The sequence below is a fragment of the Aeromonas sp. s13 genome, from assembly GCF_040907905.1.
In the GTDB taxonomy this organism is placed as follows: Bacteria; Pseudomonadota; Gammaproteobacteria; order Enterobacterales; family Aeromonadaceae; genus Aeromonas; species Aeromonas veronii.
The window spans coordinates 1-57,421 of record NZ_JBFOCS010000068.1 but is presented as its reverse complement, the minus strand read 5'-3'; the positions used below and the strand labels follow the sequence as shown (position 1 = coordinate 57,421).

Annotated in this window: 50 protein-coding genes, 3 tRNA genes and 1 pseudogene (1 of these 54 cut by a window edge); 30 read left to right on the top strand and 24 right to left on the bottom strand. The window is 58.8% G+C overall.

The features are described from left to right. From AB5Y82_RS13685 to AB5Y82_RS13660, 6 genes are all read left to right on the top strand, one after another. Positions 1-13: the final stretch of an STAS domain-containing protein gene (locus AB5Y82_RS13685; RefSeq protein WP_368174107.1), read on the top strand. 434 nt of this gene lie to the left of the window's left edge; 13 of the gene's 447 nt are visible here — the last part of the coding sequence; the start codon falls outside the window, past its left edge; the stop codon is at positions 11-13. Then, positions 10-426, top strand: a complete 417-nt coding sequence (locus AB5Y82_RS13680; RefSeq protein WP_005351415.1) for a hypothetical protein — start codon at positions 10-12, stop codon at positions 424-426. Before AB5Y82_RS13685 ends, AB5Y82_RS13680 begins: the two co-directional genes overlap by 4 nt. Positions 427-444: 18 nt before the next feature. Next, positions 445-2,550: an SLBB domain-containing protein gene (locus AB5Y82_RS13675; protein ID WP_005360128.1), complete on the top strand. Its 2,106-nt coding sequence runs from the start codon at positions 445-447 to the stop codon at positions 2,548-2,550. A 1-nt stretch (position 2,551) separates the two neighbouring features. After that, a complete protein-coding gene (locus tag AB5Y82_RS13670) occupies positions 2,552-3,220 on the top strand; it encodes a tyrosine-protein kinase family protein (protein WP_076493047.1) in 669 nt (222 codons plus the stop codon). Between the two features lie 23 nt (positions 3,221-3,243). After that, positions 3,244-4,734, top strand: coding sequence for a SpoIIE family protein phosphatase (locus AB5Y82_RS13665; protein WP_368174106.1), 1,491 nt, complete (start codon positions 3,244-3,246; stop codon positions 4,732-4,734). Between the two features lie 80 nt (positions 4,735-4,814). Continuing rightward, positions 4,815-5,816, top strand: a complete 1,002-nt coding sequence (locus AB5Y82_RS13660) for a glycosyltransferase family 4 protein (protein WP_368174105.1) — start codon at positions 4,815-4,817, stop codon at positions 5,814-5,816. A gap of 297 nt (positions 5,817-6,113) precedes the next feature. Here AB5Y82_RS13660 and AB5Y82_RS13655 read toward each other — a convergent pair whose 3' ends face one another. The 3 genes from AB5Y82_RS13655 to AB5Y82_RS13645 are packed head-to-tail and all read right to left on the bottom strand — an operon-like array spanning position 6,114 to position 9,122. Next, a complete protein-coding gene (locus tag AB5Y82_RS13655; protein WP_005333398.1) occupies positions 6,114-6,749 on the bottom strand; it encodes a sugar transferase in 636 nt (211 codons plus the stop codon). Beyond that, positions 6,746-7,939, bottom strand: coding sequence for a glycosyltransferase family 2 protein (locus AB5Y82_RS13650; protein ID WP_368174104.1), 1,194 nt, complete (start codon positions 7,937-7,939; stop codon positions 6,746-6,748). The genes AB5Y82_RS13655 and AB5Y82_RS13650 overlap by 4 nt, the downstream gene beginning before the upstream one ends. Positions 7,940-7,970: 31 nt before the next feature. Further along, positions 7,971-9,122 (bottom strand): glycosyltransferase, encoded by a 1,152-nt coding sequence (locus AB5Y82_RS13645; RefSeq protein ID WP_368174103.1) that lies wholly within the window; start codon positions 9,120-9,122, stop codon positions 7,971-7,973. Between the two features lie 157 nt (positions 9,123-9,279). Here AB5Y82_RS13645 and AB5Y82_RS13640 point away from each other — a divergent pair, with 157 nt between their 5' ends. Then, a complete protein-coding gene (locus tag AB5Y82_RS13640; RefSeq protein WP_368174102.1) occupies positions 9,280-10,695 on the top strand; it encodes a GumC family protein in 1,416 nt (471 codons plus the stop codon). A gap of 353 nt (positions 10,696-11,048) precedes the next feature. Further along, entirely contained in the window at positions 11,049-12,314 is a 1,266-nt protein-coding gene (locus AB5Y82_RS13635) for a hypothetical protein (RefSeq protein WP_368174101.1), read from the top strand. A gap of 1,224 nt (positions 12,315-13,538) precedes the next feature. Here AB5Y82_RS13635 and AB5Y82_RS13630 read toward each other — a convergent pair. Then, positions 13,539-14,384, bottom strand: coding sequence for a DUF1194 domain-containing protein (locus tag AB5Y82_RS13630; protein WP_368174100.1), 846 nt, complete (start codon positions 14,382-14,384; stop codon positions 13,539-13,541). Between the two features lie 158 nt (positions 14,385-14,542). On the opposite strand from AB5Y82_RS13630, the gene AB5Y82_RS13625 reads away from it, so the two are divergent. Together AB5Y82_RS13625 and AB5Y82_RS13620 are read left to right on the top strand one after the other, a co-directional pair. Next, positions 14,543-15,310, top strand: coding sequence for a hypothetical protein (locus tag AB5Y82_RS13625; protein ID WP_368174099.1), 768 nt, complete (start codon positions 14,543-14,545; stop codon positions 15,308-15,310). A 90-nt stretch (positions 15,311-15,400) separates the two neighbouring features. After that, entirely contained in the window at positions 15,401-15,847 is a 447-nt protein-coding gene (locus AB5Y82_RS13620; protein ID WP_335843851.1) for a hypothetical protein, read from the top strand. On the opposite strand, the gene AB5Y82_RS13615 is transcribed toward AB5Y82_RS13620, so the two are convergent. Genes AB5Y82_RS13615 through AB5Y82_RS13600 form a run of 4 tightly spaced genes read right to left on the bottom strand, consistent with a single transcriptional unit; the run spans position 15,825 to position 20,795 of the window. Further along, a complete protein-coding gene (locus AB5Y82_RS13615) occupies positions 15,825-16,301 on the bottom strand; it encodes a hypothetical protein (RefSeq protein ID WP_368174098.1) in 477 nt (158 codons plus the stop codon). The genes AB5Y82_RS13620 and AB5Y82_RS13615 overlap by 23 nt on opposite strands. An 11-nt stretch (positions 16,302-16,312) precedes the next feature. Then, positions 16,313-18,847, bottom strand: coding sequence for a hypothetical protein (locus AB5Y82_RS13610; RefSeq protein ID WP_368174097.1), 2,535 nt, complete (start codon positions 18,845-18,847; stop codon positions 16,313-16,315). After that, positions 18,844-20,043, bottom strand: coding sequence for a glycosyltransferase (locus AB5Y82_RS13605; RefSeq protein WP_144712893.1), 1,200 nt, complete (start codon positions 20,041-20,043; stop codon positions 18,844-18,846). Before AB5Y82_RS13605 ends, AB5Y82_RS13610 begins: the two co-directional genes overlap by 4 nt. Beyond that, complete coding sequence (locus AB5Y82_RS13600; protein ID WP_368174096.1) at positions 20,040-20,795, bottom strand: acyltransferase; 756 nt, start codon at positions 20,793-20,795, stop codon at positions 20,040-20,042. The genes AB5Y82_RS13605 and AB5Y82_RS13600 overlap by 4 nt, the downstream gene beginning before the upstream one ends. Before the next feature lie 299 nt (positions 20,796-21,094). On the opposite strand from AB5Y82_RS13600, the gene AB5Y82_RS13595 reads away from it, so the two are divergent. The 5 genes and pseudogenes from AB5Y82_RS13595 to AB5Y82_RS13575 all read left to right on the top strand — a co-directional run bounded on the left by AB5Y82_RS13595 (position 21,095) and on the right by AB5Y82_RS13575 (position 27,552). Further along, a complete protein-coding gene (locus AB5Y82_RS13595; RefSeq protein ID WP_368174095.1) occupies positions 21,095-22,414 on the top strand; it encodes a lipopolysaccharide biosynthesis protein in 1,320 nt (439 codons plus the stop codon). Then, complete coding sequence (locus AB5Y82_RS13590) at positions 22,402-23,808, top strand: O-antigen ligase family protein (protein ID WP_368174094.1); 1,407 nt, start codon at positions 22,402-22,404, stop codon at positions 23,806-23,808. The genes AB5Y82_RS13595 and AB5Y82_RS13590 overlap by 13 nt, the downstream gene beginning before the upstream one ends. Beyond that, positions 23,805-25,076: a glycosyltransferase family 4 protein gene (locus AB5Y82_RS13585; RefSeq protein WP_368174093.1), complete on the top strand. Its 1,272-nt coding sequence runs from the start codon at positions 23,805-23,807 to the stop codon at positions 25,074-25,076. Before AB5Y82_RS13590 ends, AB5Y82_RS13585 begins: the two co-directional genes overlap by 4 nt. Before the next feature lie 12 nt (positions 25,077-25,088). After that, positions 25,089-26,225 carry a glycosyltransferase family 4 protein gene (locus tag AB5Y82_RS13580; RefSeq protein WP_368174092.1) on the top strand — a complete coding sequence of 379 codons (1,137 nt, stop codon included), beginning with the start codon at positions 25,089-25,091 and terminating at the stop codon, positions 26,223-26,225. A 169-nt stretch (positions 26,226-26,394) separates the two neighbouring features. Further along, a pseudogene (locus AB5Y82_RS13575) lies at positions 26,395-27,552 on the top strand (IS3 family transposase). A gap of 588 nt (positions 27,553-28,140) precedes the next feature. Here AB5Y82_RS13575 and AB5Y82_RS13570 read toward each other — a convergent pair. The 8 genes from AB5Y82_RS13570 to AB5Y82_RS13535 all read right to left on the bottom strand — a co-directional run bounded on the left by AB5Y82_RS13570 (position 28,141) and on the right by AB5Y82_RS13535 (position 34,491). Further along, positions 28,141-28,833: an AcvB/VirJ family lysyl-phosphatidylglycerol hydrolase gene (locus tag AB5Y82_RS13570; RefSeq protein ID WP_111900057.1), complete on the bottom strand. Its 693-nt coding sequence runs from the start codon at positions 28,831-28,833 to the stop codon at positions 28,141-28,143. A gap of 26 nt (positions 28,834-28,859) precedes the next feature. Then, a complete protein-coding gene (gene mprF / locus AB5Y82_RS13565) occupies positions 28,860-31,409 on the bottom strand; it encodes a bifunctional lysylphosphatidylglycerol flippase/synthetase MprF (protein ID WP_111900033.1) in 2,550 nt (849 codons plus the stop codon). A gap of 153 nt (positions 31,410-31,562) precedes the next feature. After that, on the bottom strand, positions 31,563-31,745 hold the full coding sequence (locus AB5Y82_RS13560) for a hypothetical protein (protein ID WP_042055686.1): 183 nt from the start codon (positions 31,743-31,745) through the stop codon (positions 31,563-31,565). 54 nt (positions 31,746-31,799) lie between these two features. Next, the gene (gene rstB, locus AB5Y82_RS13555) at positions 31,800-33,125 is read right to left on the bottom strand and encodes a two-component system sensor histidine kinase RstB (protein WP_111900031.1); all 1,326 of its coding nucleotides are present in this window, start codon (positions 33,123-33,125) and stop codon (positions 31,800-31,802) included. 21 nt (positions 33,126-33,146) lie between these two features. After that, on the bottom strand, positions 33,147-33,857 hold the full coding sequence (gene rstA, locus AB5Y82_RS13550; RefSeq protein WP_108542678.1) for a two-component system response regulator RstA: 711 nt from the start codon (positions 33,855-33,857) through the stop codon (positions 33,147-33,149). 315 nt (positions 33,858-34,172) lie between these two features. Beyond that, positions 34,173-34,248 (bottom strand) — tRNA-His (locus AB5Y82_RS13545). A gap of 52 nt (positions 34,249-34,300) precedes the next feature. Continuing rightward, positions 34,301-34,377 (bottom strand) — tRNA-Arg (locus AB5Y82_RS13540). A gap of 37 nt (positions 34,378-34,414) precedes the next feature. Continuing rightward, positions 34,415-34,491: transfer RNA gene (locus tag AB5Y82_RS13535), tRNA-Pro, on the bottom strand. Between the two features lie 213 nt (positions 34,492-34,704). On the opposite strand from AB5Y82_RS13535, the gene folD reads away from it, so the two are divergent. Then, positions 34,705-35,559, top strand: coding sequence for a bifunctional methylenetetrahydrofolate dehydrogenase/methenyltetrahydrofolate cyclohydrolase FolD (folD, locus tag AB5Y82_RS13530; protein ID WP_368174091.1), 855 nt, complete (start codon positions 34,705-34,707; stop codon positions 35,557-35,559). Positions 35,560-35,676: 117 nt separating this feature from the next. Here folD and cspD read toward each other — a convergent pair whose 3' ends face one another. Then, positions 35,677-35,895, bottom strand: a complete 219-nt coding sequence (gene cspD / locus AB5Y82_RS13525; RefSeq protein WP_005300025.1) for a cold shock-like protein CspD — start codon at positions 35,893-35,895, stop codon at positions 35,677-35,679. A gap of 229 nt (positions 35,896-36,124) precedes the next feature. On the opposite strand from cspD, the gene clpS reads away from it, so the two are divergent. Together clpS and clpA are read left to right on the top strand one after the other, a co-directional pair. Beyond that, positions 36,125-36,442: an ATP-dependent Clp protease adapter ClpS gene (clpS, locus tag AB5Y82_RS13520; protein WP_005337111.1), complete on the top strand. Its 318-nt coding sequence runs from the start codon at positions 36,125-36,127 to the stop codon at positions 36,440-36,442. Positions 36,443-36,501: 59 nt separating this feature from the next. Beyond that, positions 36,502-38,757 (top strand): ATP-dependent Clp protease ATP-binding subunit ClpA, encoded by a 2,256-nt coding sequence (gene clpA / locus AB5Y82_RS13515; RefSeq protein WP_005337110.1) that lies wholly within the window; start codon positions 36,502-36,504, stop codon positions 38,755-38,757. Between the two features lie 68 nt (positions 38,758-38,825). Here the strand turns inward: clpA and infA are convergent, their stop codons facing one another. The 3 genes from infA to aat all read right to left on the bottom strand — a co-directional run bounded on the left by infA (position 38,826) and on the right by aat (position 40,533). Next, positions 38,826-39,044, bottom strand: coding sequence for a translation initiation factor IF-1 (infA, locus tag AB5Y82_RS13510; RefSeq protein WP_005300033.1), 219 nt, complete (start codon positions 39,042-39,044; stop codon positions 38,826-38,828). Positions 39,045-39,112: 68 nt separating this feature from the next. Further along, entirely contained in the window at positions 39,113-39,829 is a 717-nt protein-coding gene (locus AB5Y82_RS13505; protein ID WP_005351203.1) for an arginyltransferase, read from the bottom strand. Then, positions 39,826-40,533 (bottom strand): leucyl/phenylalanyl-tRNA--protein transferase, encoded by a 708-nt coding sequence (gene aat / locus AB5Y82_RS13500; RefSeq protein ID WP_368174090.1) that lies wholly within the window; start codon positions 40,531-40,533, stop codon positions 39,826-39,828. The genes AB5Y82_RS13505 and aat overlap by 4 nt, the downstream gene beginning before the upstream one ends. Before the next feature lie 19 nt (positions 40,534-40,552). On the opposite strand from aat, the gene AB5Y82_RS13495 reads away from it, so the two are divergent. Next, a complete protein-coding gene (locus AB5Y82_RS13495; RefSeq protein ID WP_005337104.1) occupies positions 40,553-41,023 on the top strand; it encodes a glycine zipper 2TM domain-containing protein in 471 nt (156 codons plus the stop codon). Positions 41,024-41,131: 108 nt separating this feature from the next. Here the strand turns inward: AB5Y82_RS13495 and AB5Y82_RS13490 are convergent, their stop codons facing one another. The 3 genes from AB5Y82_RS13490 to ald form a co-directional block, all read right to left on the bottom strand. Beyond that, the gene (locus AB5Y82_RS13490) at positions 41,132-42,379 is read right to left on the bottom strand and encodes a diguanylate cyclase (RefSeq protein WP_005351207.1); all 1,248 of its coding nucleotides are present in this window, start codon (positions 42,377-42,379) and stop codon (positions 41,132-41,134) included. Positions 42,380-42,441: 62 nt separating this feature from the next. Next, positions 42,442-43,392, bottom strand: coding sequence for a thioredoxin-disulfide reductase (gene trxB, locus AB5Y82_RS13485; protein WP_005359984.1), 951 nt, complete (start codon positions 43,390-43,392; stop codon positions 42,442-42,444). Between the two features lie 185 nt (positions 43,393-43,577). Then, entirely contained in the window at positions 43,578-44,693 is a 1,116-nt protein-coding gene (ald, locus tag AB5Y82_RS13480; RefSeq protein WP_005337098.1) for an alanine dehydrogenase, read from the bottom strand. A gap of 150 nt (positions 44,694-44,843) precedes the next feature. On the opposite strand from ald, the gene lrp reads away from it, so the two are divergent. From lrp to serS, 5 genes are all read left to right on the top strand, one after another. Then, positions 44,844-45,335, top strand: coding sequence for a leucine-responsive transcriptional regulator Lrp (gene lrp, locus AB5Y82_RS13475; protein WP_005300047.1), 492 nt, complete (start codon positions 44,844-44,846; stop codon positions 45,333-45,335). A 202-nt stretch (positions 45,336-45,537) separates the two neighbouring features. Beyond that, positions 45,538-48,054 (top strand): DNA translocase FtsK 4TM domain-containing protein, encoded by a 2,517-nt coding sequence (locus AB5Y82_RS13470; RefSeq protein WP_368174089.1) that lies wholly within the window; start codon positions 45,538-45,540, stop codon positions 48,052-48,054. 80 nt (positions 48,055-48,134) lie between these two features. Next, the gene (lolA, locus tag AB5Y82_RS13465; RefSeq protein ID WP_041202312.1) at positions 48,135-48,743 is read left to right on the top strand and encodes an outer membrane lipoprotein chaperone LolA; all 609 of its coding nucleotides are present in this window, start codon (positions 48,135-48,137) and stop codon (positions 48,741-48,743) included. Between the two features lie 76 nt (positions 48,744-48,819). Then, the gene (locus tag AB5Y82_RS13460) at positions 48,820-50,157 is read left to right on the top strand and encodes a replication-associated recombination protein A (protein WP_139411993.1); all 1,338 of its coding nucleotides are present in this window, start codon (positions 48,820-48,822) and stop codon (positions 50,155-50,157) included. 306 nt (positions 50,158-50,463) lie between these two features. Beyond that, entirely contained in the window at positions 50,464-51,759 is a 1,296-nt protein-coding gene (gene serS / locus AB5Y82_RS13455) for a serine--tRNA ligase (RefSeq protein ID WP_005337087.1), read from the top strand. A gap of 2 nt (positions 51,760-51,761) precedes the next feature. On the opposite strand, the gene AB5Y82_RS13450 is transcribed toward serS, so the two are convergent. After that, a complete protein-coding gene (locus tag AB5Y82_RS13450) occupies positions 51,762-51,938 on the bottom strand; it encodes a hypothetical protein (RefSeq protein ID WP_155396129.1) in 177 nt (58 codons plus the stop codon). A gap of 8 nt (positions 51,939-51,946) precedes the next feature. Here AB5Y82_RS13450 and AB5Y82_RS13445 point away from each other — a divergent pair, with 8 nt between their 5' ends. From AB5Y82_RS13445 to AB5Y82_RS13420, 6 genes are all read left to right on the top strand, one after another. Beyond that, the gene (locus tag AB5Y82_RS13445) at positions 51,947-52,435 is read left to right on the top strand and encodes a CvpA family protein (protein ID WP_005337086.1); all 489 of its coding nucleotides are present in this window, start codon (positions 51,947-51,949) and stop codon (positions 52,433-52,435) included. 21 nt (positions 52,436-52,456) lie between these two features. Then, positions 52,457-53,977: an amidophosphoribosyltransferase gene (purF, locus tag AB5Y82_RS13440; protein WP_005351229.1), complete on the top strand. Its 1,521-nt coding sequence runs from the start codon at positions 52,457-52,459 to the stop codon at positions 53,975-53,977. Between the two features lie 218 nt (positions 53,978-54,195). Continuing rightward, entirely contained in the window at positions 54,196-54,954 is a 759-nt protein-coding gene (miaE, locus tag AB5Y82_RS13435) for a tRNA-(ms[2]io[6]A)-hydroxylase (protein ID WP_139440998.1), read from the top strand. Between the two features lie 303 nt (positions 54,955-55,257). Next, positions 55,258-55,902, top strand: coding sequence for an adenylate kinase (gene adk, locus AB5Y82_RS13430; protein ID WP_005337083.1), 645 nt, complete (start codon positions 55,258-55,260; stop codon positions 55,900-55,902). Between the two features lie 98 nt (positions 55,903-56,000). Further along, positions 56,001-56,975 (top strand): ferrochelatase, encoded by a 975-nt coding sequence (hemH, locus tag AB5Y82_RS13425; protein WP_368174088.1) that lies wholly within the window; start codon positions 56,001-56,003, stop codon positions 56,973-56,975. 34 nt (positions 56,976-57,009) lie between these two features. Next, complete coding sequence (locus tag AB5Y82_RS13420) at positions 57,010-57,402, top strand: MAPEG family protein (protein WP_368174087.1); 393 nt, start codon at positions 57,010-57,012, stop codon at positions 57,400-57,402. The last annotated feature ends 19 nt before the right edge of the window (positions 57,403-57,421 follow it).

Sequence of the window (57,421 nt, the reverse complement as noted above, 5' to 3'; positions counted from 1 at the left end):
CGCTGCATCATGAAACGCTTTGGTATCCTGCTATCGTCCATTCTGCTGTCGGGTTGCGCGCAGTGGCCGCCGGAGGGATATGGCGGCATGGCCGAGGCAAGACCCACCCGTATTCCGGTCAATGAGGATGAACGGCGGGTCTGGTCTCGTTATGATGAGCGTCAGAAGGAACTCGACTTGCAGCTGACGGAATTAAAGCAAGCGAGTCTGCAGGGGTGTATGCCTGCCGAGTTGAAACGACTACAATCTCAACGTATTGATATCGAACGGGATATGCACGGACGGCTCTGGTCGGATGTAGCCTGGCGTCAGACCGTGCTGGCACAATCACTACAACAAGTACGTTTGCGGCTGCAACAGACAACAGCGGATGGCTGTCGTGCTGATTGGTCAGGGCTCCCCTTACGCCAATGGGGGCAGACGTAACAGACGAAAAGGATGTCTATGAAACGGGGCGCTCTCGAAGGATTGATCTGTGTTCTCTTGCTGTTGTTCACCTGCCCGTTACTGGCCTCCACCTTGTTGGCTCCCGGTGATCGGTTGGCCATAGTGCAACCCGGTGAGCCTGCTTTTGATCAGCCTTTCCAGATCAACAAGCAGGGGGAGATTGCACTGCCTGAGGTCGGCAACGTCGTGGTGGGGGGAAAGACCCTGCAACAGGCGGATGAGCTGATCCGCACCGCCCTCAAACCTGTTTACAACAACCTCTCTCAATTGACCGTCACCTTGCTGGAAAAGCGGCTGCTGATCAGCGTGATGGGCTATGTCAAAAAACCCGGCAGTTATGATCTGGCGCCCGATGGCAACGTGCAGATGGCCCTCGATGCCGCTGGCGGTCTGGTGCCTGGTGCCCAGCTCAACAACATGCAGGTGCGGCGCGGCAGCACGGTCTCTAGCTTCGACTACAAACGTTATCTCGATACCGGCGATGCCAGCGTGTTGCCGCCATTGCAATCCCTTGATGTGGTGTTCGTGCCAGCATCCCCTTTGATTGGCAACGTGCAGATTGATTTTGATGCGGCAACCCTGGCGGCAGGCGGGGATGGCGATACCGGCAAGGCGATCAAGGTGTTTGGCGAGGTCAACAGCCCCGGCGCCTTCAGTTTCAAGAGTGGCAACTCCATCGTGGATTTGCTGATGCGAGCCGGTGGGGTGACCCGTTTTGCCGGGGTGGAGCGGATCCGGGTGATCAATGGTGATGCCCCCGAGCTGTTCGATCTCAAAGCCTATCTCGACTCCGGCAACAACAAGTTGCTGCCCAATCTGGCGCCGGGCGCCACCATCTTCGTGCCCAAGGATGAAGAGCAGATAAAACGGGGGGCACGCACCATCTACATCATGGGCGAGGTGTTCAAACCCGGCGCCTATGAGGGGCGGGAAGGGGACTCCTTCCTCGATATTCTGGCCAATGCCGGCGGCCCGACCCGCTATGCCGAGAGTCGCCAGATCCGTTTGCTGCGCACCGATGGCACGATCGAACCCATCGACTTGCAGGCCTATACCGAAGGGATGCAAAAGGCGCTACCCCAAGTCAAACCTGGTGATGCCATTTTTGTGCCGGAAAAGACCGATATCAACGAGAAGTCCTGGTTGAAGGTGGCACCCGGGCGGGCGGTGATGGTGATGGGGGCGGTGCGGATCCCGGGGCGTTATGAATGGTCTGACGAAATGTCGTTGCTGGATCTGATCGCCCACGCCGGTGGCCCCAACGAGCGGGCCGATATCGCCAAGGTGCAGATCCTGACCGCCGAAGGGGGGCAGGCCACGCCGACCCTGTTTGATCTCGACAAGTTTCTCCATCAGGGGGGGGCGCTGGCCAGCCTGCCAAAGATCCGGGCCGGATTCACCATCATGATCCCCGAGCTGCCCACCGATCCCAGTGATAACAAGTCCCAGTGGGTGCGCCAGTCGCCGGACAGTTCCATCTATATCTTCGGTCAGGTCGGGGCCCCCGGTCGCTATGCCTTCAATGAGCAGATGGGCTTTATCGACATCCTGTCGGCCGCCGATGGCCCGACTGCGGCGGCGGATCTGCGCAATGTGCGCATCGCCCATCGTAGTGGCAGCACTGCGCGGGTCAGCAAGCTCGACCTTGCTCTCTACTTTGAAACTGGCGATGAAACCTTGCTGCCCAAGGTGCTGCCCGGCGACTCCATCTACCTGCCGGAGAAGAATCGCCCCTGGCTCGATGAACCGAAGGAGAACACCATTCGAGTGCTGGGGGCGATCGCCCGTCCCGGTCGCTACCGTTTTGACTCCTCCATGACCCTGCTGGATCTGCTGGCCGAGGCAGGGGGCCCGACCAGCAGCGCCTATATCAAGAAGATTGTGGTGATCAACATGGCCACCAGTGGTCAGGGGGATCAGGCCCGCAGCTTCGATCTCGACGGCTTTGCCAAAGAGCCCGACTTTAGCCAGTTACCGGTGCTGCGCGCAGGGGACACCGTTTTTATCCCTGACAGCAAAAGCAGCAACTGGGCCATCTTTATGGATGGCATGCGCGACATTCTGACCACGATCTCTGTGGTGGCCCTGGTCGGGACGCTTTGATATGAGCATCCCCATTCAATATCTGGAGCTCGAATCCCTCTATGCGGCGACGGTCGCCCGGGGGATCCGCTCGCTGGCGGTCACCTCGTCAGAAGGGGGAGAGGGGGTGAGCTCCATCTGCGATGCGCTGGCAAGGCGCTCGGAGGCGGATGGGCTGCGCACCCTGCTGGTGGATCTCAATCTCTATCACCCCGGCCGCGCCACGGCGGTTGCCTGGGGGCCCAATGATGTGCCCGAGCCGGTGGCCACTGGCCGCTCCTTGTCCTTGCTCCCGGCGCCGGGCAAGGATCTGATGGCTTTTCGCAACAAGGATACCTTGCGTCAGCTGCTGGTTCGCTGGCTGGAACATTACGATGTGGTGATCTTCGATACCTCCCCGCTCACCGCCCTCAATCGTGGTAATATTCCGGCCGATCAGGTGTGTGGGGCCTGTGAAGGGGCACTGCTGGTGGTGCTGGCGGGGGTGACCCCGACGACCGTGGTACAAAGTGCGGTGGATAAACTGACCCGTGCCGAGGCCAATCTGGTTGGCGCTGTCTATAACGACAAGCTCAACCCGGGGCTGGCCAGCGAGATCCTGCGCGAACTCAACCGGCTGCCCAGTAACCGGGTGACCGAATGGCTCAAGCGCTGGTGTCGGCGCAGTGCCTTGCTCAATTTCCGGATCTGATCGCCCGCTGATGGAGGCCCGATATGGATGACTGGTTGCGATCTGCTCCGGCAACCCTGCAGGCGGTGCGCGAACTGCGCAACCGGCTGGCACAGGGGCTCTCCCTGTTTCAGGTCTCCCCAAAGGATCAAGCCAACTGGCTGCTCTGTTTCAGTGAGCTGGCCACCAATAGTGTCAAACACACCGTCCCTCCCGCGACCCGGCTCTGGCTCACGCTGAAAGAGGATGAAACGGGTTTGAGTCTGATACTGGAGGATGATGGCGGCCCGCAACCCGGTCTTGCCAGTGCGCCGTTACCCGATGAGCTGCAGGAGGGGGGATACGGGCTGGCGCTGGTGCACCAACTGTTTGCCGAGGTGCACTTCTCTCGCGACGGTGATCGCAATCGCGTGACCCTTCGCCAGCAGGGCCCGGTCAACCAACTGCCGGTGATCGCGGTGATCGATGATGACAAGGTGATGCGTGCCCTGCTCACCGCCTATCTCCATGAGCACTATCGGGTTGAAAGTTATGCCGACTCCCATGCCGCCCTGCTGGCGCTTGGAAAGCAGCCCCCCGCGCTGGTGCTCTCCGATATCGAGATGGAGGGGATCGATGGCTTTGGGCTGCGCCAGCAGTTGATGAAGGATCCCAAGATGAAGGGGGTGCCCTTTATCTTCCTGACCGGTCATCAGGATCAGTGGACCCAGAGTCGGGCGGGGGCGCTGGGGATCGATGACTTTCTGGTCAAGCCCATCACCAAGCAGGACCTGTTGCTGGCGGTTTCGCGGGTGCTGCAACGATCGCAGCAGCTCAAGTCGCAATGGGGCGAGCAGCTGGATCAGCGCATGACCTCGGCGCTGCGCCCGTTATTGCCCGCCACCTCGATAGGGGGATACCAGCTGGCGCTGCAAACCCGTGCGGCCACCGTGGGGGGCGGGGACTTTCTGCTGGTCAAGGATCGGGTGCTGTGGCTCGGAGATGTGATGGGCCACGATGCGGAAGCCAAGTTCTTCGCCCATGCCTATGCCGGTTATCTGCGTGGCTTGCTGACGGCGCACGATCTGGAGCGCGCCCCCGCCCGCTTGCTGACCATCTTGTCCAATGCGGTTCACAGTGATCCGCTCCTCGGGGCAACCCTGCTCACCACCCTCTGTATTGAGCTCGGCAACGAGGGGCGGGTGCAGTGGGCCAGCGCGGGCCACCCTGCGCCCTGGCTGGTCGGGCCCGGTACCATCCGTCAGGTCGGCGTGACCGGCCCCTTGCCCGGTTTGCGCCCGGATCCCCACTTCGTGACCAATGAGCGTCAGCTCAAGCCCGGCGAGATCCTGCTGTTCTGGACCGACGGCCTGCTCGATAGCCGTGATGCCGCAGAGCGCCAGCGCTGGGAGTCGCAGCTAAAAGAGATCTGCCTGACTTCGAGGCCCGGTCTTGAGCAACTGGCTCATCGCATTGCCCGCTGGTTTGATGAGCGCATCAATGATGCCGCCCTCGATGACATGACCCTCTTGCTGGTCGCCTGTCCCGGCGCCTGATCCTGCCCCTCTTTGCCTGACTGGCCCGCTCTATGCAGCGCCTCATTTCAGGTGGCATGGAGCCACGGGAGGAGGGCCTTATGTTACCCATGCAACAGATCTGGCTGGCCATCGATGCGCGTCAGGTCGGTGGAATTGAAGTTCACATTATCCACTTGGCCAACGATCTGCTGGCCAGAGGATTTCGCCCCACCATAGTGCTGGTGAGCAACCACGGCATGACCCCCTTTACGACCCTGCTCAAACAACAGGGCTTGCCCTACGAGGTGTGCCACAACAGCCGCGATTTTATGCGCCGTCTGGCTCGCCAGCCTGCCTCTGTGCTGATCCATACCCACGGCTACAAGGCCGGGGTGCTGGGGCGGCTGACAGCCTGGTTCACCGGTAAATCGGTGGTCTCGACTTTTCACAGTGGAGATGATGGGGAGGGTTTGCTGAAGTTTTACAGCTGGCTGGATCGCACTACAGCGCGTTTTGCGAAGTGTATTGCAGTAAGCGAGCCCATCGCTCGCAAATTGCCTGTGCCGAGCACGGTGATCAGCAACTTTGTCCCCATGCCTGCGACGCCGGCTGCGGTAACTGGCAACCGGATTGCCTTTGTCGGCCGCCTCTCGCCGGAAAAGGGGCCGGAGGCGTTCTGCCAGCTGGCTGCCTTCTGCCCGGAGGGGGCGTTTCATCTCTACGGGGATGGCCCCATGAAAAGCGGCTTGTTGCAGCAGTATGGTGATCGCGTCCAGCTTCATGGTTTCCAGAACATGGCCAATGAGTGGCACAACATCGACCTGCTCTGCATCACCTCCCGCTTTGAAGGGTTGCCGCTGGTGGCCCTGGAGGCGATGGCTCACGGCATACCGGTCTGTACCTTTGCGGTGGGGGGCCTGGTCAATCTGATCGACCATAAATCCAATGGCTGGCTGGTGGAGCCCGGCCATGTGCGGGATATGGCGGAGCTGGTCAACTACTGGCTGCGCAGCGATGGGGTGGTGCGCAGCAAAATGAGTCAGGCGGCCCGCAACACCATAGCCCGCGGGTACAGCGTCAACAACAGAGTGACCGATATTCTGGCTGTCTACGGCGCCTGAATCCCCAAGGGGAAACCCGCCAAAAACGAGTGGCCGCTGGCTACTCGTTTTTTTATGTGCCGGTGTTAGGGGTTGCAGGGGGCGGATTGCTTCTGTGATCACGCAACACTTGGGTTTCTGCGGGGGGGGCAAGCGGACATCAGGCCTGCGGATGGATGGGGCCAGATGATGGCGATCAGGTCGCTGACTTCTTTGTGATCACCATTGATGTGCCACAAGGATGCGCCATAAAAAAGGCCATTGCAGTGACAATGGCCTGATGGGCGTTGAGAAGTGGTTGAGGTTGGTGCGGCGGGATTAGCGCCCCTTCTTGCCGACCATGATGGCGATCGTCTTGCCAATGATATGTACATCCTGCACCAGCCAGCGCCAGGGGTGGAGCAGGGCGACCGAGTAGGCCAGATCGAACGCCAGCTTGCTGCGCACATCATCGAGCGACTCGTCGTAACCCTGATTGACCTGTGCCAGACCGGTAATGCCGGGGGCCACTTCATAGGTGCGTTCGATAAAGTACGGCACCGCATCTTCCAGCCGGTTGGCGATCCCGGGTCGCTCCGGACGGGGGCCGATCAGCGACATCTCCCCCTTGAGCACATTGATAAACTGCGGCAGCTCATCGAGCCGGGTTTTGCGCAGAAAGTCGCCGCTGCGGGTGATCCGGCTGTCCCCCTTGCCACACCAGACCGGCCCGGTGGCCGCCTCGGCGTCGGCGCGCATGGTGCGAAACTTGATCATGAAAAAGAGCTCGGTATGGGTGGCGTGGCTGCGCCCGATCCGCAGCTGACGAAAGAACACCGGCCCCGGGCTATCGAGCCGGATGGCCAGCATGATCAGCGGCCACAGTGGCAGCGTCAGCAGCAGGCCAAGAGTGGCACCGAGCAGATCCATGCTGCGTTTGACCACCAGGGTCAATCTTGGAATGGGGTGTGTCATACGGCTTTCTCCTGTGACATGAAACGTATGGGGGCGCGCAGGCAGTAGCGCAGGGTGCCCATGCCGTTGTACCAGTGTCCGAGTACCAGATAGTGGATCTTGCGAAACAGATTGGGCCAGGGGTGCACAGGGGTCAGCTGGATCAGGATGACCAGTAGATACCCCAGCAGTTGCAGCCCCAGCAACAGCTGAAATAGCAGGGATTGGGTGGCCAGCGGGATGGCGCAGAGCCACAGCAGGGTCAGGCAGAGCGGCATCAACACCCGCAGCCCCTTGCCACTGGCAAAGTTGAAGGCAACCCAGCCGAACTTGGGGTGTAGCAGGGGCAGCAACCGCAGCAGTTGCTGGGTGTTGCCAGCCCCGATCCGCTTGCGCCGTGTCGCCTCCAGCGCGGCATCGGAAACTTCCAGCTCCAGTGCGGCGCAGCGATTGTCATAGACAGCGCGATACCCCTTGGCGATGGCTTGCATCGGCAGGATGAAATCGTCGTTGATGGTATCGGCGGCCAGCGGGGTGAGGCACTCCCGGCGCATCATGTAAAAGGCCCCGTGGGCACCCAGCATGCCGCCAAGGGCCGACTCGCAGAGCTTGATCTGGCTTTGATAGTGCCAGTAACTCTCCTCGCCCTGGGAGCCCGGTTGCCAGAAGCGGTATGCCTCCCCGACCACCCCTACCTTGGGATCGGCAAAATGGGCGACCGCCAGCAGCAGGCTGTCGATGGGCAGCAGGGCCGAGACATCGGTGAGGGCTACCAGATCGCTGTGCACCCGGGTCATGGCCTCGTTGAGCACGGCAACCTTGCCGCGATTGCGGGGGTGATCAAACAGCCTGATCTGCAACTGCTGCAGGGCGGGATCACCGAGCTGGCTGAGTGCAATGGGGTAACTGTTGTCGCTGCAGCCGTCGAAATGCACATGAACCCACAGCTTGTCGGCGGGGTAATCGAGGCTGGCGAGGTTTTGCAGCTTGGCCGCGATGGTCGCCGCCTCGTTGTAGACCGGCATCAGCAGGGTGATGGTCGGCAGCGCCTCATCGGTGGCGTCTGTTTTGAACCCTCGATCCAGAGGGCGGGGCGGATTGGCCACCTTGCGCGCCTGCTGACCACCGAACTTGAGCAGCAGGGGATAGCCGACATGGTGGTAGACCACCAGTACAGCGCACAGCCAGAACACGATCATGATCCATTCCATGGGATGCTCCTCTGGTCATCGGGTCGCTTGATCAGCGGCTGTAAAGCTGCTGATAGGCCTGAGCCATCCGGCTCAAGCTGCTTTGCTGGCACACAAACTCTCGGGTGACGGCACGCAGGCTATGGCACTGCAGCAACCCTTGTGCCAGAAGCTGGGCAAGGCGGCCGGGATCCCGCTCCGACAGGATATGGCCGCTGGCCTGGCAGACGATCTCTCTGGCCGCCCCCACGTCGCTCATCACCACCGGCACCCCGCACGCCTGTGCTTCCAGCACGCAAAGCGGCATCCCCTCCGCCAGTGAGGGGAGGCAGAAGAGATCCAGCCCCTGATAGAAGCGCGGCATGTTTTCGACCAGCCCCAGAAAATGGACCCGATGGGCGATCCCCAGTTGCTGACACTGTTGTTGCAACGCATTTTGCAAACTGCCGACCCCTGCCAACGCAAGATGCACCTCCTCCGGCAGGGTGCGGATCGCCTCCAGCAGCAAGGTATGTCCCTTGACCGACTCAAGGCGGGCGGCGCAGCCAATCAACTTGATCCCTTGCGGCAGCCCTATCTCCTGACGGGCGAGGGCTGCGGCGCCCGGGGCAAAGCGCAGCTCATCGATGCCGTTGGGGATCACGGTTGGCGACAGCTGGCCCAGCTTGGCCAGCAGCTGGTTGGCCACCGGCGTGGCATCGGCAACCAGAATGGGTTTGAAGACGCGCAGCCCCCACAGGGCCAGCGTGCGCTGATGGGGATCATCGAGATACCAGGCATCGTGCTCTGTGTGTACCAGGGTGGGCACCCGGGCCAGCCGACTGGCCAGCCCGCCATAGAGCATGGGCCCCAGATGGTGGGTATGTACCGCGACTGGCTTGAGCTGGCGCAGCAATCGGGTGAGCCGCCAGAGGGTTGCCAGCGACCAGCCCGCAGGCTTTTCCAGGCAGTGAATGTGGCCCGCGAAGGGATGCAGGGCGGGCCACGCCCTTAGCACATCCCCTTTGCGCCCTTCGAGGGAGATGATATGCACCGGCTGATCGGCAGGGCTTGCCTGAGTGAGGTTGAGCACCATGGTCTCCAGCCCGCCGGGCTGCAGGTGCTGCACGATTTGCACAACAGGTTGCACGATGGGTTGCACGATAGGCTGGACGACGTAGTCCCTGCGAGGATGGGGTCTGTGCGACGGGGTTGATGACAACATGGTTCGCGCTCCGGCAAGGGAAGGGGTGACACCCCGGATAGCGGAAGAATGCGAATCTTGTACCACTCTTGCGATCTGCCCACAGAGGCGATCAGCTCCTGTAGTGGCACTGCCTTTGCATCGTGCGGGGGGAGGGCTTTTCTCAGGGAGTGATGCCATGCCTGTCCAGTTCTATTACAACCTCTACATCATTCTCTTTGCCGCCTGGCGCCGTCGTTATCTGCTGGTGATCCCGGTGCTGGTGATGCCGCTGGTGGGCGTGACGGTCGGTCTGCTCACTCCCAAGGAGTATGAGAGCCGCACCACCTTTATGGTGCCGCAAGATGCCAACCAGACTCCGACCCTCAAGGACCTGATCACTCAGGAGAGTCTCAAGGATCGCTTTGCGGTGCTCGAAGCCCTGCTGCGCAGCCGCTATGTGCTGGATGGAGTTGCGCGGGATCGCGGTCTGGTCAATGACGAGACTCCCCCGGCCAAGCGCGATGCCATCATGGACTGGCTCTCGAGTGCCGTCTCGCTGCGGCTGATTGGCGATGAGGTGATCGAGATAAAGGTCAAGGCGGATTCGGCGGCCAACAGTGCAGGTTTGCTCGAAGCCATTTCACGGCGCTTTTTCTTCAACCTGCTCAGCAAGGGGCGCCAGTCGGCGGAATCGTCCGAACGTTTCCTGCAAAGCCAGCTCGACAGCCGCCGCAGCGAACTGCAAGAGGCCGAGCAGCTGCTCGCCGATTTTAAACGGGAGCATGCCAGCGCCTTGCCCCAGCAGCAGAGTACCAACGTCGCCCGTCTCTATGGCTTGCAGGAGCGTTACGCCGAGAGCCTGATCACCCTGCAGCAGGCCAGGGCCCGGGTAGATCAGCTATCGCTGGGGCAGGAGAGCCAGCTTGCTCGCCAACTGGATGAGAAGCTGCAACTGATGCGCACCGAGCTGGTGTTGCTGCGAGCCCGCTACAGCGACGAGCACAGCAAGGTGCAGAGTCTGCGCTATCAGATTGACCAGTTGCAGCAGGAGTTCGAGCAGCTCAAATCCCAACCGGATATGGCGCGTGGGCCCGAGTGGCAGCTGGCCCAGACGCAGCTGACGGAAGCGGAGCAAAACGCCGCTGGCTTGAAGAGTCAGCTGGATGGGCTGGACAAGGTGGTCGACTCCCAGGGGGATACCGAACGCCAGCTCGCCGAGCTGGAGCGGGATCTGGCGGTCAAGCGCACCCTCTATCAGGATTTGCTGCTGCGCTATGAGAAGGCCAAGGTGACCGGCGATCTGGGCAACTTCGAGCAGGGGGAGCGGATCAAGGTGATCGACAAACCCTTTGCCCCCAGCAAGCCGAGCAACTACCCGCTCTGGCTGTTTTTGCTGGCGGGCATTGTTGGCGGGTTGGGGCTCGGCTGCGGTCTGGCGCTGGTGGCCGAACTGGCGGATGCCAGCCTGCGCCGCTCCGATCAGCTGGCCGCCCTGGTCAAGGCGCCGGTGCTAAGCCGCATTCCCTACTGCGAGCCGGTGCCGGACTATCCATCCAATAGTGATCATGCGCTGGATGGGCAGGTGCTGCCCATGTCACCGGAACCGGGTTGATTGCCACAAAAGCTGGCTATCAGCCGGAATCTGAATATTTCTGAAAAGGCCTTTTGATAAGGCTTTTTTTATATCATGCAGATGGCAAAATATTAATCTTGGCTCATACAAAATAAGAGGTAGATTGTTCTTTCTATGTTCGTTTCTTGACTACGGTTTTTCATGGTGATACAAATGGAGCTGCTTAAGTTAGTTAATAAAAAGAGCAAAACTTGTAATCTGGTTGGTAATGATATGATTTATTTTGGGTAATGAAGTGTGGCGGGATAGCGTTAGATGGAGCGTTATGTTATCTGATTAACATTGCCTTCCATATAATTACTTTCAGCAATATACAGACTTTGGAGTAATAGATGGAAACAAGAGAGGAACGATTCAGACGGCTACAGTTGGCTTTCAATGTCATTGCTCATCATGATATGGATCTCAGCTTTTCAGATTTAATTGATAATAATCGAGATGTATTTAGTGGCTTCAAGTTAATATATTCTACAAATCATTTGGAAAACACATTTGCTAATACTTCACTAAAAGAGATAGAAGATGCTTGTCCTGTATTGAAAAAATACTTCTATGGAACTGCGTTACTTTTTTTCTCTGATGAGTTGTATGATAAAACCTGGAAGGAAGGGCGTGTAGAGTTACCTATCGATTATTCGCTAAGTCTTGACTCTAATGCCGCTGAGCGCTTCCGAATCTGGGAAGATGGAAAAAGCTTAGACGCCTCTGAAAAGGATTTTGAAAATCTAGTTCGATTTATTAAAGAAGGTGCTGATAATGGGTTTAATTTTGATTACTCTTTTTTTATAATAGAAAACTATTATGACTCAATGAAGCCTGATAATCATAGACCCTTTAATACGGTTAGAGCTTTGAAGCGTTTTGATCATCTAATATATAATAAAGAAATATTTAGTGTCACTTCTCCTCAATTTCTAGAAACTCGAGAGAAAGCAGGGCAAAGGGCAATAGATACTCTTTATGCTTTTCACTCAAGCTCAGAGCTTAAAAAGTTTCAACAAAGAAGAATGCTACTATACGTAGTGTTGCTGAAGGCAGTGCTTTTAAACCAAGATAAAAAATTAAGTCTTGATTCTAAGTTGGCTAGTTTAGTTGATTTTTGTCTCATTAAATTAGATAAATTTCCGAAAACAGAATTATATTTTGCATGGAAATTCATGAAGTATGGTAAAAAACTCCGTTTCTTTGATCCTGTTAGTCAGATTGGTTTCAAAACAAAGAGCAAGTTGAAAGGTATGTCATGGGATATCTTTGCTCTTAGGTATCAAGAGACTATGGCATCCAAGAGCTATAAAGGAGAGTTCTTCATTCCATTTTTTGCATCATTCGATAACCGCTTTGTCGAGTTAACGCAAGCTTGTCCTATACGAGCAGTCCTTATTGATGAGATAGAAAAAAATGTAATTACAATACAGTTAGATGAACTTGAATTTCAGACGGAGTTAAACAGTTCGATTACATCTGAGCAAATCTTTGAATTAAATGATACAAAGAAAAAATTGACGCGAATGCAGCAGATCTTAACTGAAGGAAAACTCAATGATATTGCTATTGAGCTAGAAGACCAGCTGGAACAATATTGCCAACAAACTGTTTAAGTTGTGATTCGCAACGCGTGGTATTTTTACTATGCGTTGTGTTTATTTTTTAGGTGGTTTGCGACGGCACCTGTATTGCGTTTCTCGCACGTTAACAAACATGATGCGCTAGGAGGGAAATTGGAAGCTAACTTTCAAGAGATAAGAGCTCGTAGGTTCGATTAGCCGGTAGGCGTAATCGGACGATCGCGGTGATACTCCACGTCAATATGGCAATAACGTAACGACCGTTGCCAGTTCGAGAGTGAGTTTTGGGGCGGAGAAGTGGCAAGATGGAAGGGTTTTGGCGAGTTAAAGAAACATATTGCAGAAAGGCCGCGAACGTCCGATTATGCTTCGCTAATCGAACCTACGGCCCTATACTGCATTTCGTGTTTGGCGCCTGTTAGTTCATAGGGACGATTAGCCGATAGACATAATCTGACACTTGCGGTAACACTCCTTGCCAATAAGGAAGGTACGTCCCAACCGGTGCCAATTCGAGAGTCAGTGTCGGGCGGGGTCTGGGCAGAAATCATGCCGCCTTTCAGGTTTTATCGTACCTTCCTAAAAATTAGCAATATAAGGCTGACACATACCAAGAAACCCCAAAAAGCAGTGCTGTAGACTGTATTGGTCGCATCCATAACACTTTCCAATATTGCTCGGTGTTGCTCCAAGCTAATTGGCCCAGAAAGTAAAACACTCTCTTTCTCTGATATATGACCAAACGGTAAATAGGCTATACCGAGCCAGAAATAATAGCCAAGACCAATGATTAAAATTAAGGCCCATCGAATGATGGTTTTAACTTGACTTGATAGCATCAAATTCTCCACTCAATACGCCACCAACTGAGCCACCAGAATATGGAGATAGCTTTCTGATAGCAGATGCACCCTCGGACAAGGTACTAAGGAACGAATACGGAAGCTCAATTACAGGCCCAATCCTTTACCATATTGCTTCACCTGTGCTGGAGTCATATCTCTCCCAAACCAAAATCAAGGCATGCATTGTGCCATGAGCTACAGGCGAGGCCAAAACTTGAATGATGTAGTACGACACTGATTGTCATTACGGCGAAGCAGCAGACTGTCAATCAGTCTCGATAAATGAGCTGAGTTACTGACGGATGACGGGCAGTATTCAAACCAGAAGTTGTGCGGCCTCTGCCGAAAGCCATGGTTACGGCAAAAAATCAGGGAGCCATGGCTCCCTAATCGCAACACACGGGGTGATAAATCAGCCGATGGCGGGCGCCAGTTGCCCGTTGGCGGGCTGCAGGCATCCCTGATTACGGCGTTGATAGCGCCAGGCCAGTAGTAGTGGCATACCGAGCAGCAGCTGGGCGGCCAGCGGGATCTCCTCGATGGGGGCAGCCAGTGCACCTTCCGGAATAATGCCCCCTTCAATTTCGGCCGCCAGTTTGAGCTCCAGCGCATTGCCAAAGTCGGCGAAGGTGGTGGCATTGATCACAAATGCATCCTGACCGCCCGCCACGTTCTCCACATACCACTCTTGCAGCACCCCATCGGCATAGTCCTGACCTATGGTGATGCCGTTGATGGTATCGATGCCTGAGGCGAGCAGTTGATCCCGCACGGTAGAGGTATCCAGCCCGTTGTTCTGGATACCGTCACCTGACACATCCATCACCTGGCGGGCGGCGGTGTAGTTGTTGGTATCAAACTGCTGGGCACCAAAGGCCATGGCCGAACCGGGGGCCGTCATACCCGCATAGGGGCGGACCAGGGCATCCAGGGTGGCAGCGAAGTTGTTGATGGAGGTCATGTCGTAGAGGTGGAACCAGTCAGTCATCACGCTCTGCTGGTTGCTGCTGCTCCACATGATCATCTGTACGGCGATGGACCCGAGTTTGCCGCCACTGGTGTCGAGGATGGCGCTTTGTACATCCTGACTGTAAAAGGCGTCCACATACCCCTGTAATTGCAGATTGAATTCCGATGAACTGACGCTGCCCGACACATCCATCAGCAGTTGCAGTTCGGTATCGACTTCGGTCAAGGCGTATGCGGGGGAGGTTACCAACAACATCCCCAGCAGCCCTGCCAACGGTTTGAGTTTCATTGCTCACTCCTTCTCCCTGGCGCTAGTGCCAGCAGGGTGGAATGAATAAAGCGTGCCAGCTTTGTTGCATCCTCGGACTTGGCTTGATCCGGGTGAGGTCGGGCAGGCATGGAACTTGCGACAGCGGTCAAAAGTGCTGATAACCGGCAGGAGTTGCGATGGAGATCCGTCCCTGGCAGTGGGCACCCAACTGGCTGCTACTTGGTTTGGCCAATCAGTGGGGCATGGTGTGGCTCAATATGGGCCACTTCAACCTGCTGGTGGTGTTGCTGATTGCTATCTGGTGGCAAATTGCATCGCGGGTTGCACCGAACTGGCGTCCGCATCCACTGGTGCTCGCCCTCTTTATCCTGCTGATCCTGATCCCCAGCGCCAGCTGCAAGGCGCTGGCCTGTCTGTTGCTGGTGGCCTCGCTATGGCGCCGTCATCAGAGTGGCGATGAGCGGGCGGTGTTGCAGATTGTGCTCGCCTTTACCGTGGCGGTGTTGTGGGGGCAGCAGGTGTTTGCCCTGCTCTCCGGCCCTGTGCTGGCGCTCGATGCCTGGGGGGTGGGCCAGTGGTTGCAGCTGCTGGGCTGGGAGACTCGCCTTGATGGCAATCGCATCGAGCGGTTGGGGGGCCATGCGCTGATTGTGCTCAAGGGGTGCTCCTCGTTTTCTCAACTCTATCTGGTGGTGCTCTCCTGGCTGGTCTCCTGCTGCTGGCTGGCACCGGAGCGCCCACTCTACCGGCAGTGGCCCATGTTGCTGCTGGTTTGCCTGCTCTATATCGGGGCCAATCAGCTGCGTCTGGTGCTGATGAGCCTGGATCTGCGCTGGTATGGCTGGCTGCATACCGGCTCGCTGGCCCAGCTCTACCAGTGGGCCATCATGTTGCTGGTGATGACCATCCTCTTTATCCGGGGGCGCCGTGATGGGTCTGTCTAAGGGATATCTGCGGTTGGTGGCGTTATCAGAGTCGGGTGGTCAATATGATGCTGCTGGTGATGACCATCCTGTTTCTAAGGGGGCGCCGTGATGCATCTATCTAGGGGGTATCTGCTGCTGTTGCTGGTGGCGCTGCTCAGTGCTGCCGCCATGGGCTGGCGTTATCAGAACCGGGCGATCAATGAGGGGGCAAAACCCATGCTGATGGAGTTGGTCCAGCTGGGATGGCGCTTGCGGGTGGCTACGCCGGTATTGGGCGGCACCTATGTCAGCTATCAGCTGGCCCATCCCCGCTGTGACGGCCTGCTGCAGGCCATGCTGGTGGCGCCGGATCGGGAGGCGATGTCAGTGACGCTGGCGAGTGAAGGGATGAGTCAGGGGGTGATGTTTTTAGGCGAGTTGCACCAGAGCCCGCCGCTGCTCTCGTACCGTCTTACCCAGGGTTGGCGCAAATTGTGGGGGCTGACCCCTTATCCCCTCTATCGGGTGGCCTTGCCGACCACCTGCCTCGGCCTTATTGCGCCGCCGCTGGGGTGACAGACCCCGGTTCACCGTTTGGCAGAATGCGGATCAGCAAGGTATTGGGGGCCAGCATGGGGTCATAGCGGGGTTCCAGCTCAATGGCGCGAGACCCCAGCAAGCGGGTCAGGGCAGTCAGCCGCACGCTCGCTATCCGCGCACTCTCCAGCATGTCGGTTTGCAGCCCGGGGCCGCTTACCAGCGCAATCCGGGCCGGATCCTTGCGGCCTAAAAACTGATGCAGCAGCTGCTCCTGATCCGCTGGCAGTTGTGTCTCCGCTTGCTGGTACTGCAGTTGCAGCTGGGGCTGTTCGGCCATTTGTTGTTCCCGCAACTGGTTGAGGATCGGCAGGGTCTCATTGAGCGGCTCCTGACGGGCGCAACCGGTGAGGATCAGCAGCGGCAACATAAGGGGCAACAGGCGGGGCAGGGCGCTGTCTTTGGCTGTGGTGCGGGGAGTCTGGTTGGCCATACGCAGTCACTTCAGGAGGATGAGTTGGCACCAGTTTGCAATGTTTTCAATCCCTTGGCCAGTTGTTCAATCTCGCGGCGCCACTGGATCCAGGTGGCAGAGGGCAGTTGCTCTGCCACCTGCCAGCGGGTCGGCAGCTGATCGCGCAGGCGCTCCAGCAGCAGGGCGGCCTCCACCTGATAGCGGGCCTCCTGTTCCAGCCAGGCGAGCCAGCGCAGATCCTCGATGGCTTGCTGCAACAGCAGCAGATCGTGGGAGAGGCGGTGCGCCTCGCAGGCTTGCGGGCCGAGCAGCATAAAGTCGCTCTCCCGCCCATCGGTGGGGTCATAGGGCAGGGCGGTGGGCATGCGGCCATGCCACTGCAAATAGCCCTCGGCGCCGCTCTGCCACAGATAAAACCCGGCGGCTCTCGGGGTGCCCAGATTGTAAAACCAGGGGGTGACCTTGTGCTGGAGCACCCGCGCCACATCGGCCTTGTCGGCGCCAAAGCCTGCGTTGATCAGGGCAATCTCCACCTCTGCCAGCAGACCAACCTGACCCGGGTGGTTGAAGTGGCCTGCGCGGATCACCGCCGGATCCCGCCGTTTCATCTCCCGCGCCAGGCTGGTAATGGCGGGCAGGGTAGCAAGATCCGGCTCATCAAACAGGCTCCATGCCAGCGGGGGCAAGCCGCTGGCGGTCAGCCCGTGTTGCCGCGCCTGCCACTGATCAAGCTGGTTGGCAGGGGCGCTCCCCCAGCGTTTGAGCGGGGTATAGGCCAGCAGGGGCGGCACAAAGCCGAGCCCGGCCGCCTCTCCCATGATCTCCCGCATCCCCGCTTCATCCTGTGGCAGGGCGGGCGAGAGGCCGCTGATCCCCAGCTTGGCGAGCCGCTCCAGATCACAGCGACTGGCCTCGGCGATCTGCTCTTTTAACGCCTCGGGATTGGGGCTCAGCCAATTCAGATAAGGGGGCGCTTCGACATAGATGCCGACCGGCTTGCTGGCCGCGGGCAGAGTCAGCGGCAGCACCTCGATAGTCAGTGGCAGCTGCACCAGTTGCTGCTGGCTCAGCAGCTGAATATTGCCGAGATAGTGACCCGCAGGCGCATCGCGGGGGACGGTGATCTGCAGCACCAGACGCCGTGGCACGTCTGCCAGCAGGGTGAGCCCGGCGATCCCCTCGACCAGCTCCTGGTCCGAGGGGGCCAGCAGGGTGCCACTCGCCTGCGGGCGAACCAGATGCCACTTGCCGTAATAGGGGGTCAGCGCCAGCGGCGATCCTGCCTGCTCGGGGGGCTGGATCACCAGCAAGGGGGCCGGATCGTCGGTGGCGGCGTGGATGGCAAACTCCAGCAACAGCTGGCTGCCACGGGCGGCCAGCACGGGTTGCGAGGTCTGCTGCAACGCATTTGCCGCTGACAGCGGGGCGATCTGCAGGGTTGGGGCGGCATCCGTAATCGGCGTGAGGCTGAGCTGCTGCGAAGCTGGGGCTGGGGAATAGGGGGCCAGAGTCCACTTTTCCAAAAACAGCTGGCGCTGCTTGGTCAGCACGCTTGCGGTAGCGTCGGCCAATACGGCGAGATCTTTTCCACTATTCGGGAGAGCCTTTTTGCTGGTGGGGGCCGGATAGGGGGCAAGCAGCAGCCCCGCCAGGTACTTGGCATCCGGTGAGTGACCCACCAGTGTGATAGTGAGGGAGCCGCCTGGGTGGTTCAGGGTGACATGGACCGGACCGCCTTGACGCGCCCCGAACAACTGCCAGGGATCCGGATTTGGCAGTGCCTCGCGAGATTGTCCCGCCAGATAGCGCTGCGTTAGCCACTCCTGCGGTTGCCACTGCTCGGCCCAGATGGGCTCACCATTGACCAGCACGCTGCGCTCGAAGGGGTGGGGGAGGTACTCCCATTCACCGGGATCATCGAGCCAGAGGGTGAGCTGGTAGCGCCCCTTGGCGACCTCCAGCCGTACGCCATCAAGATTGCGCAGCCCATCGCGAACCAGGGCATCGCCGGAGGGGCGCAAGATGGGTGTGGGGTGGCCAATCAGTCGGGGATCCCCCGGACTCAGGGCCTCAAAGCCGGTAAAGCGGGGGGCGGTGGAGGCCCCCAGATCCAGCGCAATGGTGCCCGCAGGCAGAGTCAGACCGGGCTCCCAGTACCAGCGGTGAATGGTCAGCGAGGGGGCGTTATCGGCCATAAAGAGATAGAGCTTGGTGAGTTTGTCCAGCGCCAGCGCTCTGGGTTGGCTGGTGCGCCACTCGCTCAAGGCAAAGCGCTGGGTGAAGGGGCCGGGGGCGACAATCCGCTCCAGATTGACCCGGCTGCGGTAGTTGACCGAGGCCTCATCGTCGATACGCAGGATCAGGGTTTGCGGGCGTGCGCTGGGGTTATGGCCCTCGATCACCAGTTCATCATCGCTGCCTATTGGCCAGTTGTGGGTGCTCAGATCGAGCCGCTGGGGTGTCTGGTTACCTGTCATGGGCAGAGGGGTCTCCCCCTCCAGCCGAGTGGTGGCCATTGCTGCATGGCAGCAGAGCAGGATAACCAGCCAGAGCCCTCTGCTCATCCGGGCAGCCCCTTCAACCAGTTGTTCAGCTCGGCAGCCTTGTGATCCCAGCTTTGCAGGGCCACCTGTTGTTGGCGAGTGTGGCGCCCTTCGCTGCGGGTGAGCCCCTCCCAGCCACTCTCCTGAAACCAGCCCGGATTGGGTTGATCAAAGGCGGCCCGATTGATGGCCTCGGCCAGGCTCTCCCCATCGTGGGGGAGCTGGATCTGATCCCGATAGCCATCGAGGGCCGGAAAATCGGTGCTGACGATGGGCCTCCCTGCTGCAAGATATTCGCGCAATTTCAATGGATTGCAGGCACGGATCTGGGCGTTGTCGACAAAGGGCAGCAGGCTCACCTGCCAGTGCTGGGCATAGGCCGCCAGCGTGTGGTGGGGACGGGGCCCCAGCAGATGGATATTGGGGAGCCCCTTGAGGGGGGAGATATCGGTCTGGACCGGGCCAATCAGCACCAGATCCCAGTGGGGCAGGGCGGCGGCCGTCTCTGCCAGCAGGGGGATATCAATCCAGTCGCTCAGGCTGCCGTAAAATCCGGCAATGGGACGGCCGGAAGGGAGATCCGCCGGGCGTTCTCTGGGGGGCATAAACAGCTCGAGATCCACCCCGTGGCTGAGGAGCCGGGTTTTATGGGGGGGAAAGCGGCTGGCCAGCGCGGGGCTGGCGGCCAGAATGAGATCGGCTTTTTCCACCAGTCGGGCTTCGCAGTGGGCAATGGCCTGATGATCCACTCCCGCCAGCGCCGAGAAGTCATCGCCGCAGTAGTAGATGACCGCCCGCTCTTCGAGCTTGCCAATCAGATCGACGGCGCTGGGCAGGGAGATCCAGAGCAAGGGGCGATCCAGCTCGGGCAACTGGCGCCGGATCTGCGCCGCCAGCCAGTGGCCATTGATCTTGCCCGCCAGACGACTGCCCGGCAGTGGCAAGGCGAGCGGCGGCAGAACCCGGGGGCTGCTGACCTCTGATGGCGCAACCGACTGGCCGCCAGCATGGCGCGCGCCGCGCAGCACGGCCCCCAGTTTGCGGACGATGCGGGTGAGATCATGAAGGGTAAAGCGGGGGCAGCGCATGCCGATGGAGTTGACCCAGAGCACTTGATAATCGGGCAACAGACGCTTGATCAGGTGTTGGGTGCTGGAGGGGTGCTGGCCCCAATCCTCGCCCAGCACCACCAGTTGCGGCAGTGAGTGTGGTTTCATGCAAAGGTCTCCGAAGCGTGTGCGGGGTCGCTGTGATCCTGTGGTTGCAAGGTGCGCAGTACGGTGGCCGGTACCCCCGCTGCCAGCACACCTGCGGGCAGATCCCGGGTGACGACGCTGCCTGCGGCGACAATGGTGCCGGCGCCTATGGTGACACCGGCCATCACCATCACCCCGGTGCCAAGCCAGACATCCTGCTCCAGCACAATGGCCCCCACCTGTTCATCGCGATCCGGTTTGCCAAGGGCGCGATCGCGGGCGTTGATCGGATGCCCCGGGTAGCCCGCCAGAAAGGCACGCCCTGCAATCCGGACGTTATCCCCCAGCACTATCTTGCTGCCCACCGCCAGGGTGGTCTGCCAGCCAATCCCGACATTGCGGCCAATGACCAGCCTTGGTGTCTGGCTCGATGCCCGGCCGCTGATGGTCATGGCAGCGCTGAGACGGCAGTCGGCGCCGATCTCGATGGTGACCGGACCGCTGATATAGGGGATGCCGCCATAGAGATAGAGGCGCGGGGCGGGGGCCGTGAGGCGAGATTGAAACAAGGGGGTCCACCAAAGGGTGCGGGTCAGGGTCGCCAGCGCGTTGCTGCCCAGCAGATAGAGCCGATACAGCAGCCGATGCAGGGGTGGGATCACGGGGAATGACCAGTGGCGGGCACTTTTGGCCAGTCGCCATACCCGGCGAGCCAGTGGCGTTTCCCCCTGTTTGGCCCAGCTTTTCATCCGGTGCAGGTTGATGGTGTTCATGGCGACCTCTCCCTCTGGTGCAGTCCGTTGCTCGCTAAGCAGAAAGCAGGGATCGGGCCAACAGGACGGCCCCAGCTAGATCGGGCCAAATGGGGCTAAGAGGAGGGGCAGATTGCGCCTGTCGGTGCAATTTGCAGCCAGCGTTGTGCAAAACGCAAATGCCAGTCTCATTCTGGGCTTGTTCAGGCCGGTTAAGCCGCACAGAGGGGCTATCGCTTCAGGGCGGGAGTGAGTGGCGTGGGCTTTGCATTAGCGGTAGCTGACCCGGAGCAGGATGCTTCGGGTGGCTGGGAGGCCCTATGAAACTTGGTGTGAACCAGATTGCCATGCTCTATTACGCCGGCGGCTTGCTCCTGATGAAGGGGATCTCCCTGCTGATGCTGCCGGTGTTGACCCATCAGCTGCTGCCTCGTGAATACGGTCAGCTGGAGGTGCTGCTGACCCTCATCAATCTGGGTTCCCTTATTTTGGGCTTCGGGCTGGTGGATGCCCTCTACCGCTTTGCCGGACTGGCGAAAGATGGGCAGGAGCGCCAGCAGGTGGTGGCCCGCATGTTTGGTCTGGTCTGGTTGATCGCCCTGGCCAGTCTGGTGCTGCTCTGGCTGCTGGCACCTCTGGTGCAAGCCTGGCTGCCGGTTGAAACCCGTCTTGCGGATGTGCGCTGGGTGCTCTGCGCCCTGCCGTTTGAAGGGGTGATCGGCGTGCCGCTGGCATGGCTGCGCATGCGCAATCAGGCGCGGCTCTTTTTCGTGGCGACCGCAGGCAAGGCGGTGATCCAGTCCCTGCTGACCGGCTGGTGGCTCTGGCTCGGCTGGGGCGTGAGCGGGGTGCTGGCCTCCGGCACCCTGACCTGCGTTGCACTGGCGTTGCTGCTGAGCCTCTGGCAATGGCGAGATAGCGGGATCCGCTTTGACTGGCAGCACTATCGGCCGCTGCTGCGCTATGGATTGCCCCTGGTGGTGAGCGGGCTGGCGGGTTTTGCCCTGAGCGGACTGGATCGCTGGCTGCTGGCCGATGTGGTGGGGGAGGCGCTGCTCGCCTACTACGCGGTGGCGGGCAAGCTGGCGCTGGCGGTGGGGTTGTTGCTGCAACCCTTTGCTCTCTGGTGGTATCCCCGCCGTTTCATGCTGCTGCGCGAGCCGGATGGGCTGCGACTCAATGCCCACTACAGCGTGATGGGGTCGGTACTGGGGTTTGTCACCGCGGGGATTGTCGGGCTCACTGCCCCCTTGCTCATTCGCTGGCTGACCCCGGAGAGCTATCACGGGGCGATTGCCTATATTCCGCTGCTGGTGCTGGGTATGGCGGTGCGAAATGTTTCGGACTTGCTCAATGTCGGCTGCTTTAGCGGCGAAAAGAGCAATGCCCAGATGGTGATCAATCTGGGCTGCAGCGCCCTTGGGGTCGCAGGCTTTCTGCTCGCCATCCCCCCCTTCGGGGTCGCCGGGGTGATCTGGACTCTGCTGCTGGTCTATCTGGTACGGGCGCTGGCCTTTTATCTGGTGAGCCAGCGGTTGCTGCCGCTGCCGTATCGCCTCTCGACCCTCTGGGCCAGTTCGCTCGGGGCGCTGGCGATGGTCTGGCTCGGCCAATGGTGGGCAGGATCATGGCTCGTCTAACCCCAGCCATCTGGGCAAGCGCCATTTGTCTGGTGCTGGCCCTGCTCTGGTGGCGGCTGCCCCATCCCTTGCTGCTACCGGTGCTCGGCCTTGCCATTCCCGCCATCTGGTTTGCCCTGCGCTGGCCCTTCTTGATGGTGCTGGGATTTGTCACCTTCTCCTTCTTTCGGCTGCATGAGGTGTTCCCCCAGCTCTATCCCCTCAAGATCCCGCTGCTCTTCTCGCTGGCCGCCATCGGCGCGCTGGTCTGGCACATTTTGCTGACCGGCCGGATCAAGCCCTACTGGAGTCCAGCCCTGAGCTGGCTGACGGCTTTCTTTGTGATGGTCTCCATCGGTGTGCTGTTTGCCAGCAACCGGGGCGAGGCGATCGCCACCTGGACCGGCAGCTACAGCAAGATCTATCTGATGACCCTGGCCACCGCCTGGCTGGTGCGCACCCCGGGGGATTTTGCGCTGGCGGTACGCACCTTTGTGGTGGCGGGCTGTCTGGTGGCGCTGGTGGCCCTCTACAACAAGGCGAGCGGGATCGGGCTGGTGGAGGGCACCCGGGTGACAATAGGGCGCGAGCTGGGCTCTGTGCTGGGGGATCCCAACGATCTGGCGTTGGTGCTGCTCTTTCCTGCCGGTTTTTCGCTGAGCTTGCTGCTCAATCAGGGCAATGGGGTAGGGGGGCGTTTGTTGGGGGGGCTTGGTTTTGCGCTGACTGCCGCCGCCATTATCGCCACCCAGAGCCGCGGCGGTTTGCTTGGCGTGTGTGCGGTCAGCGGCCTGTTTGCCTGGCAGCGGGTGAAGTCGAAAACCCTGTTGATCTCGATGGGGATGGTCGCGCTGGTGGTGCTGTTTGCCGCCGCCGGGATCAGCGACCGGGCATCTGGCGGCGCCGCCGAGAGCGGGGTTGATGCCTCGGCCATGGGGCGGATCTACGCCTGGCAAGCGGCTTGGGGCATGGCGTTGGCCCATCCGCTGGTGGGGGTGGGCCTGTCCAATTTCTATTACAACTACTTCTTCTACAGCCCCCATTGGGATGGGCTCAATCATGCGGTGCACTCCACCTGGTTCGGGGTGCTGGCTGAAACCGGCTTTGTCGGGTTGGCGCTGTTTATCGGCATGGTGACGGTGACCCTGCGCAGTTGCTGGCGTTGCCAGCTCGCTGGCATGCCTCCTGCAGTGATCACGGCGATGCAGGGGGTGATGGCCAGCATGGTGGGGTTTGTGATTTCGGGATCCTTCCTGACCCAGGGCTTTACCTGGCCCATCTATCTGGAGTTGGCGCTGGCCGTCGCCGCCATCAAGTACGTGCAGCAGGCGGCCACAGAGGTGAAGGCCACCGCTGAGGAGCATCAGGAGGCAACCCGGTTGCCGGCAGTGCCACCAAAGGGAGCAAGAGGATGAACGCAACCCCTGTTTTGCTGGTTCACTACGGAGAGGACTGGATCCGCGGCAGCGAACGCTGCCTGCTGGATCTGCTGGCCCACCTCGATCGCAGCCGGTTTACGCCGTTGCTCTGGTGCAATAGCCCGACGCTGGCGGCAGAGGCGGCCACCCTCGGGGTAGAAACCATGGTCGAGCCGTTCAGCCTGCTGCTGGGATGGCAGGCGCCCCGTTTTGATCTTGCAGCCCATCGGCGCCTCTCCCGGCGAGCCAGAGAGCTCATCACCGAGCGGCAGATTGGGCTGGTGCATGCCAACAGCGCGGCCCCTTGTCAGTGGCTGGCGGGTGTCTGTCGAGTGTTGCAGGTGCCGCTGGTGTGCCACCTCCATGCCCGTTACCAGCCCAGAGACAGATTCAGCCTGCGGGTTCATCAGGCAAGCGTGCTGATCGGGGTGAGCGAACCGGTGTTTACCGGTTGGCGCCAGGATGGCTGTGCGGCCGAGCGGTTGATCCGGGTACCCAACGGGGTGGATGCCGCTCGCCTGAATGGCGGTGCTCACTGGCCGGTCGTCGGCATGCTGGGCTTGCCCCCGGGGGATATGATCATCGCAACCGTCGGCTCATTGATCAAACGCAAGGGGATTGATCTGTTGATCCGCTCGCTGGCTGCCCTGATGGCATCGGGGGAGGAGGCCCAGTTGCTGATCATTGGCAGCGGTCCGGAGCGGGAAGCATTGATGGTGTTGGCTGTCGAGCTCGGGGTGGCCGAGCGGGTCCACTTTTTGGGCGAGCGGCCGGACAGTGCCGCTATCTTGCGAGGCGGGGTGGATCTGCTGGTCTCCGGCGCCCGTGAGGAGGTGTTTGGTCTGACGTTGGCGGAGGCGGGCATGTTGGGGCTCCCGGTCAGTGCCTACCGAGTGGGCGGCATCCCCGAAGTGGTGGAAGAGGGGGTGACCGGTTTGCTGGCAACCCCGGGGGATTGGGCCGAGATGGCTGATCACTGGCTGCAATTGAGCAATCCGCAGCGCCGATGTGAAATGGGGCGGGCCGCTCAGTTGCGTGCCGCACAGTTGTTCACGGTGGCGCGCTATGTCGACGGGGTCACGGCGGTGTGGGACGCCGCGCTGGCTGGTCGTTGGCACGCCACGGCCCCCACACCCTTCCGACCACTCATTCACTGGGCGGGGCAACGCCTCCTTGCCAGAGGTCGCAATATGCTGGCAAGTGGGATGGCAAGAGTGGCGCAAAAAGTGCAACTGGGGTTTGGCCGCCGCAAGGTGCCAGAGTAAGGGAGCAGCAAGATGAGCATGCAAACTGAGCCGGTGTTCGGAAAGGTCATCGTTGTGGATCCTATCCCGTTTCGCGGTGGCTCCAAGGTTGCGACCGAAGTGCTGCTCGATGAGTTGGCCAAACGGATGCCCGGGCTCACATGCCATGTGTTGACCCAGGATCCCGACTCCTGGTCCCGTTGTCAGCATCATCCTCTTTGGCTGCCCCACATATTGAAGGGGCGGGAGTCCGGCATCGGCTATCTGCTCAAACAGGGGTGGCAGACCCTGCTCATCCTCTGGCTGGTGTTGCGTCTGGGGCAGGTGAAGTGCCTGGTGGCGGCGTCCGGGCCAGGGGTGGATCTCTGCTCTTACTGGGCGGCCCGCGGGTTGCGGTGCCGGGTGGTTCAGCTGATCCATGGCCCTGTGGGGTGCTCGGGGCTCTCTGCCAGGGCCTTGCAACGGGCGAGTTTTGTCTTTTATCTGGAATCGACGCGCAGCTCCCTGGCGGCGTTGCTGGCCCGGCTTGGCGAGACCGAGTTCCCGTCACACTGGCAGCCATTTACCAACGGCTTGAGCGAGATTGATTGGCCCAAAGCGACTCTGGGGGGGCCTCGTATTTTGTGGGCGGCCTCGTTGCTGCGCTGGAAGGGGCTGGAGACCATGCTGGCCGCCCATCAACTGATCCCTGACGCTCGCCCCGAGCTGATGGTGTGCTATCTGCAGCCCAAGGGCACGCTGCAACCCTGCAGCCAGCCCCAGCCACAACTGCCAGACACCTATTGGTATGCCAACCCCGCCAATCTTGACGAGATCCGATCTCAATGCGGCATTTTTGTCTCCACCAGCCATCAGGAACCGTTTGGTCTCTCCATTCTGGAGGCCATGGCGGCAGGATTATGTGTAGTGATCCCGGCCGATGGCGCCTGGTGGGACCGACACCTCACCGATGACGTGAATTGCCGTAAATATCAGCCAAACGATCCCGGCGATCTGGCGCGGGTGCTGGCCAGCCTCAATGCCATGCCCGACGTGGTCAAGCGACTTGGCCATCATGCCCGCCTGCATGCCATGGTCCATTACAACGCGGCGGATACCTACCAAAGCACACTGGATCAGTGGGAAGGTATGTTGCGATGGGATGCGTTGAGCCTTGCCGTGCATGGTTAGCGTGCAGTGGTTCCCCGCGGGGAGGATGGTCGCGTATGAGGGTTTTATGGGCAGAGGGGCTACGGGAGGCTGGGTGATTCCGCCACTCTGATGCAGTTGCGGCCGGATGAATCGCCCCAGTTCCCTAGACACTTCACAGCCATAAAATGAGGCAACTATTGGAGGTGTTATGACCCGTCAGCGTTATCCAGAAACATTCAAAATCGAAGCGGTTAAACAAATCACCGAGCGCGGACGGCCGGTGGCTGACGTTGCACGAGTCCTTGGGGTATCCAGCCACAGTCTGAATGCTTGGCTCAGGCAGTACGGTAAGCCCTCTGACCAGCTGCTTGAAGAGTCTGCCTTGCAATCCGAGATCCGCCGCCTGAACTAAAGAACTGCACCAGGTCACCGAGGAGCGCAATATCCTAAAGGAGGCCGTGGCATACTTTGCCAGCGAGTCAAGGCAAGGTACGCGTTCATAACCTCCCGACTCGACCGGTACAGTGTCGTTACCCTATGCCAGACCCTGGGGATTCACCGAAGTGGCTTCTACGCTTGGCTGAAACAGCCTACCTCGCCACGCCAGCAGGAGGACGAACGACTGATCGGATTGGTCAAGCAATCCAGGCTGGAAAGTGATGCTGTCTACGGTTATCGCAAGAACCATCGCGACCTTCGTGATGGAGAAGAAGCCTGCGGCAAGCACTGAGTGGCCAGATTAATGAAGCGGGAAGGGCTGCATTCGCAAACGGGATATCAACGCCGCAAGGGACATTTTGGAGGCAAAAGAGCACACAGGCTGCCCCAAACACACTGGCACGTCAGTTTAAGGTGCCAGCCCCCGCCATCTCTTGGGAGGCTGACATTACCTACATCCGCACTCAAGAAGGGGGGCTGTACCTGGCAGTAGTGCTCGACCTGTTCTCTCGCCAGATCGCCAGCTAGGCGATGAAGTCACGCATGACGGCAGACCTGGCGGTTGATGCGTGTCTTGATGGCCGTCTGGTGGCGCAAGCTCAAGCAGCCGGTACTGGTGCATTCGGATCAGGGCAGCAACTTGATCGGTGGTGACAAATGGCAGGACTTTCTGAAAGCCCACAACCTGAGTTGCAGTATGAGCCGGCGTGGTAACTGTCACGACAACGCTGTCGCCGAGAGCTTCTTTCAGTTGCTCAAACGGGTGCGGATCAAGCACAGGATTTACCCGACAAGAGACGAAGCCCACAGCGACGTATTTGATTATATCGAGATGTTTTACAAACCAATCAGGCTCCATGGTTTCAATGATGGGCTGTCGCCGGTAGAGTTTGAAAGGCAGTTTATTTGTCAGCAACAGATTGTCTAGAAAAACAATGGTGGCAATTCAAGGCCAGTCACACCACCATGTGCAATCGTTTTGTCGCTAGGCTTGAGATTACGTGCTTTGGTATCTGTAAGAAGTGCCGTAGGAAGGATTCCTTGAGAATGTGGCATGTTATGGACTATGCCATCCATTGTGCCATTTAGTACGGGATAGAGTCATTTTCAGTCGGGCGATGCTGGACTTATTGTTCTGTAAGGTACTGATTTTAATTGAATATATTGAATGTGTCCGGTATTGATTGAGGCAGTCTCCCTCACCGCCAAATTGCAAAGCCCTGATGGAAACATCGGGGCTTTTTGCTTTCTGGCGCAATCCCCGCGTGGTTGCTGGCATAGGAATGCGAATCTTCATTGTTGATAGCCCAGCATCTGGCTGAACCTCTTGGGCAATCGTAGTGAAAAGCCTCGGTGACCTTGACGCCACGGCCAATCCATTGGTCGATCCTTTTAAAGTTTCCGCCCAATTCAGTACAAGGGCCTCTCGCAAGAGAGGCCCTTTTCATTGCTCGCTGATTTGCCCTGCTCGGTACTTAAAAGGCATTCCGTGGTGATACCGGTTAATGCTCCACAGTCAGCGGATCCGGGGCTGGTTCAGATGCTTGGTGATGGCCTGATAGAGCTGGGGGTAGTTATCGTCAAAATGGTGTCCTCCCGGCAGGGTGACGCTGGTGACGTTGGGTTGGTTGAGACGGGGGCAGAGGCGGTCGCCGTCATCGTCATCGGCTCCTTGCAGGCAGAGCATCGGCAGATCGCGGATGGTCTTCACCTGCGGTTCGGTCGGGTAGCTGCGGGTCTTGTGGGTCAGCATGTCGCTGACGTGGATCTCGAAATCCGAGCTGGTAGAGGGGGAGAGCATCACGGCCCCGACTAGTCCCTGACGATAGTGCTCCGGCAACCGGTTGATGACGAAGGGGACAATCTCGGCACCAAACGAGAAGCCGACCAGCAGCCAGCGGGGACGCTGCCAACGAGTCTGGTAATCATCGAGGATCCGCTCCAGATCGGCGGTCACCTGCTCCGGGGTTTTCTTCTTCCAGTAGTAGGTGAGGGAGCTCCAGCCCACGACCGGCATGCCGTGCAGCTGAAACTGGGTGCTCAACCCCTTGTCGAGCGCTGCCCAGCCACCATCGCCGCTGAGAAAGATCACCATGGGGGCCTCGGATGGCTGCTTGACCGGCAGCTCAATCAGGCTCAGGTCATCCTTGACCGGGGCGGCGTGCGCCGCAAAAGACGAAACGGGCAGTACGAGACTGAGTAACAGCAAAATCAAGGCTCTCATTGGCCATGCTCCTATTTCTTGATCAGCCCCAGCGGGCCGCGGCTAATCAGGGTGATCAGGTGAGTCAGGGTTCTGGGCAGTACCAGCTTGCTGCTGCAGAGCAGGTAGCGGGGTTCCCAGCGGGGCGAAAATTTCTCCTTGTAGCGTCTGAGCCCCTGGAAGTTGTAAAAGCGGCTGCCACGGACGAACAGGGTATTGCCAAGGCGGGCCCAGTAGCTGTTGAGCGGGTGATCGTTGAAGCCGGACATGGGGGCCATCCCCAGATTGAAGCTGGCGTACCCTTGCGCCTTGCCCCACAGCAGCAGTTCGACAAAGAGAAAATCCATGATGGGGGCGGTGCCGGTATCCAGGCTGTAGCGCATCAGATCGATGGAGAGCATCTCCTTGTTATCGCTCACCCAGAGGTTGGCAAACCCGACGATCTGCCCCTCGTGCCAGACCAGCGCAGCCGGGCTCAAGGTCAGGTAGTCAGGCTCGAAGCGGCCGACCGAGAAGCCCTTCTCCTTGCCCATCTTGCTCTGTAGCCAGGTATCGGAGACGGTCTGCAATCTGGGCAGCAGGGGGGCCACGGCGCTTGCCTCGACCACCTCGAAGGTCAACCCTTCCCGTTTGCCCTTGGCGTGGCTCTGGCGCAGGTTGCGCAGCCGGCTGCCCGCCAGATCGAAGCTGGCCAGATCGACCATCGCCTCTTCACCAAGCTTGAAGGGGATCAGCCCCAGCTCCAGATAGAGTGGCAGATAGCGGGCCGAGACCTGATAAAAGACCGGATTGGCGTCGTGCTCGTCGCACCGCTCGCGAAATTGCCAGAGCAGCTCTTCGATCTGCTCGGGGCGACCGACGGGATCCCCCATCACAATCCAGCTGTTGCCCTCGATGCCATACATCAGGAAGGCGTCACCGGCGGGGTGGAACAACAGGGACTTGTCCTGCAACTGGGCCAGATAGCCGTGGATCCCCCCTTCACGCACCACCAGTTCGTGGGCGCGAGCAAGCGCCTCCTTGTCCGGCTTTTCACCGACCACGCGCAGCGGCGCAAGCAACTGGGCAACCCCGGCCAAGGCCAGCACGGCCACCACGCTCCCCATGGCGCGCAGGCCGCGGGCCGCCCCGCTATGGGGCGAGAAGTGGAACCAGAGGGCGTGGTCATACTCCACCTGACGGTAGGAGAAGAGCAGCAGCCACAGTGCTCCCAGCAGCACGGCGCCGACCGAGATGAGCCAGCCCGGGGTGTACTGGGGATAGAGCAGCGACCCCTTGCGATAGAAGAGGGAGCGGCAGGGGGTCATGATGAGTAGAAAGCTGCCAAGCAGCAGGGCTGACTCCCAGTCCCCCCCCTTGAGCAGGGAGAAGGCGATCCCCAGTGCCAGCAGCAGCTGGGTGATGCGAAACGCGGCGTCGTGACGGCGGTAGAGGCTGCGCGCCAGCAGGATCAGGAGGATACCGCTCACGCTGCCGAGCACGTGGGAGAGCTCCAGTAGGTGGAGAGGCAACACCTGCAGCCACACTTCGATGTGGCTGCGCATGGTCGGGATCATGCCCGAGCAGAGCAGCAGGCTGCCGGCGGCGAAGGTACCGACGCTGATAAGGGCGGGCAGAAACTCCTGAATGGCACTCATAATCCCCTGCAACCGATGCCAGCGAGCCTTCTGCTGCAGCATCTCCTGACTCGCAAAGAGCAGCAGGGCGCAGAGGAAAGGCAGCACGTAATAGATGCAGCGATAGAGCAGCAGCGAGGCGAGCAGCTTGTCGGTTGGCAGGTAGTTAGCCAGCAACAGGCTCATGCTCGCTTCGAACACCCCGATCCCGCCCGGCACGTGGGCCAGCACCCCGAGGAAGCTGGCCAGCACGAAGGCACTGAGCAGCACAGGGTAGGGGACGCTATCGGCGGGCAACAGCACAAACAGCACGGCGGCGGCGGCCATCCAGTCGGCCAGCGCGACCAACAGTTGCAACAGACGTACTTTGAAGCCGGGCAGGATCAGGCTGTGTTCGCGCCAGGAGAGACGGTGTGTGGGCCAGCAGAGGTAGCAGGTGACCAACAGCAGAGCCATGACGCCCGCCAGCCTGAGCAGGGTATCTGCCCACTGCGGCCAGTCAGGCAGCAGCTGTGATACATCGCAGGTCAGTAGGGCGCCACCTCCCCACGCCAGCAGGCCGAGGAAAAAGGTGATGGAGCAGAACAGCACCACTCGGGCTACCTCACCGGTCGCCAGACCGAGAGCTGAGTAGAGCCGATAGCGTACCGAGGTGCCGGTCAGCAGGGCGAAGCCCAGGGTGTTGGAGAAGGTGTAGGCGATAAAGGAGGTGATGCTGACCTGTTGCCAGGGAAGGCGCTTGCCCAGCGCATGGAGCGCCAGCATGTCATAGCTGCAGAGGCAACCATAACTGAGCAGGGTCAGTAGCAGGGCGCCCGCCAGTCGCGGCAGGGGTTGGGACCAGATGGCCATACGAATATCGTGCCAGTGCCATGCCTGAGTCAGGTGATACAGTACGGTCAGTGCGGTGCCGAGCAGCAGCAAGCTGCACACGGGGCCGAGCCATTTAAACAGATGACGCCACATGCCATGTTCCTGTGGTCATTGACCGTTTCCCGCAAAGGGGGAGCCGGGTCGTGGATCCGGTTTGGACGAGGGAGGCGCTCGTCAGGAAAATTTCGGGAAGAGATGGAAAGGGAGGCGTCAGCCTCCCTCTGTGTTATCCAGTGACCGGTTGGATCACTTGGTTTTCGGTGCGACTTTGACGGCAGGGGTCTTGGCGTGGGTGGCTTTATGGTGTTTTTTCACCACCTTGGTCTGGGTAGCTTGCGGAGCGGCAGTTTTGGTCGGGGTGGCCGCCATGGTGAAACCGGAAGTCAGGGCGAAAACAGCGGCCAGAGTCAGGGGAATGATTTTTTTCATGATCAATTTCCTTATTCGGATTGGTGGTATGGAGCATTTCTCCATGACTTCATCCTATGACGCTGAGCGCGGTACTTCAGTGAGCACTTGGTGACGGTTTGTATCCAAATGTACAGGGAGGGTGAGGCAGAAGCGGGCGCCGTGGTCACTGGCCAGCAGCGCCACATCCCCCCCGTGATGACGGGCAATGCTGCGCACGATGGCCAGTCCCAACCCGGTGCCGCCGGTGCGACGATCCCGGCTCTGATCAAGGCGGACGAATGGTTCGAAGATCTGGGGCGCCAGCGCCGGATCGATCCCCGGCCCATCGTCGTTCACCTCCAGCAGATAGTTCTCCTGCAGCCGCGAGATGGAGAGGGTAACCTCGCTCTCGGCGTAGCGCAGGGCATTGCCGATCAGGTTCTCCACCGCGCGCGTCAGCAGACGCTGATCGCCGCACCAGGGCATGTGGCGTGGCGGCAGATCGAGGGTGAGCTTCTTTTCGGGGGCCAGCGCTTGCCAGTCGCCGAGATGCGCTTGTGCCCAGTGGCTGAGTTCAAGCTCGTCCTGCTGCAGCGGCAGTTCGGGTCTATCCAGCTTGGCGTAAGTGAGCATCTCTTCGATCAGGGCGTCCAGCGCCCCCAGATCTCGCTCCAGCGCCTGCTGCTCCTGCTCGGCAGGGGCAGGATCGAGCATGGCAAGCCGATAGCGCAACCGGACCAGCGGGGTGCGCAACTCGTGGGCGATGGCATCGGTCAGTTGCTTGCGGCTGGCAATCATGGCTTGCAATTGGGTCGCCATTTGATCGAAGGTGCGTCCCACCCGGGCCAGACTGCTGCCCGGTGGCAGATTGGTTCGGCAGGAGAGATCCCCATCGCCTACGCGACGTGCGGTTTGCTCCAACTGCTGCAAGCCGCGCCAGTGGGGACGCAACCAGAGCAGAATGGGCAGGCCGAGGGATAGGCCGATCACCAGCAGCAGCCCCACATCGACCCAGTGCAGCTCGTGCAGGTAGGAGAGGTAGGGTACAGGGCCGACAATCAGCACCCGATCGGTATCGGGAATGCGCTGCAGGAAGGTGTCATCCTCCTCGACGATGACAATGTTGCCGGCAGCCAGAAAGGCCTGATCCTCGCTTGCCAGGGGCTGGCGCACCAGCTCGCCGATCTTGAGGGGGAGGGTGAACTGACTGCTCTGCTCGGCCAGTCGATCGGGCCAGCGCTCTGGCGGGGTTCTTGCCAACTCGCCGGTCAACAGGCCAAGGGATCCTTGCATCATGCGTTCGAGATAGCGATCACCCGCCCGTTCGGCGGTCACCTGATAGACCACGCCCACCAGCAGGATGGCCAGGGTGAAGCAGCTGATCAGCAACAGATAGAACTGGATAAAGAGACGGCGCATGGCGGTGCTCCCGAAAAAGGGTTATTCCCAGGCGTGGGGGACGAAGAGGTAGCCTTTCTGGCGCACCGTCTTGATCCGGGTCGGGTTGTCAGGGTTATCACCCAGTTTGCGGCGCAGGCGGGAGATGGCCACATCCATGCTGCGATCCTGACCGTCGTACTCCCGGCCGCGCAAGCTGCGAAAGAGAGCTTCCCGTCCTAGGATCTGGCCGGCGTGACAAGCGAGTTCCCACAACAGATCAAAATCGGCGGTCGAGAGAGCAATGCTCTCGCCATCGAGCCGCACATCTCGTCCCGGACCATCCACCCGTAGCCGACCAAATTGCAGTTGCTGGGGAACGCTGCTGGTGGCTGCCGGTTGGGTTGATGCTTGCTGGTGCTGGCGAAACTGCACCCTCAGTCTGGCCAGTAGCACGGGGGGCGGGGTGGTTTTGAGGATGTAGTCGTTGGCGCCCAGCTCCAGACTCAGGATCTGGTTCATGTCGCTGTCCAGCGAGGTGAGCATTACGATGGGGCCGTCGAAGCGTGGCCGAAGATCCCGACAGAGGGACATGCCATCTTGCCCCGGCAACATGATATCGAGCAGTACCAGATCGGGCTGCTCGGCCTCTACCCGGGCCAGTGCCATATCCCCTCTGGGCTCGAGGATCACGTCCATATCGTGGCGACCGAGCCAACTGCTGATGAGCTGGCCAATCTCGGGATCATCTTCGACAAAAAGAATGCGTTGCATAGAAAAGCTCCAACGGAAAGCAGGAGAGAAGAAGAGCGATCAGCATATCAATGGCACTTGGGAAATACAGAAAAAGAACCGGGCAGGCTGATGTGTGGGGGAGAGTGGCTGTGTGTATCGATGGGGAGGCACACATCGTGACAAATGGGCGGAGCCGCGTTTATCGATCTGGAGGATAATGGCCTTGCAGACAAGGCAAGGTACAGTCGAGCGCAAAACAAAAAACCGGCTAAGGCCGGTTTTTTGTGGAGCAGACCAGAAGGCCACTGCTCCAAGTCGATGGACATCACCTTGCGGCGATTATCGACATAATAATGGGGTGGCTGATGGGGCTCGAACCCACGACAACCGGAATCACAATCCGGGACTCTACCAACTGAGCTACAGCCACCACTGAAATTGTCATCAACGCTCGCCAACCCAGAAGAAAAGGAGAGCATCAATGGCGCGCCCTGCAGGATTCGAACCTGCGACCCACGGCTTAGAAGGCCGTTGCTCTATCCAACTGAGCTAAGGGCGCTTTGTACCAACACGTCTTGAAGACGAGTCGATGAACATGGTCGGTGATAAAGGATTCGAACCTTTGACCCTCTGGTCCCAAACCAGATGCGCTACCGGGCTGCGCTAATCACCGAAAATCCCTGACCAGCATATCGACAAGAGTCGTACTGGGCAACGGGCGGGCATCATAGCCAAGCGTAAGGGGCAGCGTCAACGACTTTTTCCCCCAGTAAATTCAAGTGCCTACTTATTGCCCTCTACAGGTCTGGCGTGCGTCTGCCGCTAACATCCCGGCTAAAAAAATGCGACAATGCGCGGCAGTTGAACACATGGTGAGTGGAGAACGATGTCTGCCAAAATCATAGATGGAAAACAGGTTGCGCAAACGATTCGCAGCCAGGTCGCGGCGCAAGTCCAACAGCGGTTGGCGGCAGGGAAACGGGCTCCAGGGCTGGCAGTCATTCTGGTGGGGGCGGATCCCGCCTCTCAGGTCTATGTCGGCAGCAAACGTCGGGCGTGCGAGGAGGTGGGTTTTCTCTCCCGCTCCTATGATCTGAGTGCAACCGCCAGTCAGGAAGAGCTGCTGGCGCTGATCGACCGGCTGAATGCGGATAGCCACGTAGATGGCATTCTGGTTCAGTTGCCGTTGCCGGATCACTTTGATACCACTCAGGTGCTGGAGCGGATCCAGCCTGACAAGGATGTAGATGGATTTCACCCGTATAACGTCGGCCGTCTGGCCCAACGTATTCCGGCGCTGCGTCCCTGCACTCCGAAAGGGATCATGACACTGATCGAGACCACCGGCGTGAAGACGCACGGTCTGCATGCGGTCGTGGTGGGAGCGTCCAACATCGTCGGGCGTCCCATGACCCTCGAATTGTTGCTGGCTGGCTGCACAACCACGACCTGTCACCGCTTTACCCGGGATCTGGAAGAGCAGGTTCGCCGTGCCGATCTGCTGGTTGTTGCGGTCGGCAAGCCCAACTTCATTCCTGGCGAGTGGATCAAACCGGGGGCATTGGTGATCGATGTGGGCATCAATCGCCTGGCTGATGGCTCGCTGGTCGGGGATGTAGAGTTTGAGACGGCGCGCAGCCATGCCTCCTTCATTACTCCGGTACCCGGTGGCGTGGGCCCGATGACGGTCGCCAGCCTGATGGAAAATACCCTGATCGCCTGCAGTGAATATCACGACTGATCATGGCTGGTGATAACCCTGTGATCCCGTGAGGAGGCAGGATTCGCCAGAAATATGACAATAAAAAACCGGTTGCTCAGAGAGGAACCGGTTTTTTATTTATCCAACGGGTGTTATTTACATATTTTGTGCTTCGTTTGGCACAATCACAGAGGCGTGATTTCCTTTCGGCCCCTGTTGCAGTTCAAAATTGACAGCCTGACCCGCTTTCAGGGTCTTGTAGCCCTCCATTTGAATCGTGGAGTAGTGAGCGAAGATATCCTCACCGCCCCCTTCCGGACAGATAAACCCAAATCCTTTTGCGTTGTTAAACCACTTAACTGTGCCGGTTGCCATACTTCTACATCCTTTTATTGATTACCCAGAAGTCGTTGAGTAACCTGCGCCAGCCCTTTATAACTAGGGACATGGGCCCATAGCAGACGGGCACAGATTAGCAAGTAACCAATCTAGTCTAACTTTTGAGCGAGTCAAGAAGTTGTTAACAGCTGATGTGATCTGGTTAACAAGTCTATTGACAACCTTGTGTTAGACGGTAGTAATCTAGAGGTACCAAAGCGCGATTATGAGCAAGCAGAAAGAACTCTTTGCTAATGAAGAGATTGCAGAAGCAGAGAAAACAAAACTGCAGCCGCCACCCATGTATAAGGTTGTGTTGAACAACGATGACTACACGCCCATGGAGTTTGTGGTGGAGGTGCTGCAAAAGTTCTTTGGTATGGATTTGGACAAGGCGACTCAGGTCATGCTGAGTGTGCATTATAGTGGTAAGGGTGTCTGCGGCATGTTTACCGCAGAGATCGCCGAAACCAAGGTTGTCCAGGTCAACACCTATGCACGTAACAACGAACATCCACTGCTCTGTACTATGGAAAAGGCTTGAATCTGATGACTTGATGGCGAGTGTGACACCACATTGTAGCTGTACTAGGGGAGGTGCCTATGTTGAATAAAGATCTAGAAAAGACGCTGAACGAGGCTTTCAAACTGGCCCGTGACGAGCGCCACGAATTCATGACCGTCGAGCACCTGTTGTTAGCCCTTCTGGATAACAGTTCAGCCCATGAGGCGCTGAGCTCTTGTGGTGCCGATGTTGAGCAGATGCGCAAGGAGATCCGCGCATTCATCACCCAAACTACTCCGCTCATACCGCGCGATGATGAAGATCGTGAAACCCAGCCGACACTGGGCTTCCAGCGCGTGTTGCAGCGTGCCGTCTTCCATGTGCAATCCTCCGGCAATACCGAAGTCAGCGGCGCCAACGTGCTGGTCGCTATCTTCAGTGAGCAGGAGTCACAAGCTGCCTATTTCCTGAAAAAAGCCGAGATCAGCCGTCTCGACGTCGTCAATTTCCTCTCCCATGGGGTTCGCAAGGACAGCAAGCCTGATCTCGGCAGCAATAACAATCCCGAGTCTGATGATGATGTCTCGGCCGCACAGATCGAGAGCTTTGCCACCAACCTGAACCAGCTGGTGCTGGAAGGGCGCATCGATCCGCTGATTGGCCGTGATCAGGAGCTCAACCGTACCATTCAGGTGCTCTGCCGCCGTCGCAAGAACAACCCGCTGCTGGTGGGTGAAGCGGGCGTGGGGAAAACCGCCATTGCTGAAGGGTTGGCCTATCGCATCGTCAAGGGGGATGTCCCCGAGGTGATTGCGGGCAGTACCATCTATTCGCTGGATATGGGTTCTCTGCTGGCGGGCACCAAATACCGTGGGGATTTCGAGAAGCGCCTCAAGGTACTGCTCAAGCAGATTGAGCGTCAAGAAGGGGCCATTCTCTTTATCGACGAGATCCATACCATCATTGGTGCCGGTGCGGCATCCGGTGGTCAGCTGGATGCGGCCAACCTGATCAAGCCGCTGCTCTCCAATGGTTTGCTCCGCTGTGTGGGATCCACCACTTATCAGGAGTACGCCCAGATCTTCGAGAAAGACCGTGCGCTGGCCCGTCGCTTCCAGAAGATCGATATTGTCGAGCCGACTATCGATGACACCACTCGCATCCTGATGGGGCTCAAGAGTCGCTACGAAGCCCACCACGGTGTACGCTATACCGCCAAGGCGATCCGTGCAGCTGCCGAGCTCTCTGCCAAGTACATCAATGATCGTCACTTACCCGACAAGGCGATCGATGTGATCGACGAGGCGGGTGCCGGTCAACGGTTGCTGCCTGCGAGCAAGCGCAAGAAAGTGATCAATGTGCAGGAAATTGAGTCCATTGTGGCCAAGATTGCCCGCATTCCGGAGAAATCAGTTTCTTCCTCGGATAAAGAGGTGCTGAAGAACCTGGAGCGCAATCTGAAGATGGTGGTCTTTGGTCAGGATAAAGCCATCGAGGTGCTGACCGATGCGATTCGCCTCTCTCGTTCAGGACTTGGCAACGAGCGTCGCCCGGTTGGTTGCTTCCTGTTTGCCGGTCCTACCGGTGTTGGTAAAACAGAGGTGACCCAGCAGTTGGGCAAGGCATTGGGTGTCGAGATGCTGCGCTTTGATATGTCCGAGTACATGGAACGCCACACCGTCTCACGCCTGATTGGTGCGCCTCCCGGCTATGTCGGTTTTGAGCAGGGTGGTTTACTGACCGATGCGGTGATCAAACACCCTCATTCCGTCGTGTTGCTTGACGAAATAGAGAAGGCTCACCCGGACGTATTCAATCTGCTGTTGCAGGTGATGGACAACGGCACCTTGACCGATAACAACGGGCGCAAGGCGGATTTCCGTAACGTCATTTTGGTGATGACTACCAACGCCGGTGTGCAGGAGACCCAACGCAAATCGATTGGCTTCCAGCAACAGGATTTGAGCCACGATGCCATGGCGGTGATCAACAAGACCTTCAGTCCGGAGTTCCGTAACCGGCTTGATCACACCATCTGGTTCAACCATCTCGATATGACGGTGATCCATCAGGTGGTCGACAAGTTCATTGTCGAATTGCAGGTTCAACTGGATGCGAAGGGAGTTTCTCTCGAGGTGTCCGAGCGTGCCCGCCACTGGTTGGCGGAGAAGGGGTATGACAGAGCCATGGGGGCCAGACCGATGGGTCGGGTAATCCAGGAGCACCTCAAGAAACCCCTGGCCAACGAGATCCTGTTCGGTTCACTGGTTGACGGGGGAATTGTGAAGGTTGAGTTGGTAAATGACAGCCTCAGCTTTGATTTTCAGGTCAATGTTGAAGCTGTTTCCCACTAAGCGTCAGTGATCAGAAAACGACAAAAAACCCCAACCGAAAGGTTGGGGTTTTTTGCTGAATTCCTGGCTTAGCGAGAGCGGAAAACAATACGTCCCTTGGAGAGATCGTAGGGAGTCAGTGCTACCGTTACTTTGTCTCCAGTCAGGATACGAATGTAGTTTTTGCGCATCTTGCCTGAAATATGAGCGATAACCACGTGACCATTCTCCAGTTCCACACGGAACATGGTATTGGGCAGGGTTTCGAGAATAGTGCCCTGCATCTCAATACTGTCTTCTTTAGCCATTGAATCCTCTTGATAAGCCACAACAAAAAACCGCTGGATCATGCCGGATTTAAGGCTATGTGTAAAGTTTACTCGGGCTTGGTGTCGATATTTTTCCATTCCCCCTGAATTAACAGCTCATGAGGGAGGTAATTGCGTTTGTAATTCATCTTGCGACACGCCTCTACCAGATAGCCAAGATAGAGCCAGCTTCGCCCGGTTCGCCTGGCCAGATCGAGCTGGCAAAGGATGGCAAAGGTGCCCAGGGAGCGATCGGCATAATCCGGATCGAAGAAGGTGTACATGGCGCTCAAGGAGTGGGGTAGCAGGTCTGTGGTGGCCACGCCGATAAGACGGCCCTCCTTGCGCATCTCCAGATAGAGTGGCGGCATCCAGTCACAATGGAGAAAACCGCGATACTGGCTGCGGTTGGGGGGATACATGCTGCCATCGTGGTGGCGTTCGCGGATATAGCGTTCGTAGAGCAGGTAATACTCGGGTTTGTCATCGTAGCTCAGGACGATCTCGATATCCCTGTTGAGCTGGCGGATCCGCTTCTGGCCGCGGCTGGGACGAAAGTGTTCACTGTGAATACGAAGGGACTGGCAGGCATGGCAAGCCGGGCAGTGGGGACGATAGATGTCGTTGCCACTGCGGCGAAAACCGGCAGTCAACAATCGCTCGTAACCGTTGGCGTTGAGCAGATTGTGATCCATCAGTACCAGCAATTGCTCCTGCTCATGGTCCAGATAACTGCAGGGATGCTTGGGAGTCAGCCCTACTTTTAGGATCACTTCTTCAGTCATAGGCTGATTTCCCCCTCTTGCCAGCAGGAAGCCAATAGTGGTTGATGGCCAAGGCGCGCCAGCTCGGCCAGAAAACGGGCCCTTGGCCACTCCTCGATACCCAGGGTCGCCAGAAACGGGTTCTGCATCTGGCAATCGATGAGGGCGCCGTGATGGCGGGCGAAGTGGCGACAGAGTGCCACCATGGCAAGTTTGGCGCCGTTATCAATCCGGCTGAACATGGATTCACCGCAAAACAGTCGGCCGATAGAGAGGCCATACAGTCCCGCTTGCAGCTCTCCCTCCTGCCAGATCTCGATAGAGTGGGCATGACCCAGTTGGTGCAACTGCTGGTAGGCATCGATCATGGGTTGGCTGATCCAGGTGCCATCGGCAGTGCGACGAGGGGCGGCGCAGGCGGTGATGACTTCATTAAAGGCGCGATTGACGGAAATATCGAATGGGGTTCGACGGATAATCTTCTGCAGTGTCCGCCCCACATGGAGTTGGTCGGGACGGATCACCCCACGGGGATCCGGTGACCACCACAGGGTCGGTTGGTGGGGTTCATTCCACGGGAAGATCCCCTTGTGGTAAGCTGCCAGCAATCTGGCAGGGGAGAGATCCCCGCCGATCGCCAGCAAGCCGTTGGGCTCTTCCAGCGCATGGCTGGGGTCGGGAAACCAGCAAAGCTCATCATCCAGTTGGGTAAGATAGCGAGACATAAGGCAACGAGGTTCATAGATGAAGGCCATTATCCTGATAGTATCCAGCTTGCTCTGCTTTGTCACGGCGCCCGCCGGGGCGGAGGTCTACCAGCGCAATACCGCGCGGCCGGTCAATCAGGTGGTGTTTGGTCAGGTCGAAACGGTGCGCAATATTACCCAGCGCCAGATCCTGGAGTCCGAGCACTCTGGCTGGAAGACGCTGGGTGGTGCCGTGTTGGGCGGTCTGCTTGGCAACCAGTTTGGTGGCGGTCATGGCCGTGAAATAGCCACCGCCGTCGGCGCGCTCGCAGGTGCTGCGGCTGCGCAGCAATACCAGTCCGGGGGAACCGTGGTGGAAAACAAGCTGGTGGAGCTGCTGATCCGCAACGAGCAAAATGCCCTTATCAACGTGATCCAGGATTATGATCCCGCCATGGTCTTTGCCAATGGGGACAAGGTGCGCATTCTCTACTTCGATGATGGGGTGCGGGTCGACAAGACTTACTGACTTTCGATAGTCATTGTGATGGGGAGACTGTGGCAGGAAAGGAACCCGCAGACTCTCCTGCTGGAAAGTCTGTCGGGCGGTAATACACGGGACTGATGCCCTGAGGATTCAGATAGCTGTCTCTTGAGAGACTATCTTGTCGCGACCGGTGTTCTTTGCCTGATAGAGCAGCCGATCCGCTACGCTCAGCGCCTCGTCCATGGATATCCGCCCGACGCTGATCACGCCGTAACTGGCGCGAACAAAGAGCGGGGTTTCCGGTGACAAGGGTTGCTGGCGCAGCTGCTGACGCAGCCCTTCAAGACGCTTGATCAACACGGGGACGGTACAGTGAGGCACCATCATGGCAAACTCCTCTCCGCCAAAGCGGGCGATCATGGCATCGGGGAAGAACTGGGTCAGTAGCCGGGTCAGATGGCAGAGCAGTTGATCGCCGATGGCATGGCCCCAGTGATCGTTGACCTGCTTGAAGTGATCCACATCGAGCACACAGAGTGCGAGAGGCGTCTGCTGGCGCTGATGCTCTTCAAACCATTTTTGCCCTTCGTTGAACCAGTAGCGCCGGTTGTAGAGACCGGTCAGGTAGTCACGATTGGCTGATTCCTGAATACTGTTGAACTGCTCAAGGGCCTCCAGATTGTGGCTGACCCGACACTGCAGCTCTTCCGGCTCGAACGGCTGGTTGAGAAAGTCGTTGGCGCCTTGCTTGAGGTAGCGAGCAGAGAGACCGCGCTTGTCCGAGACCGAGATCCCGATAATCGCGAGCTGCTGCTTGCTGTATCGCTCTCTCAGCATCCGCACCAGACTGATGCCATCGATATCCGGCATATAGTAGTCGACCAGTGCCAGCCGGATGTCCGGGTGTTGCTCCAGCATCGCCATCGCTTCACGGGCATGACTGGCCTCATGCACCTGCAACAACTGCTTGCGCAACTGGGCCATGGTGCGGTGACGGGAGGTGCGTGAGTCGTCGACTACCAGCACTTCGATGGACTGGTTGAGATAGAGACGGTGCACCAGACTGACGGCATATTGCAGCGAGTGGCGCGAATCCTTCATCACATAGTCCAGCACGCCGGTTTCCAGCCAGGCGGCACGTTTATCCTCGCTGATGTCGGCAGTGAGGATCACCACCGGCAAACCTCGAGCCAGCAGCTCGTTGACCGCTTCGCCACGGGGCGCATCCGGCAAGGTCAAGTCCACCAGCGCGACCACATACTCCTCTCCCCGACAGTGACGGGCACCTTCGAGGGTATCGAAGGCGTCAATCTCGAGGCCAGTTTGCTGGGCAATGGCCTGAGTCAGCATACGGCGGATGGTCAGGCTATCTTCGACAATCAATATCTTCTGTTTCATTAGACTCCTTTAAATAAAAAAGGCATACCGATTGGTATGCCTTATATCACATCTGCGCTTGTTTATTGCGCGTCAAGGTAGCGTTCGGCATCGAGGGCTGCCATGCAGCCGGTACCGGCAGAGGTGATCGCCTGACGGTAGTTGTGGTCGGCCACATCGCCGGCAGCGAAGACACCTTCAATGCTGGTCTGGGTGGCAAAACCGTCGAGGCCGCCACGTACCTTCAGATAGCCGTTTTGCATCTCCAGCTGGCCATCGAAGATCTGGGTATTGGGCTGGTGACCGATGGCGATGAAGACGCCCATCAGCGCCAGCTCGCTGGTGCTGTTGTCCTGAGTGTTGCGCAGGCGCACACCGGTGACTCCCATCTGATCACCCAGCACTTCGTCCAGGGTCTGGTGGGTGTGCAGCACGATGTTACCGCTCGCGACCTTGTCGTGCAGACGCTTGATCAGGATCTTCTCGGCACGGAATTCGTCGCGGCGGTGGATCAGGTGCACCTTCTTGGCGATGTTGGCCAGATACAAGGCTTCTTCAACTGCGGTGTTGCCGCCGCCAATCACCGCCACTTCCTGATTGCGGTAGAAGAAACCGTCACAGGTGGCACAGGCGGAGACGCCGCGCCCCTTGAAGGCCTCTTCGGAGGGCAGACCCAGATACTTTGCGGAGGCGCCGGTCGCGATGATCAGGGCATCGCAGGTGTACTCGCCGTTGTCGCCCTTGAGGCGGAACGGGCGCTGAGTCAGTTCGACACTGTTGATGTGATCAAACAGGATGCGGGTATCGAACTTCTCCGCATGCTCTTTCATGCGTTCCATCAGGGCCGGGCCGGTCAGGCCTTCCGGATCACCTGGCCAGTTTTCCACTTCGGTGGTGGTGGTCAACTGACCCCCTTGCTGCATGCCGGTGATGAGCAGGGGATTGAGGTTGGCGCGGGCGGCATAGACGGCCGCGGTGTAACCGGCCGGGCCTGACCCTAAGATCAGCAATTTGCTGTGAGTGACTTGGCTCATGATGTCATTTCCGGGATGTGATGAGTTTGCGCGATTGTAGGTAATTCGTGATCCGGGGTCAAAGGCTGGTGAGTCGATTGCACTAATCGTGTTCACAAGGGGTGACATGCAAAATAAAGGAATAAAAAAACCGCCCATCGCGGGCGGATTTTCACTCATCTCCAACTGGCGCAGGCCAGCGCAGATCAGTTCAGCAGGGTCAGGGGATCCGTGTAGGCAAGGCCATGTGCCACGGCCACTTCCTTGCAGGTGAGCTTGCCCTCCATCACGTTGAGCCCGTGCAGCAGGTTGGGGTCGCTCAGCAGTGCCTGACGATACCCTTGTTGGGCCAGCTTGATGATAAAGGGGAGGGTGGCATTGTTGAGCGCCACGGTCGAGGTGCGGGCCACTGCCCCCGGCATGTTGGCGACACAGTAGTGCACCACCTCATCGACGATATAGGTCGGATCCTGGTGGGTGGTGGCGTGGGAGGTTTCCACACAGCCGCCCTGATCGATGGCCACATCGACGATGGCAGAACCCGGCTTCATGCGCGCAATGTGGTCACGGCGGACAAGTTTTGGCGCAGTGGCACCCGGCACCAGCACGCCGCCGATGACCAGATCGGCCGCCAGCAGATGGCGCTCCAGCGTCTCGCTATTGGAGTAAACCACCTTGGCCGCTCCCTGGAACTCGTTATCGAGACGGCGCAGGGTATCGACGTTGTTGTCGAGGATGGTCACATCTGCGCGCAGGCCAATGGCCATGCGGGCCGCATTGGAGCCGACCACGCCGCCGCCGATGATCACTACCTTGGCCGGTTCGACACCGGGTACGCCGCCGAGCAGCACTCCGCTACCACCGCGGGATTTTTCCAGCGCCTGGGCACCCGCCTGAATAGACATGCGTCCGGCCACTTCCGACATGGGGGCCAGCAGGGGCAGGCCGCCACGGCCGTCGGTGACGGTTTCATAGGCGATACAGATGGCGCCGCTTTTCAGCAGGGCTTCGGTTTGGGGCAAGTCTGGCGCCAGATGCAGATAGGTGAACAGGGTCTGACCCGGGCGCAGCATGGCACATTCGACAGGCTGAGGTTCCTTGACCTTGACGATCATCTCGGCTTTGGCGAAAACCTCTGCTGCAGAGGCCAAAATTTCGGCTCCAACAGCGATATAATCTGCATCGCTGAAGCCAATGCCGTTTCCGGCACCGCTTTGGACGAAAACAGTATGGTTTCGTGCTGTCAGTTCACGTACACTGGCCGGAACCATGCCTACGCGGTATTCATGGTTTTTTATCTCTTTAGGTACACCGATAATCATGCTATCCCTCGTCTATAGATTGGTGTTTCATGTTGCCAAAATGTTAACCAACATTTGCGCCTAGTATATTCAGGTATTGACAGGATTTGTGACCATAATTATAAAATGACTGGTGATTCTTACCAAAAAATAGCCAAAGGATGGAATAAAATGATGGAAGCTAAGAGTCGGCTAAAGGATTTGGACAGGATTGACCGCAACATTCTTAATGAACTGCAAAAGGATGGCAGGATTTCGAATGTTGAGTTGTCCAAGCGAGTTGGCCTGAGTCCTACACCGTGTCTGGAACGGGTTCGTCGCCTCGAGCGACAAGGTTATATCGAAGGATATGCCGCTATTCTGAACCCTCATTATCTGGACGCATCTCTGCTGGTGTTTGTAGAGATAACCCTCAATCGCGGGGCGCCTGATGTGTTTGAACAGTTCAACAAGGCTGTTCAGGTACTCGAAGAGATCCAGGAGTGTCATCTGGTTTCCGGTGACTTCGACTATCTGCTCAAGACCCGAGTCAGCGACATGTCGGCTTACCGCCGTCTGTTGGGGGAAACCCTGCTGCGTCTGCCCGGTGTCAATGACACCCGCACCTACGTGGTGATGGAAGAGGTCAAGCAGAGCAGTCGTCTGGTGATCAGCACCCGATAAAGCAGGTTATGCCGTGGTATCTTTTCCATATGAGACACCATGACAGTCAGAAACGAGCGGCCGGTCCGCTCGTTTCTTCTTGTAAAGATAATTGCAAATATGGCCCCGTCCCATCAGGCTCTGGCTGACAATCGATGGGCTTTTCGGGGATACTAGGCCCCCTTATTTCCTGCATTACATGTTTTCAGAAAGGAGCCGGAGTTTGGCCGATAAAAAGCTGTTTACTCCTTTATCAGGTATACAACGGATCTTCGAAGCCGTCTTGATCGCCATCACCCTGATGGCTGCTTATCTTCTGCTTGCCCTGTTGTCCTATCACCCCGCTGATCCCGGCTGGTCCCAGACCTCCTGGCAAGGGGAGGTGAAGAACCTCGCCGGTAGTGCCGGTGCCTGGCTCGCCGATATCACCATGTTTACCTTTGGTGCCTTCTCCTATCTGGTGCCGCCGCTGGTGGTGCTGCTGGGCTGGAGTCTGTTCTGGCGCCCGAGCCGTCTGCTCGATGTGGATTACCTCACCCTGGGGGTGCGGATCATCGGCTTTATCCTGACCGTGCTCGGCATGTCGGCCATTGCCAGCATGAACTTCAACGATATGCAAAACTTCTCCGCCGGTGGTCTGGTGGGGGATGTGATCGCTTCTGCAGTGGTGCCGCTGTTTGGCGGCGTCGGGGCCAACCTGATGCTGCTCTGCTTCGTGGCAACCGGCATCACCCTGTTTACCGGTTGGTCCTGGCTCACTATTGTCGAGCAGATCGGTGCGGCCTGTACCGGTTCGGTCAGCGCTGTTTACCACTTCCCGACCACCCTCGGCCGCTGGCTGACCGGTGGCTGGCGTCAACCCCGCAACGAGGGGCCGGATCCCTTGCTGGAAGGCGGGGTAGGGGCCATCGCGTTTGATGACGAGGAAGATGAGCCACACACCAGCTGGACGCGCAAGCCCAAGGCCAAGAACCAGAAGGCTGCCGCCGAAGAGTGGCTGCCGGAACTCGACGACGATACCTTCGAGTTCGACCCACAGTTTGATGATGAAGAGGACGAGCCGACTCCGGCTGCCAAGCCGAAACGTGCGGTGGCGGCCGCCAATGGTCGCCGCCAGCCGGTACTGGCTGTGGCCAATGACGATGATGAGGACGATCTGGATCTGCCCTGGGCCGAAGGGGACGACGAGGTCGCCGCGCCGGTAGCCGTCGCACCGACCAAGCCCAAGCGTCGTCCGCAGTCAACAATGCCGCCGTTGCCGAGTATCGAGCTGCTCGACCGTCCACCCGCCAAGACCCAGATGATGAGCAAGGATGAGCTGGATCGCATGGGGCGTCTGGTGGAGGCCAAGCTTGCCGACTACAACGTGCAGGCCAAGGTGGTGGGTGTCTATCCGGGCCCGGTCATTACCCGTTTCGAGCTGGATCTGGCGCCGGGCATGAAGGCGAGCAAGATCACCAACCTGTCGCGCGATCTGGCCCGCTCCTTGTCTGCCAGCAGCGTGCGGGTGGTTGAGGTGATCCCGGGTAAGACCTACGTGGGGATCGAGTTGCCCAACCGGGTGCGTCAGACCGTTTACCTGCGCGAAACCCTCGACTGCGATGCCTTCCGCGATAGCCGCAACCCGCTCACCATGGGCCTGGGTCAGGACATCGCCGGCGAGCCGGTGGTAGTGAACCTGGCCAAGATGCCGCACCTGCTGGTGGCCGGTACCACAGGTTCCGGTAAGTCGGTGGGGGTCAACACCATGATCATCTCGATGCTCTACAAGTCATCCCCCGATGATCTGCGCTTCATCATGATCGACCCCAAGATGCTGGAACTCTCGGTCTACGAAGGGATCCCGCACCTGCTGACCGAGGTGGTGACCGACATGAAGGATGCCGCCAATGCCCTGCGCTGGTGTGTGGGCGAGATGGAACGCCGCTACAAGCTGATGTCGGCAGTCGGGGTGCGCAACCTCAAGGGCTACAACGACAAGGTGCTGGCTGCCATCGAGGAGGGGGAACCCCTGCTGGATCCGCTGTGGCGTCCAGGTGACTCCATGGATCAGATGCCGCCAGAGCTGGAGAAACTGCCCCACATCGTGGTGGTGGTGGACGAATTTGCCGACATGATGATGATCGTCGGCAAGAAGGTGGAAGAGCTGATCGCCCGGATCGCCCAGAAGGCGCGGGCCGCGGGTATTCACCTTATTCTGGCGACCCAGCGTCCGTCAGTGGATGTGATTACCGGTCTTATCAAGGCCAACATCCCGACCCGTATTTCGTTCCAGGTGTCGAGCAAGATCGACTCGCGTACCATCATCGATCAGGGGGGCGCTGAATCTCTGCTCGGCATGGGCGACATGCTCTACATGCCGGCCGGTACCTCCAACCCGACCCGGGTACACGGTGCGTTCGTCGATGACCATGAAGTGCACAAGGTGGTGGCAGACTGGAAACTGCGCGGCGAGCCGAACTACATCGAGGAGATCCTCTCCGGTGAGTCGGGTGGCGAAGGTGGCAGCGGCGAATATGGCGGTGGTGGCGATGAAGAGCTCGATCCCCTGTTCGACGAAGCGGTCGCTTTTGTGGTGGAGTCCCGCCGTGGCTCGACCTCCAGCGTCCAGCGCAAGTTCAAGATTGGTTACAACCGGGCAGCCCGTCTCATCGAGCAGATGGAGAATCAGGGCATCGTCAGCTCACCGGGTGGCAATGGTCAGCGCGACGTGCTGGCACCGCCGCCGGTGCGGGACTAAGCCTCACCGTTTCATACTATCCCTGGCCATGCCCTCCACGGGCGTGGCCTTTTATCGAGAGCGTCTTTATGAAGAGCGTGATGAAAAAACAACTGTTGATGGGTACCGTGCTGCTGATGGCCAGCAGCCAGGTGTGGGCCGATGCGGCCAGCGATCTCAAACAGAAGCTGGCGGGGGTGAGCCTCTTCTCCGCCAAATTTGCCCAGACCGTCTATGACAGCAAGGGCAAGGAGCTGCAAAAGGCCAGCGGCGATCTGCTGGTGCAGCGGCCAAACCGTTTCAACTGGCACACCACCTCGCCGGACGAGAGCCTGATCGTGGCCGATGGTCAGGATGTCTGGGTCTATGATCCCTTCGTCGAGCAGGTCACCGCCCTCAAGCTGAAAGATGCGGTGCTCAACACCCCCTTTATTCTGATCGCTGGCAATGACGACAAGTTCTGGAAGAACTATGACGTGACCCAGCAGGGCGATGTCTACACCGTCACCAGCCGTAACAAGGATGAGCTGATTGCATCCTTCCGTGTCACCTTCGACAGACAAGACAACATCAGTCGTTTCGATGTGAAAGAGGCGCAAGGGCAGTGGAGTGAATTCACCCTGAGCAGCTTCAACCGCAAGCCGGTGCTCAAGGGCAACGAATTTGTTTTCAAGATCCCGAAGGGGGTCGAGCTGGACGATCAGCGCTAATGAGCAAGCGGTCGTTGGATTGCTCGCCACTGCGCCAGTCAAAGGTGAGTGGCGTGACGCTGGGTGGTCAATACAGATGAGTAACTTGTCGCTGGATTTCTCATCGGACTTTCGTCCGCTGGCGGCCCGGATGCGGCCGCAAAACCTCGACCAGTATATCGGTCAGCAACATATCCTGGGGGCTGACAAGCCCCTGCGCAAAGCCATTCTGGCGGGTCACTGCCACTCGATGATCCTGTGGGGGCCGCCCGGTACCGGCAAGACCACGCTGGCGGAGCTGATGGCTCACTACTGTCAGGCGGAAGTGGAGCGACTCTCTGCGGTCACCTCCGGCATCAAGGAGATCCGCGCCGCTATCGACAAGGCCAAAGAGAACAGCTGGCGCGGAGTGCGCACCATCCTGTTTGTGGATGAGGTGCACCGCTTCAACAAGAGCCAGCAGGATGTGTTCCTGCCTCACATCGAAGATGGCACCATCACCTTTATCGGCGCCACTACCGAAAACCCCTCGTTCGAACTCAACAACGCACTGCTCTCACGAGCCCGGGTCTATCTGCTCAAACGACTGGAGGAGAGCGATATTCTCGCCATGCTCGATCAGGCGATGACCGATCCCCGTGGTCTCAATGATCCGGCACTTACCTTCGCCCCCGGTGTCAAAGAGGCGCTGGCCAAGGCGGTGGATGGGGACGGGCGTAAATCCCTCAACTATCTGGAACTGTTGGCCGATATGGCCGAAACCGACAGCACTGGAGTGCGGGTGATCGACAGTGCCCTGCTCGCTGCCGTGGTGGGGGAGCACGTGGCCCGCTTCGACAAGGGAGGCGATCACTTCTACGACCTCATCTCTGCGGTGCACAAATCCATTCGCGGCTCGGCGCCGGATGCGGCGCTCTATTGGTACGCCCGCATGGTGAGCGCCGGTTGCGATCCCCTCTATATAGCCCGCCGCTTGCTGGCGATTGCCTCGGAAGATGTGGGCAATGCCGATCCCCGAGCCATGCAGGTCGCCCTGTCGGCCTGGGATTGCTTCCATCGGATCGGTCCGGCGGAAGGGGAGCGGGCCATCGCCCAGGCGATCGTCTATCTCGCCTGTGCCCCGAAAAGCAATGCGGTCTACACCGCCTGGAAGGCGGCGCTTCATGATGCCAAAAACCTCCCTGACTTCGAGGTGCCGGTGCACCTGCGCAATGCGCCGACCAAGCTGATGAGCGATCTGGGCTATGGCGCCGAGTATCGCTATGCCCATGATGAGCCGGGCGCCTATGCTGCGGGCGAGCAGTATTTCCCGCCCGAGCTGGCGGGCAAGCAGTACTACCAGCCCACCGATCGCGGCCTTGAAAAGCAGATTGGCCAGAAGCTCGATTACCTCCATGAACTGGACAGGCAAAGTCCGCAGCAACGGGGCAAATAGCCCCTTTGTTACCTCGCATGGCTGAAAATTGGTCAGGCGTTTGAATATGCAGGACGGTTTGCGTGCCAAAGTCGGTAAAAACGACACAAATAGTCCCTGTTCGGGCGGGGGGGCGGTCTGCTACACTGCCCGTCTGACCCCGCTTGTCTTGGCCTTGCGCCATCTTCTTGATCTCGAAGGCCTGATTGTTGAGGCCCGATTCTGAAGACGATTGGGGTGCGCCAACCGATGTTAACTTCCGGATCTGTTTCCCAGCCCGTCATGACGACTCAGGCCCAGATCCCATTTTAAAAAAGTAGGTAAACCATGCTGGATCCCAAATATCTGCGCAGCGATATCGAAGAGGCTGCCGCTCGTCTGGCGACACGTGGCTACGTTCTGGACGTAGCGGCTGTCAACGCTCTGGAAGAGAAACGCAAGGATCTGCAGTCCCGTACCCAGGAGCTGCAGGCCGAGCGCAACGCCCGCTCCAAATCCATCGGTGAAGCTGCCCGTCGTGGTGAAGATGTTGCCCCGCTCAAGGCCGAAGTGACCAAGATCAACGACGAGCTGGAAACCAGCAAGGTCGAGCTGGATGCCCTGCTGGCCCAGCTGAAAGCCATTGCCGACGCCATCCCCAACCTGCCGAGCGAGACCACTCCGGTGGGTCGTGACGAGAACGACAACGTGGAAGTGCGTCGCTGGGGGACCCCGCGCGAGTTCAGCTTCCCGGTACGCGATCACATCGATCTGGGCGAAGCGGCCAAGGGCGTTGATTTCAAGAACGGCGTCAAACTCTCCGGTACCCGTTTCGTGGTGATGAAGGGGCAGATTGCCCGTCTGCACCGTGCCCTGGCTCAGTTCATGCTGGATCTGCACACCCAGCAGCACGGTTACACCGAGTGCTACGTGCCCTATCTGGTGAACCCGGACAGCCTCTATGGCACCGGCCAGTTGCCGAAATTTGCCCAGGACCTGTTCAATACCGGTATCGAAGGTGAAGGGGAAGAAGAGGGCAAGGTACGCAAGTTCTCCCTGATCCCGACCTCCGAAGTGCCGCTCACCAACATGGCCCGTGACGAGATCTTTGACGCCCAAGAGCTGCCAATCAAGATGACCGCCCACAGCCCCTGCTTCCGCTCCGAAGCCGGTTCCTACGGTCGTGATACCCGTGGCCTCATCCGTATGCACCAGTTCGACAAGGTTGAAATGGTTCAGCTGGTTCACCCGGAGAAATCCTGGGATGCGCTGGAGGAGATGGTGGGTCACGCCGAGAAGGTGCTGCAACTGCTGGAGCTGCCGTATCGCGTGATGGCGCTCTCTACCGGTGACATGGGCTTCTGCGCCTCCAAGACCTACGATCTGGAAGTGTGGCTGCCGGCCCAGAACACTTACCGCGAGATCTCCTCTGTCTCCAACTGCACCGACTTCCAGGCGCGCCGCATGCAAGCTCGCGTGCGCATCGACGGCAAGCCGCAACTGCTGCACACCCTGAACGGTTCCGGTCTGGCGGTGGGTCGTACCCTGGTTGCCGTGATGGAGAACTACCAGCAGGAAGATGGCCGCATCGCCATCCCGGCTGCGCTGCAATCCTACATGGGTGGCCTGACCCACATCGGGTAAGCTCACACCGCAGACCACAACGCCATGGCATTGCCATGGCGTTGTGCATTCTGGCGCCGATCAACCGTTTTAGTGCTGAAAAAATGCGGCTTTTCGGCGTCGCTTTGAACAGTTAACACATTTTTATCAAGCAATGCGCAATCGTTTTTGTTAGACTGCGCCGCAATTTCGCAGGACATCTTTTTCTATGGTCTGGATTGATTACGCCATCATCGGCATCGTCGGTTTCTCTGCTCTCATCAGCCTGGTGCGCGGCTTCGTCAAGGAGGCCATGTCTCTTGTCACCTGGTTCGTCGCCTTCTTTATTGCCAGCCATTTCTATCCCGATCTCGCCGTCTATTTCACCTCTTTCTCCGACGCGCTGGTTCGCAACGGTCTGGCCATCGCGGCGCTGTTTGTGGCGACCCTGATCCTCGGCAGCGTGGTCAACTATGTGGTGGGCCTGTTGGTGGACAAGACGGGTCTCTCCGGTACCGATCGGGTGCTGGGGGTCTGCTTCGGTGCAATTCGCGGGGTGCTGATCGTCAGTGCCCTGCTTTTTTTCATGGATACCTTCACCAGCCTCTCCCAGAGCGACTGGTGGGTGGCGTCCAAGCTGGTGCCGGAGTTCAAGCCGGTGATCCAGTGGTTTTTCGGGTTCATGTTGAACTCATCCAGTTTTCTTAAACAGGTATAGTGACTTCGAGGTAGCAAAGACATGTGTGGTATTGTCGGTATAGTTGGCACCACCCCCGTCAATCAGGCCCTCTACGACGCCTTGACGGTGTTGCAGCACAGGGGACAGGATGCCGCCGGGATCGTGACCATTGATAGTGGAAACTTCCGGCAACGCAAGGCCAATGGCCTGGTGAAGGACGTGTTTGAAGTGCGCCACATGCAGCGTCTGCAAGGGAACATCGGCATAGGTCATGTCAGATACCCCACCGCAGGCAGCTCAAGTGCCGCTGAAGCCCAACCTTTTTATGTGAACTCGCCCTACGGCATGGTGCTGGCCCATAACGGCAACCTCACCAACGCCAAGGAGCTCAAGGAGCAGCAGTTCAAGGTCGCCCGCCGCCACATCAACACCACCTCCGACTCGGAAGTGTTGCTGAACGTGCTGGCCCACGAGCTGGATCGTTGTGACAAGATGGCGTTGCGCCCCGAAGATATCTTCGCCGCGGTGCGCAGAACCCATCAGCAGATCCGTGGTGCTTATGCGGTGGTCTCGCTGGTGATTGGTCATGGTCTCATCGGTTTTCGCGATCCCAACGGCATTCGCCCACTGATCCTCGGTCGTCGTCAGGACGAGCAGGGCCAGGTGGAGTACATGCTCGCCTCCGAGAGCGTGGCGCTTGACGCCATCGGTTTCGAGACGGTGCGGGATATTGCGCCGGGTGAAGCCATCTACATCACCGAGCAGGGCCAGCTCTTCTCCGAGCAGTGTGCGGAGAACCCGCAGATGAGCTCCTGCATCTTCGAATATGTCTATTTCGCCCGTCCCGATTCGTGCATCGACAAGGTCTCGGTCTACGCCGCCCGCCTCAACATGGGTCGCAAGCTGGGTCAGAAGATTGCCCGCGAGTGGGAAGATCTCGACGTCGATGTGGTTATCCCCATCCCCGAGACCTCCTGTGACGTGGCGCTGGAGATTGCTCACACCCTCGACCTGCCATACCGTCAGGGCTTCGTGAAGAACCGCTACATCGGCCGTACCTTCATCATGCCGGGCCAGACCCAGCGCAAGAAGTCGGTGCGCCGCAAACTCAACGCCATCAGCTCCGAATTCAAGGGCAAGAAGGTGTTGCTGGTGGACGATTCCATCGTGCGTGGTACCACGTCCGAGCAGATCATCCAGATGGCCCGTGAAGCGGGGGCAGCCAAGGTCTACTTCGCCTCGGCGGCGCCGGAAATTCGCTTCCCCAACGTCTATGGCATCGACATGCCCACCGCCAACGAGCTGATCGCCCACGGCCGTGAAGTGGAAGAGGTGTGCAAGCTGATTGGCGCTGACGGTCTGATTTTCCAGGATCTGGAAGATCTGGAAGCCGCCGTACGGGAGATCAACCCGGATCTGCGTCACTTCGAGACCTCGGTGTTCAATGGCCACTACGTCACCTCCGATGTGGACCAGTCCTATCTGGATCACCTCAACGCCCTGCGCAACGATGACACCAAAGCGGTGCGTGAATGGCAGGAAGGCACCAGCAATCTGGAAATTTTTAACGAAGGCAGTTAAACGTTTGCGGTTTTGCCGGATGGGATAGCGAGATGGGGGCCAGTGGCCCCCATTGTCGTTTCTACCTCGCACCGCCAGAAGGGGTAGGGGGTATCTGTTTGAAAAACATCCGTTTATCTTGCCGGATATGGGCATGGCCAGCAGGATCCGCTAGCATAGGCGGCAACATATATGACCGATACGCTTTTAACCGGCGTGTTTAACAAACGAGAGTTCAGATGGATGATCTGCTAGCCCCAGTGCGCCAGTTTTTGCAGTGCGAGACCCCGGATGAGTGGGTGGAGATGGCGCGGGATCCGGCCCGTTTGCCAACCCTGCTTATCGATCACGCCAACTGCGAGACCAAGGCCGCACTCACGGCCCACAGTCTGGTGCGCCGCTACTGCCTGCCCAAGGGCAAGCGCCATCTGCTGCCCAAGCTGGAGTTTTATCGCGAGCTGGATGCCATTCCGGAGAAGGCCGAAATCCTGGGCAAACGCAGCATGGGGGAGTCTGATCGCACCGTCTTTGCCGAGCTGGAACGCAATCCGCTGCTGTTTCCCATGGTGCGACTCATTCAGGAGGAGCTGCACCACTTCGAGCAGGTGCTGGAGATCATGCAGGCCCGCGGCATCGAATACGGGCCGGTGACGGCCTCCCGCTATGCCCGTCGGTTGATGCAGCATGTACGCACCCATGAGCCGGCCACCATAGTCGACAAGATGATCATCGGCGCCTATATCGAGGCCCGCTCCTGTGAGCGGTTTGCCAAGCTGGCACCCCATCTGGACGAAGAGCTGAGCCGCTTCTATGTCTCTTTGCTGCGCTCCGAGGCGCGCCACTATCAGGATTACCTGAGCCTGGCCGAACAGTACGCAGGGGAGGATATCAGCGAGCGAGTGGCCTTCTTTGGCAAGCTGGAAGCCGAGCTTATCTGCTCGCCGGATCCGCAGTTCCGGTTTCATAGCGGCCTGCCTGTCACATCTGACAGTTGTTGACGCACAGGGGGCAAACTACTATTGCCCTGTTCCTACTACGAGCGACAAGTAGTTACTTTTGAGCGCAATTCCCGGCCCTGAGCCGGGATCTTTTTTTCTGTCGTACCTCCTTCCTGCTTTTGGCGCTCTATGCTGAATCCCTGGCTATTTTTGCGTCTTCCCCTTGCGATGAAATCCTGTTCGATCAGCTGGTTATTGTGGTGATAAAGTGCTCATTCAAGTAGCTCACCCTTGTAGAAACGGGCGAAACCGTGTACTTTTTTGCCTTCGCAAGATTTGAATAACCAATCAATAGGAGCGTGTATGCGCATTGTTCTGTTGGGGGCTCCGGGCGCCGGCAAAGGTACCCAGGCTCAGTTCATCATGGAAAAACACGGTATTCCCCAGATCTCCACCGGCGATATGCTGCGTGCGGCGATCAAAGCGGGCACCGAGCTCGGTCTGAAAGCCAAAGCTGTGATGGACGCAGGTCAGCTGGTCTCTGACGACATCATCATCGGTCTGGTCAAAGAGCGCATCGCTCAGCCGGACTGCGCCAAAGGCTTCCTGTTGGACGGTTTCCCGCGCACCATTCCCCAGGCGCAAGCCATGAAGGACGCCGGTGTCGTGGTTGATTTCGTGCTGGAGTTCGATGTGCCGGACGAAGAGATCGTCAAGCGCATGAGCGGCCGTCGCGTTCACTCCGGCTCCGGCCGTACCTACCACGTGGTGTTCAACCCGCCGAAAGTGGAAGGCAAGGATGACGTGACCGGTGAAGATCTGGTGATCCGCGCCGACGACGAAGAGACCACAGTACGCAAGCGTCTGGATGTATATCATCAGCAGACCGCGCCGCTGATCGGTTTCTACGGCAAAGAGGCGGAAGCGGGCCACACCCGTTACGTCAAGATCGACGGCACCCAGCCGGTTGATCTGGTCAGCAAGCAGCTTGCCACCATTCTGGGCTGATCTTTGCTGCCGGCACTGTTTCCCGTGCCATCAGATAAATAAAGAGAAGGGCCCTGTCGGGCCCTTTTTGCATAATGACAGATAGACAGGAAGCCAACGTGACCACGAAAACCGGAATATTGCTGGTCAATCTGGGTACCCCAGCCGCACCGACCACCGCTGCCGTCAAAGCGTTCCTCAGCCAGTTCCTGCACGATCCCCGTGTGGTGGACCTGCCCCGTTACCTCTGGTGTCCGCTGCTCCACTTCATCATCTTGCCGACGCGCTCGCCCAAAGTGGCCAAGCTCTATCAGCAGGTCTGGACCGAGCAGGGCTCGCCGCTGATGGTGATAAGCAAGCAGCAGCGCGCTGCGCTGGAGCAGGAGCTCAAGCGGGAGGGGGTCGATGTGCCGGTGGAGCTGGCGATGACCTATGGTTCCCCGTCAGTGAATGATGGCTGGCAGGCGCTCAAGGCCAAAGGGGTCAACCGGGTGATCCTGTTGCCGCTCTATCCGCAATATTCGGTCAGTACCACCGCCTCGGTCTTTGATGCTTGGGGCAAGGCGATGAAGAGAGAGCGCAATCTGCCGGTGGTACGGCTCATTCGTGATTATCACGCCCACCCCGAATACATTCAGGCGCTGGCCATGAGCGTGCGCCGTCACTGGGAGCTGCACGGTCAGGGTGATCACCTGCTGATGTCGTTCCACGGTATTCCCGAGCGCTACGAGAACGAAGGGGACCCCTATGGTCACCAGTGTCGCCATACTGCCAGCTTGCTGGCCGAGGCGCTCGGGCTGGAGGCCGGGCAGTGGACGGCCAGTTTCCAGTCCCGCTTTGGCAAGGAGGAGTGGCTCAAGCCCTACACAGACGTGACTATCGCTGGCCTGCCGGCCGCCGGGGTCAAGCGACTCGATGTGATTTGCCCTGCCTTTGCGGCCGACTGCCTCGAAACCCTCGAGGAAATTCAGGTACAGAATCGGGAGATCTTCATGGAGGCCGGTGGCGAGCGGTTTGAATATATTCCGGCCCTCAACAGCGATCAGGCCCACATCAGGATGATGGTCTCGCTCATTTGCCGCGAATTGGCATGAGTGACCGGCAGTCAGTCAAACAAGGAGTCGAGTCATGGTACATATCACGCTGATATACGCAGGCCTGCTGGGGCTGCTGTTTCTGGGGCTCTCCTTCTGGGTGGTTAAACGCCGCGCCCAGTTCGGGGTGATGATAGGGCAGGGGGAGGCCCCCGAGCTGCTGGCGGCGATCCGGGCCCACGGTAATTTTGCCGAGTATGTGCCGCTGACCCTGCTGCTGATGGCGCTGTGCGAGCTCTCCGGTGCCGGTGAGCTCTGGCTGCATGCCGGTGGCGCCATGCTACTGGTTGGCCGCATCCTGCATGCCATCGGCATCCAGATCCCCAAAGCCCCCAATGTGCCCCGTTTTCTGGGCACCTTGCTGTTCTGGCTAGCCCTCGGCCTCTTCTCGGTGCGGGCTCTGTTGCAGGGCATGGCGGCCGCCTGAAAACAGGCGCTTTGTATGC

Coding starts and splice junctions, on each gene's coding strand:
- miaE (WP_139440998.1), top strand. CDS start 54,196: ATGGATGATCTGCTAGCCCCAGTGCGCCAGTTTTTGCAGTGCGAGACC.
- AB5Y82_RS13600 (WP_368174096.1), bottom strand. CDS start 20,795: ATGAACACCATCAACCTGCACCGGATGAAAAGCTGGGCCAAACAGGGG.
- AB5Y82_RS13595 (WP_368174095.1), top strand. CDS start 21,095: ATGAAACTTGGTGTGAACCAGATTGCCATGCTCTATTACGCCGGCGGC.
- AB5Y82_RS13495 (WP_005337104.1), top strand. CDS start 40,553: ATGAAGGCCATTATCCTGATAGTATCCAGCTTGCTCTGCTTTGTCACG.
- AB5Y82_RS13615 (WP_368174098.1), bottom strand. CDS start 16,301: ATGGCCAACCAGACTCCCCGCACCACAGCCAAAGACAGCGCCCTGCCC.
- serS (WP_005337087.1), top strand. CDS start 50,464: ATGCTGGATCCCAAATATCTGCGCAGCGATATCGAAGAGGCTGCCGCT.
- AB5Y82_RS13460 (WP_139411993.1), top strand. CDS start 48,820: ATGAGTAACTTGTCGCTGGATTTCTCATCGGACTTTCGTCCGCTGGCG.
- AB5Y82_RS13590 (WP_368174094.1), top strand. CDS start 22,402: ATGGCTCGTCTAACCCCAGCCATCTGGGCAAGCGCCATTTGTCTGGTG.
- mprF (WP_111900033.1), bottom strand. CDS start 31,409: ATGTGGCGTCATCTGTTTAAATGGCTCGGCCCCGTGTGCAGCTTGCTG.
- lrp (WP_005300047.1), top strand. CDS start 44,844: ATGATGGAAGCTAAGAGTCGGCTAAAGGATTTGGACAGGATTGACCGC.
- AB5Y82_RS13610 (WP_368174097.1), bottom strand. CDS start 18,847: ATGAGCAGAGGGCTCTGGCTGGTTATCCTGCTCTGCTGCCATGCAGCA.
- AB5Y82_RS13675 (WP_005360128.1), top strand. CDS start 445: ATGAAACGGGGCGCTCTCGAAGGATTGATCTGTGTTCTCTTGCTGTTG.
- AB5Y82_RS13605 (WP_144712893.1), bottom strand. CDS start 20,043: ATGAAACCACACTCACTGCCGCAACTGGTGGTGCTGGGCGAGGATTGG.
- AB5Y82_RS13420 (WP_368174087.1), top strand. CDS start 57,010: ATGGTACATATCACGCTGATATACGCAGGCCTGCTGGGGCTGCTGTTT.
- purF (WP_005351229.1), top strand. CDS start 52,457: ATGTGTGGTATTGTCGGTATAGTTGGCACCACCCCCGTCAATCAGGCC.
- AB5Y82_RS13625 (WP_368174099.1), top strand. CDS start 14,543: ATGGAGATCCGTCCCTGGCAGTGGGCACCCAACTGGCTGCTACTTGGT.
- AB5Y82_RS13630 (WP_368174100.1), bottom strand. CDS start 14,384: ATGAAACTCAAACCGTTGGCAGGGCTGCTGGGGATGTTGTTGGTAACC.
- clpA (WP_005337110.1), top strand. CDS start 36,502: ATGTTGAATAAAGATCTAGAAAAGACGCTGAACGAGGCTTTCAAACTG.
- adk (WP_005337083.1), top strand. CDS start 55,258: ATGCGCATTGTTCTGTTGGGGGCTCCGGGCGCCGGCAAAGGTACCCAG.
- ald (WP_005337098.1), bottom strand. CDS start 44,693: ATGATTATCGGTGTACCTAAAGAGATAAAAAACCATGAATACCGCGTA.
- AB5Y82_RS13650 (WP_368174104.1), bottom strand. CDS start 7,939: ATGGAATGGATCATGATCGTGTTCTGGCTGTGCGCTGTACTGGTGGTC.
- AB5Y82_RS13445 (WP_005337086.1), top strand. CDS start 51,947: ATGGTCTGGATTGATTACGCCATCATCGGCATCGTCGGTTTCTCTGCT.
- AB5Y82_RS13560 (WP_042055686.1), bottom strand. CDS start 31,745: ATGAAAAAAATCATTCCCCTGACTCTGGCCGCTGTTTTCGCCCTGACT.
- folD (WP_368174091.1), top strand. CDS start 34,705: ATGTCTGCCAAAATCATAGATGGAAAACAGGTTGCGCAAACGATTCGC.
- AB5Y82_RS13490 (WP_005351207.1), bottom strand. CDS start 42,379: ATGAAACAGAAGATATTGATTGTCGAAGATAGCCTGACCATCCGCCGT.
- trxB (WP_005359984.1), bottom strand. CDS start 43,392: ATGAGCCAAGTCACTCACAGCAAATTGCTGATCTTAGGGTCAGGCCCG.
- clpS (WP_005337111.1), top strand. CDS start 36,125: ATGAGCAAGCAGAAAGAACTCTTTGCTAATGAAGAGATTGCAGAAGCA.
- rstB (WP_111900031.1), bottom strand. CDS start 33,125: ATGCGCCGTCTCTTTATCCAGTTCTATCTGTTGCTGATCAGCTGCTTC.
- AB5Y82_RS13670 (WP_076493047.1), top strand. CDS start 2,552: ATGAGCATCCCCATTCAATATCTGGAGCTCGAATCCCTCTATGCGGCG.
- AB5Y82_RS13660 (WP_368174105.1), top strand. CDS start 4,815: ATGTTACCCATGCAACAGATCTGGCTGGCCATCGATGCGCGTCAGGTC.
- AB5Y82_RS13680 (WP_005351415.1), top strand. CDS start 10: ATGAAACGCTTTGGTATCCTGCTATCGTCCATTCTGCTGTCGGGTTGC.
- AB5Y82_RS13640 (WP_368174102.1), top strand. CDS start 9,280: ATGCCTGTCCAGTTCTATTACAACCTCTACATCATTCTCTTTGCCGCC.
- infA (WP_005300033.1), bottom strand. CDS start 39,044: ATGGCTAAAGAAGACAGTATTGAGATGCAGGGCACTATTCTCGAAACC.
- lolA (WP_041202312.1), top strand. CDS start 48,135: ATGAAAAAACAACTGTTGATGGGTACCGTGCTGCTGATGGCCAGCAGC.
- AB5Y82_RS13665 (WP_368174106.1), top strand. CDS start 3,244: ATGGATGACTGGTTGCGATCTGCTCCGGCAACCCTGCAGGCGGTGCGC.
- AB5Y82_RS13450 (WP_155396129.1), bottom strand. CDS start 51,938: ATGTCCTGCGAAATTGCGGCGCAGTCTAACAAAAACGATTGCGCATTG.
- AB5Y82_RS13645 (WP_368174103.1), bottom strand. CDS start 9,122: ATGTTGTCATCAACCCCGTCGCACAGACCCCATCCTCGCAGGGACTAC.
- AB5Y82_RS13505 (WP_005351203.1), bottom strand. CDS start 39,829: ATGACTGAAGAAGTGATCCTAAAAGTAGGGCTGACTCCCAAGCATCCC.
- rstA (WP_108542678.1), bottom strand. CDS start 33,857: ATGCAACGCATTCTTTTTGTCGAAGATGATCCCGAGATTGGCCAGCTC.
- cspD (WP_005300025.1), bottom strand. CDS start 35,895: ATGGCAACCGGCACAGTTAAGTGGTTTAACAACGCAAAAGGATTTGGG.
- aat (WP_368174090.1), bottom strand. CDS start 40,533: ATGTCTCGCTATCTTACCCAACTGGATGATGAGCTTTGCTGGTTTCCC.
- AB5Y82_RS13585 (WP_368174093.1), top strand. CDS start 23,805: ATGAACGCAACCCCTGTTTTGCTGGTTCACTACGGAGAGGACTGGATC.
- AB5Y82_RS13635 (WP_368174101.1), top strand. CDS start 11,049: ATGGAAACAAGAGAGGAACGATTCAGACGGCTACAGTTGGCTTTCAAT.
- AB5Y82_RS13620 (WP_335843851.1), top strand. CDS start 15,401: ATGCATCTATCTAGGGGGTATCTGCTGCTGTTGCTGGTGGCGCTGCTC.
- AB5Y82_RS13580 (WP_368174092.1), top strand. CDS start 25,089: ATGAGCATGCAAACTGAGCCGGTGTTCGGAAAGGTCATCGTTGTGGAT.
- AB5Y82_RS13655 (WP_005333398.1), bottom strand. CDS start 6,749: ATGACACACCCCATTCCAAGATTGACCCTGGTGGTCAAACGCAGCATG.